Annotated in this window: 48 protein-coding genes, 1 rRNA gene and 1 riboswitch; of the genes, 3 read left to right on the forward strand and 46 right to left on the reverse strand. The window is 49.0% G+C overall.

Going from position 1 to position 57,671, the window contains the following annotated elements; translation table 11 throughout:
- The 7 genes from DFP97_RS17555 to DFP97_RS17590 all read right to left on the reverse strand — a co-directional run.
- A 16S ribosomal RNA gene (locus DFP97_RS17555) occupies positions 1 to 185 on the reverse strand; the annotation flags it as partial.
- A 377-nt stretch (positions 186 to 562) separates the two neighbouring features.
- Entirely contained in the window at positions 563 to 2,563 is a 2,001-nt protein-coding gene (gene ligA, locus DFP97_RS17565) for an NAD-dependent DNA ligase LigA (RefSeq protein ID WP_114381693.1), read from the reverse strand.
- Between the two features lie 63 nt (positions 2,564 to 2,626).
- A complete protein-coding gene (gene pcrA, locus DFP97_RS17570) occupies positions 2,627 to 4,978 on the reverse strand; it encodes a DNA helicase PcrA (protein ID WP_181873565.1) in 2,352 nt (783 codons plus the stop codon).
- Positions 4,979 to 5,454: 476 nt separating this feature from the next.
- Positions 5,455 to 6,174, reverse strand: a complete 720-nt coding sequence (pcrB, locus tag DFP97_RS17575; RefSeq protein WP_114381504.1) for a heptaprenylglyceryl phosphate synthase — start codon at positions 6,172 to 6,174, stop codon at positions 5,455 to 5,457.
- A gap of 194 nt (positions 6,175 to 6,368) precedes the next feature.
- The gene (locus DFP97_RS17580; RefSeq protein ID WP_114381505.1) at positions 6,369 to 8,900 is read right to left on the reverse strand and encodes a U32 family peptidase; all 2,532 of its coding nucleotides are present in this window, start codon (positions 8,898 to 8,900) and stop codon (positions 6,369 to 6,371) included.
- A gap of 154 nt (positions 8,901 to 9,054) precedes the next feature.
- The gene (locus tag DFP97_RS17585; RefSeq protein ID WP_114381506.1) at positions 9,055 to 10,968 is read right to left on the reverse strand and encodes a stalk domain-containing protein; all 1,914 of its coding nucleotides are present in this window, start codon (positions 10,966 to 10,968) and stop codon (positions 9,055 to 9,057) included.
- Between the two features lie 60 nt (positions 10,969 to 11,028).
- A complete protein-coding gene (locus tag DFP97_RS17590; RefSeq protein ID WP_114381507.1) occupies positions 11,029 to 12,144 on the reverse strand; it encodes a S1C family serine protease in 1,116 nt (371 codons plus the stop codon).
- Positions 12,145 to 12,456: 312 nt separating this feature from the next.
- On the opposite strand from DFP97_RS17590, the gene DFP97_RS17595 reads away from it, so the two are divergent.
- A complete protein-coding gene (locus DFP97_RS17595) occupies positions 12,457 to 13,425 on the forward strand; it encodes a sugar phosphate isomerase/epimerase family protein (protein WP_114381508.1) in 969 nt (322 codons plus the stop codon).
- 64 nt (positions 13,426 to 13,489) lie between these two features.
- On the opposite strand, the gene DFP97_RS17600 is transcribed toward DFP97_RS17595, so the two are convergent.
- The gene (locus DFP97_RS17600) at positions 13,490 to 13,708 is read right to left on the reverse strand and encodes a hypothetical protein (RefSeq protein ID WP_114381509.1); all 219 of its coding nucleotides are present in this window, start codon (positions 13,706 to 13,708) and stop codon (positions 13,490 to 13,492) included.
- 290 nt (positions 13,709 to 13,998) lie between these two features.
- Between DFP97_RS17600 and DFP97_RS17605 the strand changes: the two genes are divergently transcribed.
- Positions 13,999 to 15,609 carry a nitrite/sulfite reductase gene (locus DFP97_RS17605; RefSeq protein ID WP_114381510.1) on the forward strand — a complete coding sequence of 537 codons (1,611 nt, stop codon included), beginning with the start codon at positions 13,999 to 14,001 and terminating at the stop codon, positions 15,607 to 15,609.
- Between the two features lie 188 nt (positions 15,610 to 15,797).
- Here the strand turns inward: DFP97_RS17605 and uvrA are convergent, their stop codons facing one another.
- The 7 genes from uvrA to ftsE all read right to left on the reverse strand — a co-directional run bounded on the left by uvrA (position 15,798) and on the right by ftsE (position 26,877).
- On the reverse strand, positions 15,798 to 18,680 hold the full coding sequence (gene uvrA / locus DFP97_RS17610) for an excinuclease ABC subunit UvrA (protein WP_114381511.1): 2,883 nt from the start codon (positions 18,678 to 18,680) through the stop codon (positions 15,798 to 15,800).
- A 16-nt stretch (positions 18,681 to 18,696) separates the two neighbouring features.
- The gene (gene uvrB / locus DFP97_RS17615) at positions 18,697 to 20,697 is read right to left on the reverse strand and encodes an excinuclease ABC subunit UvrB (RefSeq protein ID WP_114381695.1); all 2,001 of its coding nucleotides are present in this window, start codon (positions 20,695 to 20,697) and stop codon (positions 18,697 to 18,699) included.
- A 271-nt stretch (positions 20,698 to 20,968) separates the two neighbouring features.
- Positions 20,969 to 22,285, reverse strand: coding sequence for a PDZ domain-containing protein (locus tag DFP97_RS17620; protein WP_245976385.1), 1,317 nt, complete (start codon positions 22,283 to 22,285; stop codon positions 20,969 to 20,971).
- A gap of 105 nt (positions 22,286 to 22,390) precedes the next feature.
- Positions 22,391 to 23,848, reverse strand: a complete 1,458-nt coding sequence (locus DFP97_RS17625) for a S41 family peptidase (RefSeq protein WP_245976346.1) — start codon at positions 23,846 to 23,848, stop codon at positions 22,391 to 22,393.
- 163 nt (positions 23,849 to 24,011) lie between these two features.
- Positions 24,012 to 25,265, reverse strand: coding sequence for a murein hydrolase activator EnvC family protein (locus tag DFP97_RS17630; RefSeq protein WP_114381697.1), 1,254 nt, complete (start codon positions 25,263 to 25,265; stop codon positions 24,012 to 24,014).
- 18 nt (positions 25,266 to 25,283) lie between these two features.
- Positions 25,284 to 26,201, reverse strand: a complete 918-nt coding sequence (gene ftsX / locus DFP97_RS17635) for a permease-like cell division protein FtsX (protein WP_114381513.1) — start codon at positions 26,199 to 26,201, stop codon at positions 25,284 to 25,286.
- On the reverse strand, positions 26,191 to 26,877 hold the full coding sequence (gene ftsE / locus DFP97_RS17640; protein ID WP_114381514.1) for a cell division ATP-binding protein FtsE: 687 nt from the start codon (positions 26,875 to 26,877) through the stop codon (positions 26,191 to 26,193). Before ftsE ends, ftsX begins: the two co-directional genes overlap by 11 nt.
- Positions 26,878 to 27,031: 154 nt before the next feature.
- Between ftsE and DFP97_RS17645 the strand changes: the two genes are divergently transcribed.
- Positions 27,032 to 28,522, forward strand: a complete 1,491-nt coding sequence (locus tag DFP97_RS17645) for a VanW family protein (protein WP_245976386.1) — start codon at positions 27,032 to 27,034, stop codon at positions 28,520 to 28,522.
- 79 nt (positions 28,523 to 28,601) lie between these two features.
- Here DFP97_RS17645 and argH read toward each other — a convergent pair whose 3' ends face one another.
- The 31 genes from argH to DFP97_RS17800 all read right to left on the reverse strand — a co-directional run bounded on the left by argH (position 28,602) and on the right by DFP97_RS17800 (position 57,226).
- A complete protein-coding gene (gene argH, locus DFP97_RS17650) occupies positions 28,602 to 30,017 on the reverse strand; it encodes an argininosuccinate lyase (protein ID WP_114381515.1) in 1,416 nt (471 codons plus the stop codon).
- Positions 30,018 to 30,043: 26 nt separating this feature from the next.
- The gene (locus DFP97_RS17655; protein ID WP_114381516.1) at positions 30,044 to 31,273 is read right to left on the reverse strand and encodes an argininosuccinate synthase; all 1,230 of its coding nucleotides are present in this window, start codon (positions 31,271 to 31,273) and stop codon (positions 30,044 to 30,046) included.
- Positions 31,274 to 31,324: 51 nt separating this feature from the next.
- Positions 31,325 to 32,284 (reverse strand): ornithine carbamoyltransferase, encoded by a 960-nt coding sequence (argF, locus tag DFP97_RS17660; protein ID WP_114381517.1) that lies wholly within the window; start codon positions 32,282 to 32,284, stop codon positions 31,325 to 31,327.
- Positions 32,285 to 32,316: 32 nt separating this feature from the next.
- Positions 32,317 to 33,513, reverse strand: a complete 1,197-nt coding sequence (locus DFP97_RS17665; RefSeq protein WP_114381518.1) for an acetylornithine transaminase — start codon at positions 33,511 to 33,513, stop codon at positions 32,317 to 32,319.
- A gap of 5 nt (positions 33,514 to 33,518) precedes the next feature.
- On the reverse strand, positions 33,519 to 34,304 hold the full coding sequence (argB, locus tag DFP97_RS17670; RefSeq protein WP_245976388.1) for an acetylglutamate kinase: 786 nt from the start codon (positions 34,302 to 34,304) through the stop codon (positions 33,519 to 33,521).
- Positions 34,305 to 34,353: 49 nt separating this feature from the next.
- On the reverse strand, positions 34,354 to 35,595 hold the full coding sequence (argJ, locus tag DFP97_RS17675; protein ID WP_114381520.1) for a bifunctional ornithine acetyltransferase/N-acetylglutamate synthase: 1,242 nt from the start codon (positions 35,593 to 35,595) through the stop codon (positions 34,354 to 34,356).
- A gap of 38 nt (positions 35,596 to 35,633) precedes the next feature.
- Positions 35,634 to 36,683: an N-acetyl-gamma-glutamyl-phosphate reductase gene (gene argC, locus DFP97_RS17680; protein ID WP_114381521.1), complete on the reverse strand. Its 1,050-nt coding sequence runs from the start codon at positions 36,681 to 36,683 to the stop codon at positions 35,634 to 35,636.
- Positions 36,684 to 36,897: 214 nt separating this feature from the next.
- Positions 36,898 to 37,782: a YitT family protein gene (locus DFP97_RS17685; protein ID WP_114381522.1), complete on the reverse strand. Its 885-nt coding sequence runs from the start codon at positions 37,780 to 37,782 to the stop codon at positions 36,898 to 36,900.
- Positions 37,783 to 37,899: 117 nt separating this feature from the next.
- Positions 37,900 to 39,007 (reverse strand): peptide chain release factor 2 gene (prfB, locus tag DFP97_RS17690; protein WP_114381523.1). Its coding sequence is split into 2 segments (ribosomal slippage): positions 37,900 to 38,934 and positions 38,936 to 39,007, totalling 1,107 coding nucleotides; the frame shifts between segments, so codons are not numbered across the junction.
- A 67-nt stretch (positions 39,008 to 39,074) separates the two neighbouring features.
- The gene (secA, locus tag DFP97_RS17695) at positions 39,075 to 41,582 is read right to left on the reverse strand and encodes a preprotein translocase subunit SecA (RefSeq protein WP_114381699.1); all 2,508 of its coding nucleotides are present in this window, start codon (positions 41,580 to 41,582) and stop codon (positions 39,075 to 39,077) included.
- A 142-nt stretch (positions 41,583 to 41,724) separates the two neighbouring features.
- Positions 41,725 to 42,270 carry a ribosome hibernation-promoting factor, HPF/YfiA family gene (hpf, locus tag DFP97_RS17700; protein WP_114381524.1) on the reverse strand — a complete coding sequence of 182 codons (546 nt, stop codon included), beginning with the start codon at positions 42,268 to 42,270 and terminating at the stop codon, positions 41,725 to 41,727.
- Positions 42,271 to 42,501: 231 nt separating this feature from the next.
- On the reverse strand, positions 42,502 to 42,699 hold the full coding sequence (locus DFP97_RS17705; RefSeq protein ID WP_028608231.1) for a cold-shock protein: 198 nt from the start codon (positions 42,697 to 42,699) through the stop codon (positions 42,502 to 42,504).
- A 180-nt stretch (positions 42,700 to 42,879) separates the two neighbouring features.
- Positions 42,880 to 43,215 carry a type II toxin-antitoxin system PemK/MazF family toxin gene (locus DFP97_RS17710; RefSeq protein ID WP_114381525.1) on the reverse strand — a complete coding sequence of 112 codons (336 nt, stop codon included), beginning with the start codon at positions 43,213 to 43,215 and terminating at the stop codon, positions 42,880 to 42,882.
- Positions 43,212 to 43,352 (reverse strand): hypothetical protein, encoded by a 141-nt coding sequence (locus tag DFP97_RS17715; RefSeq protein WP_245976347.1) that lies wholly within the window; start codon positions 43,350 to 43,352, stop codon positions 43,212 to 43,214. The genes DFP97_RS17710 and DFP97_RS17715 overlap by 4 nt, the downstream gene beginning before the upstream one ends.
- Before the next feature lie 76 nt (positions 43,353 to 43,428).
- The gene (locus DFP97_RS17720) at positions 43,429 to 43,767 is read right to left on the reverse strand and encodes a hypothetical protein (protein ID WP_114381526.1); all 339 of its coding nucleotides are present in this window, start codon (positions 43,765 to 43,767) and stop codon (positions 43,429 to 43,431) included.
- Positions 43,727 to 44,152, reverse strand: a complete 426-nt coding sequence (gene fliS / locus DFP97_RS17725) for a flagellar export chaperone FliS (RefSeq protein WP_114381527.1) — start codon at positions 44,150 to 44,152, stop codon at positions 43,727 to 43,729. The genes DFP97_RS17720 and fliS overlap by 41 nt, the downstream gene beginning before the upstream one ends.
- Positions 44,153 to 44,166: 14 nt before the next feature.
- A complete protein-coding gene (gene fliD / locus DFP97_RS17730; protein WP_114381528.1) occupies positions 44,167 to 45,657 on the reverse strand; it encodes a flagellar filament capping protein FliD in 1,491 nt (496 codons plus the stop codon).
- A gap of 28 nt (positions 45,658 to 45,685) precedes the next feature.
- A complete protein-coding gene (locus DFP97_RS17735) occupies positions 45,686 to 46,102 on the reverse strand; it encodes a flagellar protein FlaG (RefSeq protein WP_114381529.1) in 417 nt (138 codons plus the stop codon).
- A 114-nt stretch (positions 46,103 to 46,216) separates the two neighbouring features.
- Entirely contained in the window at positions 46,217 to 47,278 is a 1,062-nt protein-coding gene (locus DFP97_RS17740) for a glycosyltransferase family 2 protein (protein WP_245976348.1), read from the reverse strand.
- Between the two features lie 77 nt (positions 47,279 to 47,355).
- Positions 47,356 to 48,201: a flagellin Hag gene (gene hag, locus DFP97_RS17745; protein WP_114381530.1), complete on the reverse strand. Its 846-nt coding sequence runs from the start codon at positions 48,199 to 48,201 to the stop codon at positions 47,356 to 47,358.
- A gap of 138 nt (positions 48,202 to 48,339) precedes the next feature.
- The gene (csrA, locus tag DFP97_RS17750) at positions 48,340 to 48,564 is read right to left on the reverse strand and encodes a carbon storage regulator CsrA (protein ID WP_114381531.1); all 225 of its coding nucleotides are present in this window, start codon (positions 48,562 to 48,564) and stop codon (positions 48,340 to 48,342) included.
- A gap of 12 nt (positions 48,565 to 48,576) precedes the next feature.
- Positions 48,577 to 48,969 (reverse strand): flagellar assembly protein FliW, encoded by a 393-nt coding sequence (gene fliW, locus DFP97_RS17755; protein ID WP_114381532.1) that lies wholly within the window; start codon positions 48,967 to 48,969, stop codon positions 48,577 to 48,579.
- Between the two features lie 111 nt (positions 48,970 to 49,080).
- The gene (locus DFP97_RS17760) at positions 49,081 to 49,647 is read right to left on the reverse strand and encodes a DUF6470 family protein (protein ID WP_114381533.1); all 567 of its coding nucleotides are present in this window, start codon (positions 49,645 to 49,647) and stop codon (positions 49,081 to 49,083) included.
- An 11-nt stretch (positions 49,648 to 49,658) separates the two neighbouring features.
- Positions 49,659 to 50,630: a flagellar hook-associated protein FlgL gene (gene flgL / locus DFP97_RS17765; RefSeq protein WP_114381534.1), complete on the reverse strand. Its 972-nt coding sequence runs from the start codon at positions 50,628 to 50,630 to the stop codon at positions 49,659 to 49,661.
- Positions 50,631 to 50,656: 26 nt separating this feature from the next.
- The gene (gene flgK / locus DFP97_RS17770; RefSeq protein WP_114381535.1) at positions 50,657 to 52,216 is read right to left on the reverse strand and encodes a flagellar hook-associated protein FlgK; all 1,560 of its coding nucleotides are present in this window, start codon (positions 52,214 to 52,216) and stop codon (positions 50,657 to 50,659) included.
- A gap of 19 nt (positions 52,217 to 52,235) precedes the next feature.
- Positions 52,236 to 52,739 (reverse strand): flagellar protein FlgN, encoded by a 504-nt coding sequence (locus DFP97_RS17775; RefSeq protein ID WP_114381536.1) that lies wholly within the window; start codon positions 52,737 to 52,739, stop codon positions 52,236 to 52,238.
- A gap of 7 nt (positions 52,740 to 52,746) precedes the next feature.
- Positions 52,747 to 53,013 carry a flagellar biosynthesis anti-sigma factor FlgM gene (flgM, locus tag DFP97_RS17780; RefSeq protein WP_114381537.1) on the reverse strand — a complete coding sequence of 89 codons (267 nt, stop codon included), beginning with the start codon at positions 53,011 to 53,013 and terminating at the stop codon, positions 52,747 to 52,749.
- A 112-nt stretch (positions 53,014 to 53,125) separates the two neighbouring features.
- Positions 53,126 to 53,542 (reverse strand): TIGR03826 family flagellar region protein, encoded by a 417-nt coding sequence (locus DFP97_RS17785; protein ID WP_114381538.1) that lies wholly within the window; start codon positions 53,540 to 53,542, stop codon positions 53,126 to 53,128.
- A gap of 41 nt (positions 53,543 to 53,583) precedes the next feature.
- Positions 53,584 to 54,477: a ComF family protein gene (locus DFP97_RS17790; RefSeq protein WP_114381539.1), complete on the reverse strand. Its 894-nt coding sequence runs from the start codon at positions 54,475 to 54,477 to the stop codon at positions 53,584 to 53,586.
- Positions 54,470 to 56,638 carry an ATP-dependent helicase ComFA gene (locus DFP97_RS17795; protein ID WP_245976349.1) on the reverse strand — a complete coding sequence of 723 codons (2,169 nt, stop codon included), beginning with the start codon at positions 56,636 to 56,638 and terminating at the stop codon, positions 54,470 to 54,472. The genes DFP97_RS17790 and DFP97_RS17795 overlap by 8 nt, the downstream gene beginning before the upstream one ends.
- A gap of 126 nt (positions 56,639 to 56,764) precedes the next feature.
- Positions 56,765 to 57,226, reverse strand: coding sequence for a hypothetical protein (locus tag DFP97_RS17800; RefSeq protein WP_114381540.1), 462 nt, complete (start codon positions 57,224 to 57,226; stop codon positions 56,765 to 56,767).
- 250 nt (positions 57,227 to 57,476) lie between these two features.
- Positions 57,477 to 57,560, forward strand: a riboswitch (cyclic di-GMP riboswitch).
- Positions 57,561 to 57,671 lie beyond the last annotated feature (111 nt).

Genomic DNA, 57,671 nt, shown 5'->3' on the forward strand with positions numbered 1-57,671 from the left:
ACCAAGCTGTGTATCCGGTATTAGCATTCGTTTCCGAATGTTATCCCAGTCTTACGGGCAGGTTACCTACGTGTTACTCACCCGTCCGCCGCTAACCTTATCCCGAAGGACAAGATCCGCTCGACTTGCATGTATTAGGCACGCCGCCAGCGTTCGTCCTGAGCCAGGATCAAACTCTCCAAATTGGTGTTTGACTTGCTCATTACTTAACTAGCTATTTAAAACATTGTCGGATTTTGACGTGATCCATTTGTTCAGTTTTCAAAGAACTTGCTGTCACATTTTGTCGTGACAAGAAACTATATTATCAGCTTTCGTCGACCGTGTCAACAGCTTGTTTCACATTTGTTTGTGATTCATTCTGTTTTCGTGTGTGTCTCAGAAGCGACAAGAAATAATATATCATTCGCGAAAAAAGATTGCAAGTTGTAAAATTTGACAAAATAATCGAATATGCAGAATTCATTCTCGTATAAATTACGATAAATGAATCTTATACGCTCACTTAATGAAAATGCCCATGCAAAGGCTGCACGGGCACTTTTACTTAATACTGAAATCATTATATAGATGTTTCACCTAATAAACGCAATAATTCGGCTTCTTCTTCAATTACGGTTATGCCCAGCTCCCGTGCTTTCGTCAGCTTGCTTCCAGCGCTTTCGCCGGCAATAACGAAATCCGTCTTCTTTGACACGCTGCCTGATATTTTTGCGCCGCATGCTTCAAGTTTTTTCGCTGCTTCATCCCTGGACAACGTCGGCAATGTTCCCGTGAGAACAACCGTCTTCCCGCTGAATACACTGTCCTGCCTCACAACGGGCTGCTGTTCAGCTTCGGCCTTCACGCCAAGCTCCCGCATGCGCGTAATGCTGGCTAAAATAATCGGATCGCTAAAAAATCCGACGATGCTTTCAGCAACGATGCCGCCGATATCAGGCAGAGTAACCAGCTCGTCCGCTTGCGCTTGCATGATCGCATCCAGACTGCCGTAATGCTCGGCCAACATTTTTGTAGTCGCCTTCCCCGTATTCGGAATACCTAACGCAAACAAAAACGCCGATAAATCGCGATCCTTGGATTTTTCAAACGCATCAAGCAGCTTGCGAGCCTTCTTTTCTCCGAAACGTTCAAGCTTAATGAGATCATCGTATGTCAAAGCATACAAATCAGCTGGGTCTCGAACGTCGCAATCTTTATAGAGCTGATCCGCGGTCATGACGCTGAACGTATCGATGTCCATTGCATCCCGGGATGCAAAATGAGTAATCCGTCCAATGATTTGCGGCTGACAGCCAAGCTTATTGTTGCAAAATAGATGAGCTCCGCGCTGTTCGAGCTCTGTGCCGCATGAAGGACATTCGGTTGGATAGACGATTTCCTTACCTGGCTCTTCGTCTGCCTTACCCAATATTTCAGGGATGACATCATTCGAACGGCGAATGGTAACGAGCGTTCCTAAAGCATGTTTCAGGTTTTTTCGTTCGATATCACCTATATTGTTAAGTGTACAATTTTGAACTGTTACGCCTGCAAGGTCCACCGCTTCCACACGAGCAACCGGCGTTATTTTGCCTGTACGGCCAACTTCCCACGAGACCGATTCCAGCACCGTCGTCGTTTCTTCCGCCTCAAACTTGAAGGCAACAGCCCAGCGAGGAAACTTATCCGTGTAGCCAAGCGCTTCTCGCGTCCGCATATCTACAACCTTCACAACGGCACCGTCAATCAAAAAGTCCAGCTGCTCGCGCTGCTCCGTAACGTGAGCAAGCTCCGCCTGCACCTCTTCGATCGTATCCTTATAAGTCACGTAAGGATTCACTTTAAATCGGTTGTCCCGTAAAAATTGCTGCATCTCGCGATGATCCGAGAACGAAACCCCGTCTGCGTAGCCAATGTTATAGAAGAAAGCGTTCAGCTTCCGCTCGGCTGTCACCTTTGGATTTAAATTCCGGAGAGCTCCCGCAGCCGCATTTCGGGCGTTTTTGAGCGGCTCAACCGCCGTTTCGTTATATTTCGCAAGCACGGACAGCTGCATAATGCCTTCACCTTGCACTTCAATAATGCCATCGTTAAAAGGGATCGTGAGCGGAACCGAACGAATCGTCCGTACCTGCTGCAAAATACCTTCGCCTACCGCACCGTTGCCTCGCGTTGCGGCTTGAACCAGTTCTCCGTCCTCGTAAGTCAGATTGAGCGTCAGGCCGTCGAATTTCAACTCGACAACATAAGTCGGCTGCGGCAGCGGCTCCTCATCCGGATGCTTCGCGTTGTAGTCGGCGACCGCTCTGAGCAGGCGGGTGTTCCAAGCAAGCAAATCTTCCGCGTTCTGCGCTTTGTCGAGGCTCCACAAACGAGCCCGGTGCTTATAGGGCTCGAAGCCTTTGAGCAGCTCGCCCCCCACTCGCTGCGTAGGCGATTCCGGCAATACGATACCGGAAGCTGCCTCTAATGCAACAAGCTCATCGTAGAGCTTGTCATAATCCACGTCGTTTATCGTAGGCTGATCAAGCGTGTAGTATCGATAATTGTGCTCTGTAATGACCGCAACCAACTGCTGCATCCGTTCCAATTGAGCATTCACGGGAGGCTCCTCCTTCTAATCGTCCAAAATAACTGATCAACGTTACACCTTCGTTATCGGGGCAAATCCCGCCAGCAGCCGCTTAATTCCGACCGGGGCCGGAAATGCGATTTGGAGCTCCATATCGTTGCCCGTCCCTTTGACGGATACAACGACGCCTTCCCCCCACTTGCCATGTTTGACTCTGTCCCCGGCAGCAAAGCTTTCAGGCGTGCCATCGCTCGCCGCCCCGCTTGCTCCGGCCGCCCGTGCGGCATCCTGCAGCGGCGTGCTCACCCGCACGCCGCCTCGGCCGCCAATGGCGGCCGGTACCGTTCCCCCCATACCCGGGGAACGCCCTCCTGCTCCGGGCGCGCCGTAGGCTGGCGCGCGACCTGCGCTGCCGGCGCTGGTGTTGCTGCGCCCGATAGCACGAGTATACCCCCCGCCGCCGGCCGAGGCGCTCTCCCTCACGCTTTCTGGAATTTCCTGCAGAAAGCGTGAGGGAGCATTACTGCCTGTGCGGCCAAATAGCGTCCGCATTCTCGCACATGTCAAGTACAGCCGCTTCTCTGCGCGGGTAATCCCTACATACGCAAGACGGCGCTCCTCCTCGAGCTCCTCATTATCGGCAAGCGCACGGCTGTGCGGAAAGACGCTTTCCTCCATACCGATAATGAACACGACCGGGAACTCCAGACCTTTGGCGCTATGCATCGTCATCAGCACGACCGCATCCTTGCTCTTCTCCGCGTCCTCTTCATCCTTGTTCATCGAATCGATATCGGCAATCAACGCCAAATCCGTCAAAAACGCGACCAGCGTACGGTCTTCGTTCCGCTTTTCGAAGTCCATCGTCACCGACAAAAACTCATCGATATTTTCAAGCCGGGCCTTCGACTCGAGCGTGTTCTCCTGCAGCAGCTCCATTCTGTACTGCGACAGCTCCAGCACCTTCTCGGTAAGCTCCGTAACCGATAAATATTCAACCATTCTAGTCAGGTTATCGATAATATCATGAAACTCGCGAAGCAATGTTCTTGTACGGCCATTAACCTCTACGTCGCCAAGATCATTCAATACTCGATAAATGGATGTGCCCCGTCTTGCCGCTTCCTCCGCGAGCTTTCCAACCGTCGTATCCCCGATGCCCCGCTTTGGAACATTAATGATACGCAGCAGGCTAATGTCATCATCCGGATTTGAAACAAGCTTTAAGTAGCCCAACAGGTCCTTGATCTCTTTACGATCGTAGAACTTTATGCCGCCAACGATTTGATACGGTATATCCGATTTTATAAGTATTTCCTCAATGACCCGGGATTGTGCATTCGTACGGTACAAAATCGCATGATCACCGAACTTATAGCTTTTATTCACATTTTTGCGGATTTCACCCGTAACAAAGTACCCTTCGTCATGCTCGGTATCCGCTTGATAAAGAGAAATCAGATCGCCCGCTCCTTGATCCGTCCAAAGCTTCTTCGGTTTACGGCCAGTATTCAGCTTAATAACCGCATTCGCCGCATCGAGAATGTTGGCCGTAGAACGATAGTTCTGCTCCAGCATAATGGTCCGCGCCTCGGGATAATCGCCTTCGAAATTCAAAATATTCGTAATGTCAGCGCCGCGCCACCGATAGATCGACTGGTCACTGTCACCTACTACACATATGTTATGATGCTTATCCGCAAGCATTCGGGTCAACATATATTGAGCGCGGTTCGTATCCTGATACTCATCGACGTGAATGTAACGGAACTTGTTCTGATAAAAATCAAGCACCTCGGGAACATCCTTAAACAACTGGATCGTCATCATAATCAGGTCGTCGAAATCGAGCGAGTTGTTGCTTCTGAGCCGCCTCTGGTACTTATCGAAAACTTGGGCAACGATGCCTTGAAAATAGTCCCCGACCTTTTGCTCGTACTGCTGCGGCGTGACCAGTTCATTTTTCGCTCCGCTAATGGCAGCCTGTACAGCCTTCGGCTCGAATTTCTTCGTATCGATATTCATATCCTTCATACAATTCCGGATAACCGAAAGCTGGTCTGACGAATCCAATATCGAGAAGCTCGACGTAAAACCAATGCGGGCTATATCTCTCCGAAGGATACGCACGCACATCGAGTGGAAGGTCGATACCCATATATCCCGTCCCGAAGGTCCAATAAGCGCACTTACCCGGTCCTGCATTTCCCGCGATGCTTTATTCGTAAAGGTGATGGCTAAAATACTCCATGGCGCCACACGCTTCTTCTCTATTAAGTAAGCAATTCGATGGGTCAACACGCGCGTCTTACCGCTGCCCGCTCCAGCCATAATAAGCAGCGGCCCGTCAGTTGTTTGAACGGCTTCCCGCTGCGGCGGATTCAGCTTTTGCACCGCTTGCTCGATGCTAATATGATTCAACATGCTCCGACTCCTTTGTTCGCATATGTTCGCCTTATCCCAGTGTAGACAACGACCTGCCCGCGTGTCAATTTACCCGGCAAAAAAACTCATTAACATTTTCTTCTTTAACTTGCCTATATGCCCGCTTATAGCCAAGCTCTATTGCGATCTCCCCCTCAAACACCACCATCTTTAGCGCCTTTGCTTCACTATCCCTTTAGCTCAGGAAATCAAAATACCGAGTGACGCCTGCTCCTAAGACGGGGGAGAATGAAGCAAGCGAATAAAATGACTGCACATCAAACAAATCTAAGTTCTCGTTCCTGAGCTAAGGGGAGAGTGGAGCAAAGGCGGAAAATTCAACTAGTTGAGAAAAAGGATGGGGCCATCGATGCAGTAAAAATGACGCCATAACGCATAAGAGTGGAATTTCCCCTTATACAGTAAGGCGCCATTATTTTACACGAACTTATTTTGAGGTGCAGACGACGTACCGGCTACTTGATGTTAATACTGCCGCTATCGACATCACGCACCGCTGCAACGGTGGAAAGGGCAGCCTCGAGGTCGCTATATATAACGTTGCCGACGACGACGGTATGCGCCGCTTCTGCAGCTTGGCGGGCTTTGTCCGCATTATCGATGCCACCGCCATAGAAAAGCTGCGCATGGGCAGTCGCCGCCTTTGCACGTCTAACAAGCTGCATATCGCCGAACATGCCGCTGTATTCCAAATAAATAACCGGAAGCCGCATCAAGCGGTCGGCCATTCGAACATGTGCGATTAGCTCCGCTTCGCTTAGTCCGGTTTGCGCTTCCGTTATTTTGGCTGCTGTCGCATCCGCATTTAAAATAATATAACCTTGCGCGGCCGTCTCTTCCCACGGCACGAAGGAGCCATATTCCATGAGCCCTTCCGTTTGCCGTCCATTTATCCATTCTGCCCGGTTCGTGTTCAGGACAAGCGGGATAAAGTAACCGTCAAAGCCGGGAACGGCCCCCTCCAAGGCAGATACCTCGAGCGCGCAATCTACTGAATACCTCCGAATGCGCGCCATGAGATCGACTGTATTTTCAAAAGTCACTCCGCTGGAGCCTCCGACGATTATTGCGTCCGTACCGGATGTACAGATAGCATCCAGCGCTTCATCGGATAATTCCCGATCCGGATCGAGCTTAAACACATGCCTCCAGCCGGAAAACCAAACCTCATTCATGAATGACCAAGCCTCGCTTTTTCAAGAGATCAATTGCCGCAAAATTGCGTTATCCCTTTATGCTATGTCAGCGTGGATAGCGTGTCAAACGGCTGCTTAAACTTTGCCTCTGCAGTAAGTCACCCTGTAACAAAAAAATACCGTCCTCCCTAATATAGAGAAGACGGTACGCCATAGAATTAATGGTTGGTTTGTTATTTGACCAGCTGCCCGCGCGTTACACCGAGCTGGTTGATCGCTTTGAGACTGCGCCATACCTGCGTTCCGCTTATACGGCCGTCGAGCGCATCGCGGTAAAGCGAAAGCACCTCAAGCACCTTCTCTGGCGTCTCTTCCAAAAACTCGACTCGGAAGTTGGACACGCCAAGTCCGACGAAGTTGCGGATATACTCCGCACCGGACTGTTCAATCGCATTATATACGGTGTTGCGGCAGCCTTCGTCTACTCGTACCGGATGCGCCATGCCGATTCGATCCTGCAAGGATGCGCGCTTCTCTTCACACGGCCGTCCGCAGTTCGTAAAGTCTGTTCCTTCACTCATAAAGGTGCAATATACGCAATGCTCCGTGTGGAACATCGGTAAATGCTGATGGATGACCACTTCCAGCTTCGACGTATCCGAGCTTTCGAGCAAATCAACCATTTGCTGAATGTTCAAGTCGTACGACGGTGTAATAAGATCGAGGCCCACCTCAGTAAACAGGTTTACCGCTTTATGGTTCGCTACGTTAAGCGAGAAATCGCCAATGAGCTTAGGGAAGGGCTTATCCGGATTGGCAGCGCGGGCACGCAGATAATAATAGAGCGCGCCAGTGTTGCGTACAAGTACGGCGTCAGGCTGAAGCTTCAAAATATTCGCATGGTAGCCGTTCTCACCCGGCATATGAATACGGGGCGTTGCCAGCGCAATCGGCTTGCCCGCTTCACGCGCAGCGGCTACAGCGGCCGGGAATTGCTTAATAAACTCAAAATCGGCGTAAACATATGCCACATCGGTTTTCACCGCGGCTTGCACCTGCTCCAAGCTGCGGCATAATGCAACCAGCTTGGCATCCTTGCCGCTTTTCGGCGTCAAAACGTTCTTCTCGGCGGCTCCGCCCTTGAACGCGTCAGCGAGTGCGTCTACCGTATGCTTCACATAGACTGGCGGCTTCGGCCGCTCGCCTGCGAGCAGCTCCACCGCTTCGCGGCGCAGCCGGTTCAGCTCGCGAATCGGCACGATCAGATCGCCTTGCAGCTCGACTTCCAGCTTTTCCAGCTGATAAACCGTACCGCCGAGCCGTCCAAGCTGATCTTCAAGGAGCGCCGCATCCATCGGCCGCTTCTGTGCTTGCTCCAGCTCCAGCTCGGTCGCGACCTCTACGGTCGTCCCCTTCTGGACATCCGTCCACCATGTGCGCATCGGCTGCCCAAGCGCCCCGGTGACTCTGACATGAAGCGGAAATACGCGATACGGCTTTTCCGTTTCAAAGGTAGCTCTCAGCCGCTTATCAAGCGCCGGATCGCTGGTCTTCCATACGCGGTCGCCGACATGCACCTTGCGCAAATCAACATCGTTCCGGCCCGCAACAAGCTCAATTAACGTGCCTTCCTGCGCTTCGCTTTCGATCTTAACGCCCTGACGGCGGATATCATATACGCGGCCGCCCTCTTCCTTCTTCGTCGGGTCGCCTGCGTCGAACACAATGCCATCTCCGCGCTTAAGCGGCGCTTCGATCCGAAGTGTAACGGCATCACGCATAATGCGCTCTACCCGGCCGAGGTAGACCCCTCGGCTTTTCGGGAACGTGCCTTCCACTAGCTGCTTATTGTTCGTTCCCGACAGAAAACCATGCGTGAAGCCGCGCGAGAAGCTTTGCTGCAGCTCTCGTACTTCCTCCACCGACGGCTTTGACAAATCGCCTTCGAAATACTTATCGATTGCGCGCCGATACTTGCTTACGACATTCGCTACATATTCCGGACTTTTGAGGCGTCCTTCAATTTTAAACGACGTTACGCCCGCTTCAATGAGCTCTGGCACGATATCAATCGCCGCCAAATCCTTCGGCGAGAGCAAATACGCGATGTCTCCCATCGGCTGCACCTCGCCATCGACCATCAAATCATACGGCAGCCGGCAAGCCTGCGCGCATTCGCCGCGGTTCGCGGAACGGCCTCCCCACATTTCCGAGGTGAGGCATTGTCCCGAATACGACACGCACAGCGCACCGTGCACGAATACCTCCATCGGAAGCTTTGCTTGCTCGCCGATCGTACGAATTTGCTTCAGGTTATTTTCACGACCCAGCACCACACGCTCCAAGCCGAACGGCTTCGTGAACTCCACCGCCTCCGGCGAAGTAATCGTCATCTGTGTCGAGCCGTGTATCGGGAAGTCCGGGGACATCTCGCGAATCAGCTTCACCAAGCCTAAATCCTGTACAATAACAGCGTCAACACCCGCATCTATACACATTTCAATAAGCTTCTGCGCGTCTCTAAGCTCGTCTTCAAATACGAGAATATTAAACGTCAGGAACCCTTTTACCCCATACGTATGAAGAAACGCCATAATTTCCGGCAAATCCTCGCTGCGGAAGTTGTTCGCGCGGGCGCGCGCATTAAACTTCTCCACACCAAAAAATATGGCATCCGCACCATTCGCCACAGCCGCCCGCATGCAATCCCAATCGCCGGCCGGAGCCAGCAGCTCTATATCTGATCTTATTAATTTTGTTGTCATTATAACTTTTAGCCCCTCACATTTTAGAAACCCTGCTCTTATTAGTGTAACAAACCGCGACAGTCTATTCCACCTCACATTGCTGCCAACACGAAGCGCCACAAAAAAACCGATTCCCGCATAAAGGGAACCGGTCTTTAACGCTGCTAATTCATTAATTAAAACGGATGGATTGCGCTACATCGTTTACGCGTTGAAGGTTGCTTGCCGTCGCGTGGGCCTCATAAACGGCAAAATTGAAAACAAGCACACCGTTAGTTGTATCGAATAAATAATATATCTCGGTAACTGGCATACCTGAAGTCGGTTTTGCCGTATTTACAACAAGCTTATATGCTGTTTTACCATTAATCGTTACCGTTGCAGACTCTTTAATGGCCAGTCCAATTGCCCTTGCTTCAGTTGTGTTTGCATATTGTCCAATGGCGGAAGTAATTGAAGCTGCATCGCCCTCTGCCTCATAGATACCCATTTCGCCGCCGGAGAAGGTATAGAATACTTCATCTTTGTCGAAATTATTTTGCAAGCCATACCAATAGGATGGAATTTCAATGGAGTATCCGTAAACAGAGCTGCGTTTCGTTATTTTTTTGCTGCGATCAACCAGATCATTCTCGTCCTCGACCTGATCAAAGTTTTTCTCAATGTAGGCTGTGTCGATATCCAGGGTAGCTATAACTTTTTTGTAGGTTTCACTGCTCTTCGAGCTGTTTGCCATATCGTAATAGTAATCGATAGAGTAACGGTAATTCCCGGCAATAAGCATAACCTCATTGACCATGGTCCAATTTTGAAGATCGTACGTGTACTCATAGCTTAACACCAGTGCATTGCCATCCTGCAGCTTCAATGTTGATGTCGTTATATTCCGAAGATAATTGCTCGCGTAATCCTCGCGCACAAGCGCCTCTCTGCGAGCAACCCATTTCTCTAACGTATCGCCTGCTACTACAGAAGACAAGGAGAAGAATAAGGAGTCATATTCGCTGTGATAGGTTGGTTTCGCGCTTTCCTTATCGTTGAACCAGCCGGTCGGCAGCTTAACCGTCAAGCCGAAATCAACATCCTTATACGTAATAACGCCATCTTTAACCTTTGTGATGTCCTTTACCGCTTTGTCGGCCGTATTAAACGAAGGCTTAAAGCTGTTCAGCAGTACCTCATAACCATTCAATATCTTTTTATCCGAACCCTTTGCCCCGACAATAACCACATAGAAATTTGAACCTACCTGGATACCGCGGTACTCGTAATAAGTTTTATCTTGTTTAGTGTAAGTAACAAGCTTCTCCAAGCTTAGTTCACCTACTAAAATCGTACGTTTGTCGACCGCATATTCGTCGCCTTCAAAATAGCCTTGCAGCATATCGCGTTGTTCTTCGCTTGTCAGTTCACTTTCACCGACATGCTCCGTAATAACGATTACTTGAGCATCTTCCTTTGCGTCTGCCCATCTTACAAAGTCGCCGCTGTCGCTTTGTTCCACTTGCACGAGACCGGCCGGGTAGTTCATCGACCAGCCGTTGTAGCTGTCCCCTACTTTCGTTTTACCAAAATCGGTATCGATCGACGTTCCGCCAGTACCTGATGATTGCGCGCGCACTCCGATAATAACCGTTTCTTTCGTTGTATTGTCTGCCGTAATTTTTGCGCCAAACGCTTCGACGATGACCCGCAGCGGAACCATTGTGGCTCCTTTGACGACAACAGGAGCTACCGCTACCGTTTTCACTACGCCATTCACCTTAACCGTCTTGCTTCCGAACGTTAATACGACTTTTCGATCGTTGTAGGTCAATGTAATGACATTGCCATTTTCCAATTTAAGTCCTGCACCAAACGCATTTGTAATGACCTTAAGAGGTACCATTGTCGTACCAGCGGTGACGAAAGGTGCTTGTACTGTCGAAGCTTTGCCGTTAATTTTCACCGTCGCGCTTCCCGCCTTCAGGCGGACTTCTACCTTTGTTTCCGCGTCTGCTGCGAATACGGCCATTGGCATCAGCGACAGCACGAGCAATGCAGGAAGAATTATTGTGATCATTCTTTTGAACAAATTAAGTTTCATAATTATAAAGGCTCCCTTATTTTCGGATAACAGCTTATTTACCAGATATTAGGACTTGGATTAACCTGCAACGAGCGTCAGCTTGCGCGTAACAAGATCGCCATCGATCTGAAGCATAACGTCAACCTGTTGACCAGGCAGAAAGCCCTTCAGCAGCTCATTGAGCTCGACAATTGTAGACACCTGCTTGCCCGCTACCTTATAAAGCTGATCGCCGTTTTGAATACCGGCCTTCTTGGCTGAATCTGATGAAACGGTTTTGACCGTAAGCGGATCAGAAGAAGGTATACCGATAATGGCCGACCAGCTTTCCTCAAGCTCCAAGCCGAGCGAAGCCCGTTTGACATATCCGTATTTAAAGAAATGATTGGTTACGTATTGTACAGTATCCGCCGGAATGGAGAAACCGAGATTATCAACACCGACTTCTACGAATTTTAACGAATTAATGCCGATTACTTCACCTTTCATGTTGACGAGAGGTCCGCCGCTATTTCCCGGATTAATAGCTGCATCGGTTTGAAGCAGGTTATAGGCCGACGAGATGCTGCGGTTCATGCCGCTTAAAATACCGCTTGTTGCCGTGTTGCGGAGCGAGAACGATACCGGTGTCCCGATTGCGATAACTGTTTCACCGACCTGCACCTTAAGTGGAGACGAGGCAAGCTTTGCAATTGGCAGCTTCTTCGCTTTAATCTTTACTAGCGCAAGGTCGCTAGCCTCATCCGAATGTGTGCGAACCGCATCATACTGCTTGCCGTCTGCGGTTACGACGACCAAATTCGTCATGTCCTGCACGACATGCGCGTTCGTCACAATCCAACCGTCCGCGCGTATAACGACTCCCGTTCCATGTGCGAGCGCATAACGGGGATCTGCCGAACCGACATCCCTTGGCTTCCCTATAATGGCTACGACAGATGGCGAAACCTTCTTGATTACGGAAGGAATATCGACAGGCGTATACACATAGGTGTTTGTTTTTGAATCAAAAGTACCGGTTCCGCCAAGTGCGTTCGTTAATGAGCTCGCTTTGACATACACTTCGCCATTAATTTTTTTGGCATTCATGGCATGCGATGATGTCGTACCGGTACCTGCGGCCCATGCCGTTCCTGCAGCAACAAGTGCCCCAAGGACAATGAAGCTGCTAATTCGAAGCATTCTGCGGTTCATGAAGTCACTCTCCTCAATCCTTTTACCGTGCAGGCTGACGCACGTTTCTACCATTTCATCCAAGTGTTAAAAATTAACAAGCACGAATTAATATAGCATATATTACCATATACAACAATCAGATTTTACTAGATTAATAGGATATAGGAACGAAGCCGATCGACCTACATCCCTCTGTATGCTTGTTTTGTTCTGTTATTATGCGATTTTGTCAAATGTGCTCTAGGCTTATGTGTTCCTATAAGAGAAGTGTTATACTAGGAGAGACTGCGAAAACAATCCATAAGATGGATTTGGGAGGTATAATTACAAATGAAATTAGGTGTATTTAGCGTACTTTTTTCACAAAAGCCGTTTGAAGAAGCACTCGATTATATTGCATCCAAAGGGCTTGAAGCTATCGAAATCGGAACAGGCGGATATCCGGGTAACGCGCACTGCGACCTTGATGGACTGCTTGCCGATGAAGCTAAGCTGAAAGCGTTTAAGCATGCGGTAGAATCACGCGGTTTAATGATTAGCGCACTTAGCTGCCATGCTAATCCGCTTCACCCGCAAAAAGCAATTTCGGCTGAGCATGATGAAGTTATCCGCAAAACCATTGAGCTTGCAAACCGTCTCGAGGTTTCCGTTGTAAATACATTCTCAGGATGCCCAGGCGATCACGAGGATGCTAAATATCCGAACTGGCCGGTTGCACCATGGCCGAACGATTTCCAAGATATTTTGAAATGGCAATGGGAAGCTAAAGTTATTCCATATTGGTCTGAGATTGCAAAGCTTGCTACAGCAGGAGGCGTGAAAATCGGTCTTGAGCTGCACGGCGGCTTCTCCGTCCACAGCCCTTCGACTTTACTTCGTCTGCGCGAAGCGGCAGGTAATGCAATCGGCGCCAATCTTGATCCAAGCCATATGTGGTGGCAAGGAATCGATCCTGTTCAAGCCGTACATATTCTCGGCCGCGCAGGCGCGATTCACCACTTCCACGCGAAGGATACGACAATTGATCCTATTAACGTGAATCACCACGGCGTAACGGATATGCAGTCATATGCTCTTATGCTGGATCGCGCATGGCAGTTCCGCACAGTAGGCTATGGACATGATCTGAAAACATGGGCAGATATCCTCAGCGCGCTTCGTTTGGTCGGTTATGACTATGTTGTCAGCATCGAGCATGAGGACGGTTTGATGTCGGTTGATGAGGGCTTCACTAAAGCGGTACAAAACCTGCAGCAAATTCTTATCCGCGAGCCGCTTGGCGAGATGTGGTGGGTTTAAACCATTCTTAATATCAAAAAAAGGTCTGCCGGACTTGTCCGGCAGACCTTTTTGTTCTAATTGCTTAAGCTAACCAAACTTTAGTGATCATAATGAAGTCGATCAACAAAAACAATCCAAGCGAAACTGCTGTAAAGCCGATCGCGAAAATGTTTTTCTTTGGACGCGCAACCAACAGTCGTACGAACCCGATCGCAATCAATACGGTAAAGGCAAGCATAAAATAATCGAATGTACCAATTTTACTTGCAGTCTGAGCTGCTTCTTCTGCTGCTAAAAACATGAAGGGACCTCCTTTTTTTTCGCACGTAACCTATTTTACTATATGTTAGCTTTAAGTTGCTGCGGGCGCAAGTCTGAAACTTGATTCGTAACAACTTTGTCACGATTTCCTGCAAAACACTTCATTAATAATAAAAGTAAATGGATTGCATAATAAAGTCTTATTAGTGGCCTGTTTCCATCCATTGTAGCTCTATCTAAAATGTGTTAACATCATCATAGTATATTCATACCTAGTTCGTCGGAATTTCTTATCAGGTATGAATCACATTCACAAGGGGGATAAAACACATGGCTTACGAAGCTATTTGGATGAACGATACTTCCAAATTGAATAAATTCGAGTTTGTTAAAATGGAAAAGGACGGCCTGGACGTCATTCGCACGATTATTGAAAAGTATTCGAAAGAAGGCTATTCCTCTATTCCGGAAGACGATATGAACCGTTTCAAATGGGCTGGCGTATATGAGCAGAAACCGCGCGATGGTCATTTTATGATGCGAATTCGCATTAACAGCGGTATTATGACTTCCGAACAAGCACGCATGATCGCTTCCATCGGACGCGATTACGGGCGTGACCTTATTGATGTTACGACGCGTCAAGCAATTCAATACCACTGGCTTAAAGTCGAAGACCTGCCGGACATTTTCACGCGTTTAGAGCAGGTTGGCTTGTACAGCTTTGAAGCGTGCGGCGACTGCCCGCGTACGATTGTTGGTAATCCGCTGGCTGGCATCGACAAAGACGAATTGATTGATACCGTTGATCTTGTTGAACAGGTTAACGATTTTTATTTGATGAATCGTGATTTCTCAAATCTGCCCCGCAAATATAAAATGTCCATCTCTGGCAATATCTATAACAATGCTCATGCGGAAATCAATGACCTTGCTTTCGTTCCTGCTGCAAAAGTTATCGACGGCGAAGAGGTTATCGGATTCCATGTATATGTTGGCGGCGGCCTTTCCGCAAAGCCTCACCTGGCAAAGTCGCTTGATATTTTCGTGCGTCCGGAAGAGGTACTTAAAGTTTCAGTGGGCGTAACAACGATATTCCGTGACTATGGTTACCGTGAAAAACGTCACCAAGCCCGTCTGAAGTTCCTTGTTGCTGATTGGGGTCCAGAGAAGTTTAAAGAGAAGCTGATTGAAATTATTGGCGAGATGCCTTCCCGTGGCGAAGACAAAACCGTTGGCTGGCAAGCTGCTTATTTCGACGGCGTACACCCGCAAAAGCAAGAGGGCTTGAACTACATCGGATTAAACGTTCCGGTAGGGCGCACAAACTCGGATGAGCTCGAGCAGCTTGCCGATCTGGCCGAAAAATATGGCGACGGCAAAGTCCGTACGACAATGTCGCAAAACATTTTGATCGCCGGCATCCCTGACAATAAAGTAGAAGAAGTGCTTCAAGCGCCTGTACTGCAGCGTTTGACGCCAAATCCAAAACCTTTTATGAGCCGTACCGTTTCCTGCACAGGTAACGAGTTCTGTAACCTTGCTGTTGTTGAAACCAAAGAACGCGCTCGCAACGTAGCTCAATACTTGGATGAGAACGTTGAGCTTGATGAGAAAGTCCGCATTCACTTTATCGGCTGCCCGAACGCTTGCGGTCAGAAGCATATTGCCGACATTGGCTTGCAAGGCTCTCTAATCAAAACGCCTGAAGGTATGGTTGACGCGTTCGATATCGCTGTCGGCGGTATTCTCGGACCGGATGCTCAGTTCAACACACCGCTGAAGGGCCGTGTCAAAGGTGACAATGTCGCCGATGTCCTTAAGCAATTGATTGAGTTTTACAAAGAGCAGCGCGAAGCAGATGACACATTCCACACATTTGTGAAACGTGTCGGCGTACCTGCATTCCAGGAAAAGCTTACTGAAATTTTGGCTGTTTAAACACAACATTAAAATAACAAAAACCGCTGATGGTATAGTTTATTCACTATCCATTAGCGGTTTTTTTGTATATTTAAAACCTTCACTTATGATTCTCTATGTAAGCAGCCAGCTTCCCTTTATTGTCCATATTCACAGAAAATAAAAACAGCAAGCCGATATTTATCAGCCTGCTGTTTAATCCATCCTTATTCAGCCGCAGCAGCAACCTTCTCCTGCTCTTTATATTGCGCAATCGTCCGTTCACGGTCACGCTCCAATATCGGCTTCAAATACTTGCCGGTGTACGATTGCTCCACCTTCACGACTTGCTCTGGCGTCCCTGTTGCAACGATCATTCCGCCGCCGCTGCCGCCTTCAGGCCCGAGGTCGATTAAATAATCAGCCGTTTTGATAACGTCCAGATTGTGTTCGATAACGAGTACGGATTCACCGGAATCCACCAAACGGTGTAATACCATCAGAAGCCTGTCGATATCGTCTACATGAAGGCCGGTTGTCGGCTCATCCAAAATGTAAAGCGTCTTGCCAGTGGAACGACGATATAGCTCAGCCGCCAGCTTCACGCGCTGCGCCTCGCCACCGGACAAAGTCGTCGCAGGCTGGCCAAGCTTCATATATCCAAGCCCGACATCGAGAAGCGTCTGCACCTTACGTTGAATACGCGGAATGTTCTCAAAGAAGGAGCATCCGTCTTCGATCGTCATCTCCAGCACTTCAGCGATGTTTTTGCCTTTGTATTTCACTTCCAGCGTCTCGCGGTTGTATCGTTTGCCTTTGCAAATCTCGCAAGGAACATAGACGTCCGGCAGGAAATGCATCTCGATCTTAATGATACCGTCGCCGCGGCATGCTTCGCACCTGCCGCCCTTGACGTTAAAGCTGAATCTGCCCTTCTTATAGCCGCGAACCTTCGATTCATTCGTATTCGAGTACAAATCTCGGATATCATCGAACACGCCGGTGTAGGTGGCCGGATTAGAGCGCGGTGTCCGGCCGATTGGCGATTGGTCGATGTCGATTACCTTCTCCAAATGCTCGATTCCGCGCATCTCCTTGTATTGTCCCGGACGCGTCTTGGCTTTGTTCAAATCACGTGCTAACGTCTTATAAACGATCTCATTGACGAAAGTCGATTTGCCCGAACCGGATACGCCCGTAACAGCTGAAAATACGCCTAGCGGAATTTTTACGTTCACGTTTCTAAGATTGTTTTCCTTCGCTCCGCGAACCTCGAGCCACTTATCGCTCGTCTGACGACGCTCCGTCGGTACAGCGATAAACTTCCGACCGCTCAAGTATTGTCCTGTAAGCGAATGCTCATTCGCCATTACTTCTGCAGGGGTACCTTCAGCGATCACATTACCGCCGTGGATACCTGCACCTGGACCAATATCAATAATGTAGTCGGCCGCAAGCATCGTATCCTCGTCATGCTCAACGACGATCAGCGTATTGCCGAGATTACGCATATGCTCTAACGTCTGAATGAGCCGGTCGTTATCGCGCTGGTGCAGACCAATACTCGGCTCATCCAAAATATAAAGGACGCCCATTAAGCTGGAGCCGATTTGCGTCGCCAGTCGAATACGCTGCGCTTCGCCACCAGACAGTGTACCCGCTGCGCGGCTTAGCGACAAATATTCCAGGCCGACGTTAACGAGAAACCCGAGCCGGCTGTTAATCTCTTTAAGAATAAGATTAGCAATCGCTAGCTCCTTTTCAGTCAACGTTAACGAATCAAAGTAGCGCTGCGCTTCCCCGATTGACAGCGACGTAACATGAGCAATGTTTTGCGAGCCGATAGTAACAGCCAGACTTTCCTTGCGGAGCCGTTGTCCTTTGCAGCTGCCGCATGGCTTGGCGCTCATATAATTCTCGATATGCTCGCGCATCATATCCGATGCCGTATCTCTGTAGCGGCGTTCCAAGTTGTGAACGATGCCTTCGAATGGCACGTACGCCTCTTTGCGATGGCCGAAATCATTTTCATAGAGGAAACGAACGCGCTCTCCGCCCGTTCCATACAGCAGCTTCTTCATTTGCTCAGGCGACAATTCCGCTACCGGAACGGTTTGCGGGATATCGTAATGCTCACAAACCGCGCTTAGAAACTGCGGATAGTAATTGGATGTGCTTCCTGCCCACGCTAGAAATGCAGCGTCGTCGATGGATTTGGTAGTGTCGGGAACGAGTAGATCCGGGTCGACGATCATTTTCGCGCCTAGACCGTCGCACTCCGGACATGCTCCGTAAGGGCTATTGAAGGAGAACATGCGCGGCGCAAGCTCCTCAACGCTGAATCCGCACTCCGGACAAGCGAGGTTTGAGCTGAAGAGCAGCTCCTCTTGGTCGATAATATCGACGAGAACCCGGCCTTCCGAAAGCTTAAGCGCCGTTTCAAGCGAATCAGCGAGCCGGCTATGAATGTCCGACTTGACGACGATCCGGTCAACGACGACCTCGATGCTGTGCTTTTTGTTTTTCTCCAGCTCAATCTTTTCACTTAATTCCCGCAGCTCGCCATTTACTCGAACACGTACGAAGCCTTGCTTCTGAATGTCCGCCAGCAGCTTGGTATGCTCGCCCTTACGGCCGGAAACAATCGGCGCTAATATTTGCAGCTTCGTCTTCTCCGGGTATTCCATAATGCGGTCAACCATTTGCTCAACCGTCTGTGACGTAATTTCAATACCGTGCTCCGGACAGTGCGGCTTACCTACGCGTGCGAACAACAGCCGCAAATAGTCGTAAATTTCAGTAACTGTACCGACCGTGGAACGCGGGTTGCGGCTCGTCGTCTTCTGGTCGATGGAAATGGCCGGGGACAACCCGTCGATCGAATCGACATCCGGCTTCTCCATCTGTCCAAGAAATTGACGCGCATAAGCGGATAATGATTCAACATACCTCCGTTGGCCTTCCGCGTAAATGGTGTCGAAAGCGAGAGAAGATTTCCCGGAGCCGCTTAGCCCTGTTAATACGACAAATTTGTCCCGGGGAATCGTAACATCAATATTTTTAAGATTATGGGCGCGCGCGCCCTTAATAACTATTTTATCGCTAGCCAATCGTTTCTCCTCCTACTTATCCCATCTCAGCGCGCAGCTCTAGCAGGGCATCCCGAAGCTCCGCGGCACGCTCGAACTGCAGGTTCTTTGCCGCATCCTTCATTTCCGCTTCCAGCTTTTGAACAAGCGCTAAGCGATCCTTCTTCGTCATCTTCTCGGCGCCGGCGCCGGTTAAATAATCGGCCTTCTGCTCCGCCACTTTTGTCGCTTCGATGACATCATGCACCTTTTTGCGGATCGTTTGCGGTGTAATACCATGCTTCTCATTATAGGCAAGCTGAATCGTGCGCCGACGTTCCGTTTCCTTTATCGCTCGATCCATCGAATCAGTTATTTTGTCGCCGTACATAATGACCCGGCCCTCGCTATTGCGCGCCGCGCGTCCTATCGTCTGGATCAGCGCGCGGTCGGAGCGGAGGAAGCCCTCCTTATCCGCATCGAGGATCGTAACTAACGATACCTCCGGTAAATCAAGTCCTTCACGAAGCAAGTTAATTCCGATAAGAACGTGGAATACGCCCAGCCTCAGGTCACGTAAAATAGCGAGCCGCTCAAGCGTCTTAATATCGGAATGAAGATACCTGACTTTAATTCCGATTTCCTTCATGTAGTCGGTCAAGTCCTCGGACATCTTCTTCGTTAAAGTCGTTACGAGCACACGCTCGTCCTTTGCGATCCGGTCGCGGATTTCATTCAGCAAATCATCGATTTGTCCTTTTGTCGGACGAATATCAATGATCGGATCAATGAGACCGGTAGGCCGGATAATTTGCTCCGTCATTGTATCGCAATGCTCGATCTCATAAGGTCCCGGCGTAGCCGATACATAGATAAGCTGTTTCGCCTTTGCCTCAAATTCCTCAAACCGAAGCGGCCGGTTATCCATTGCTGAAGGAAGACGGAAGCCATGATTGACCAGCATCTCCTTTCGGGCACGGTCACCGTTGTACATCGCCCGGATTTGCGGCAATGAAACATGTGATTCATCGATGACGATAAGCATATCATCCGGAAAATAATCAAGCAGCGTATACGGCGTTGCTCCGCGCTCCCGGAAAGTCAGCGGTCCGGAGTAGTTCTCGATTCCGGAGCAAAAGCCCATCTCCGCCATCATTTCCAAATCGTATCGCGTCCGCTGCTCCAGCCGCTGCGCTTCCAGAAGCTTGCCTGCTTCACGCAGCTCGATCAGGCGTTCCTCCAGCTCCCGTTCAATATTAACGATCGCCATTTTCATCGTATCCTCGTGGGTTACGAAGTGGGAAGCCGGGAAAATAGCGATATGATCACGCTCACCGACAATTTCGCCGGTCAGCACGTCGATTTCCGAAATGCGCTCGATCTCGTCCCCGAACAGCTCCACCCGGAGTGCCCGCTCATTATTCGCTACGGGAAATATTTCAACGATATCGCCGCGCACGCGGAAGGTTCCTCGCGTAAAGCTAATATCATTCCGCTGGTACTGGATGTCGACCAGCTTATGAAGAATCGCATCGCGCGGCTTCTCCATGCCGACCCGCAGCGAAAGCACGAGGCTTCCGTATTCCATCGGGGAACCAAGGCCGTAAATACAGGAAACGCTGGCAACGATAATGACATCCCGCCGTTCGAACAAAGCGCTCGTCGCGGAGTGTCTTAATTTATCGATCTCATCGTTAATACTCGAATCCTTCTCAATAAACGTATCGGTAGAAGGGATGTATGCTTCCGGCTGGTAATAATCGTAGTAGCTCACAAAGTACTCCACTGCATTGTCTGGAAAAAACGTCTTAAACTCACTGCACAGCTGAGCTGCCAGCGTCTTATTGTGCGCAATTACGAGCGTCGGCCGATTCAGCCTCGCTACCGTATTCGCAATGGTATACGTCTTACCAGTACCTGTAGCGCCGAGCAGCGTCTGATGCCTCTTGCCTGCCGTAATTCCCTCTACAAGCTGCTCGATCGCTTTCGGCTGATCGCCCTGCGGCGTGTAATCCGACTTCAATTCAAACAGCTTCGTTTCCTTAATAAGCTCACTCACGCCTGTCATCCACCCCCATCGTTCCGATTGCTATTAACATTATAGTCAAATATATCTGATTCAAGCGTATTTTCCCGAAATAAGAATGTGTGTTCCCGTATATTATACCGTTATATTGCAGCCGTTGCAATGACCGGAATTGTAAATTACCTTCCTTTTCTTCATTCCAACTTTCATATTAAAAAACCGTCCTATGATCCATGGACCATTAGGACGGCCTTATTTAAGCACATCTTTTTGCGGCGTTTTATCCATACCTGCTCAGTTCTTCCTATCTTTCCGCCTGCTCTGCCTGCCCGATACCTGCAACGCCTTGCGCAGGCGCGGAACCGCGGCGATTTGAGGTGCGGGAGCTGCGCAGCAGCTCAAGCAGCGACGCAGGTCCTGAAGCGGCGTAGTAATTGGCCTGCTCGTCCGGCGCTAATATAACGCCCAGCTGATGATGCTCGCCTGCAAAACGCGCCCGCTGCGCAAACTTCAGTTCACCCGCAAGGTTCATAACCTCCAGCTTACAGAAAGCCGAGTTTTGAACTAATGCTTCATAAAGCTCTTCCTTCGATCTCACACGCACGCCGTTTACCTTATGCAAAATTTCGCCGGTTTCAAGCCCCATTGCTGCGGCTGGCGTTCCCGGCACGATGCCTAGTATGCGCAAGCCGCGCGAGTCATGCACATATAGAGGCGAGTGCGCCGCCTCAAGCGTTCGGCTGCGCCATATGATCGCTTCATGCAGAAGCAGCGAAGCGAGCGCCGCAACCGGAAGCAGCATCGGCTGCCACCAAGCAGCGAGTGCCGCAGCAGCTAAGCAAATGCTGTACAGCAGCAGCCCTTTGGCTGCATGCTTCGCCTTCTCCCGCGGCAGCATCGACCTCGTCATTTCCGTAAAGCCGATAATCATCGGCAGCGCAACGAACGACCAGCCTTGTGACCAATCCGCTCCGAATAAGGGCGTCCATGGTAATGCAGTCGTTGACGCTCCTGTGCCGGTTACCGGAACCAGCATGAGCAGCGGTACCGGCCAGAAGCCCTGAAGCATGTAGCCGCCTACCAGCTTGCCTCGTTTTCCTTCCAAAAACAGCGGCGTCGCTAACCGGTTGCCCTGCCAACGCACAAGCACCGCTTCGGCCAGATGAAGCAAAGCCACCAGCACCAGCAGCCCCGCCGCGTCAATTCGAGCAAGCGATGCAGCCAATGCTCCGATCCAATCCGCACGTTCCGCAAGCGGAGTCCAGCCCATAATCCATTGCAGCAGCGTTATAACCCCTGCGCTATATGCGAAGCACAGATATCGAATGCGCATGAGCATTAGCAATGCTGCAGCCGCCCAAAGCCAAATAACCGATTCGGCTGTCAATGCCACACCGATAAATGCACCGGCGAGCGATACCCCTACACCAATCAGCAGACCTGCAAACAATGCTCTGATAACCAAGCTCGGCCAATTGTGCAGCTTAACTGCAAACAATTGCCGTTCCATCCGGATTTGTCTCGTATACTGTAAAACAATAAATAATACCGCAATATAGTAGAATGGCTGTGAAACCAATTGAACAGCCGCTTGTCCGAGCATTTTCAGCACTTCCAACACCGTTTCCAAAGCCGACACTCCTTCGCATGTTCCACGTTGGTCAAAAAAATAAAAGGCCGACTCTATCATGCAGAGCCAACCTCTTATTCATTCGACACCCGCGCGCTATTTCCTGCCTACAGCCTTAATCGCCTCATGCAGCTGCGTATCATTAGCTTTGTCCTGAATCCATTTAATAACGGCCTTCTCAAGCGACTCGGCCGTCTTCTGATCGATTTGTCCGGTTGCTTGCAGACCATGCTCCGTCTGGAATTTCTTAACCGCTTCTACCGTTTCGGCTCCAAAATATCCATCCTCCCGCTTTGGCTCGTACCCAAGCCCGTGCAGCATAATTTGCGCGCTTCGCACCTGCTCGCCAATCATATCCAGCTTCAACGACTCCGTTAACGATAGACGTGCCACCGTATATAAATCCGGCGGCTGAACGGCGATATCCGGCTTAATGCCGTTCTCGTGAATCCAATTGCCGTTTGGCGTTAACCATTTTGCAATGGTCATCTTCACTAGACTGCCATCTCCGAGCGCCTTGTTGTAGCTGACCTGAACCGTGCCTTTGCCAAAGGAAGTCTCGCCGACCAGCTTTGCACCGGCGCCCTCCTGCAGAGCTCCAGCCAATATTTCTGACGCGCTTGCGCTTCCCTTATTCATAAGGACGGCAATCGGATACGATTTGCTTTGCCCTTCCGAAACCGTCTTCTCACGGTTCCCATCGCGATCCTCTACTTGCACGACCGTTTTGCCTTTTGCCATAAAGGACTGCGCGATCTCCACGACAACTGGCAGCACGCCTCCCGGATTGTTGCGCACATCCAGCACGAGTCCCTTCATCCCTTGCTTCTCGAGCCGTGCGAGCTCTTCTTTAAACCGTTCCGCCGTATGAAGCGAGAACTGGCGAATTTCAATGACCCCGACGCCGTCAGGACGCAGGTTGCCATACACCGTTTCCACGTCGATATCGTCGCGGATAAGAACGAGTTGAATCGGTTCGGAGAAGCCTGCCCGTTGAACCTGAATCTTCGCTTTCGTTCCTTTTGGTCCGCGAATTTTCGCAACGGCATCCTGTAAATTCAAGCCGTCGAGCTTCTCTCCGTTCACGGAAAGCAGCACATCCTTCGCCAGCAAACCCGAACGTTCAGCAGGCGAGCCCTTTATTGGAGAAACGACAACAATACGTCCGTTCTCAAGCGTTACCTCTGCGCCGATGCCAGTAAACGAACCTTCGATCGATTCCGAGAAATGCTGAGCCGCAGACTTTTCCATATAAACGGAATAGGGATCGTCAAGGGAAGACATCATCCCGCTTACAGCACCATCCAACAGCTCCAGACGATCGACTTTTTGATAATATTTTGTCTCGATTAATTCGAGCACCGCGTTAAGCTTCGTCAGCTCTTCTTCCTTGAGCCTGTAACGCCCGCCCTCATCGGCCGCCACAGCCGTAAGGGCCGGGGCCGACGGCTCGTCCGGCTTAATGATTTGATCCGCAAGCGTTAATGTAACGAGCACGGATGCAATCATCGTCAGCATAACGAACGCGAATACTGTGCGTCCTTTGAATTGCACCTGTCTACACCACCTTCTCATCGTACACGGTCTTATGTTTAAGACCAACCTAGTATATGACAAGTAGCTTACAATTATTTGTCTTATCCTGCAAATATCGCCTCAATGGACAAATAAGGGCAGCCACATGGGCTGCCTCCTGATTGTAAGAGTATGACTACCTTTATTTCAAGTAGCTGCTTGGATTAACCGGCGTTTCGTTTTTACGAACTTCAAAATGTAAATGAGGCCCCGTCGAATTACCCGTGCTGCCAACCTCGGCGATTTTCTGGCCTTTCTTGACGGTCTCGCCTTTGTCTACCTTGATTCCGCCGTTGCGGATATGACCATAAAGCGTCCATAAACCGTTGCCATGGTCAATGATAACACAATTTCCATATCCGCTCCACGATTGTGCTACGATAACAACTCCATCCTCAGCCGCATAAATATCGGTCCCTTGCGGGGCGGCAAAGTCTATACCCGTATGCGTATGCCTCTTGCCGGTTATGGGATGAATCCGGGTACCGAAGTTCGAGGTCACCCGGTAACTGTCTTTGATCGGCATTCCAAGTCTTCCGCCGCTATAAGGGTTTTGAATTCTATTTTTCTCGGCGTTAAGCTTAGATACCTTCGCAGCGAGCGCCATAAGGAGCGCCTCCTGCTCCTCGCTAATATCCTCGAGCTGCTCAAGCTCGCTGTCGATCTCCTCCAACTTGTGGTCCAGCTGCTGTATATTGCTGTTGTAGCTTGCAATCATCAATTGCTTCTCTTCTTCCTTCTTCGCAAGATGAGCCTCGTAAAGCTCAAGCTTCTCATATATCTTCGTCACTTCGGCAAACTGCTTCTCTACCTCCGCTTTTTTGAGAGCGACAAGCTCCTGTTCCTTCCTTTGCTCCTCCAAAATATCGCGGTCCTGTGCCAATATCGACTGAAGCGCGTCAAATCGATCAATAAAATCAGTAAAGCTCGTTGCACTGAGCAAAACGTCCATATAAGAAACAAATCCGTTCGTATACATTAGGCGCATGCGGGATTGCAAAAGCTTGTTGCGCGTTTTTACCCGCTCCTCTGCCTGCTCCAGTTCAAGGCCCGTCTGCAGCAGCTCTTCTTCCTTGGCATCCCGCTGAGCAAGTGTCTTCGTTTTCGTGAGAACGACATTGTCTATCTCGGCAAGTATGTTGTTAATCGAGTTTAGAGCTTCCGTTTTCTTACCCTCGATATCTACCTTGTCATGCTTTGCATTTGCCGCTTGCTGTTGCGCTTTTGCCGCCTGACGCTCCGCATTTGCAGCCTTTCTCTCAATTTCCTTCATTTCTTGTTTGGCTGCATCGAGCTGTTTCTTAATATCGCTAAGAGAAGCCGCTTCTCCGCCTATCGGCTGCAAGGCAAACACCGTAACCATCATTACGGCAATCAATCCAACCCATTTTCTCATCTTCACGTTCTCATCCACCTACACTTTCAAATACTTGCGTATCGAAATGGTGCTGCCCCAAATACCGATCAACGTTCCGAGTCCAATAATGAGTGCAGCGGTCAACAAGCCGGACTCCTTAACCGTGACGAGCTTAATCATCATTAGAGATAATTCCATTTGCGAGAATTGTACAAGCTCCGAATAACCGACTAACACGATAACGGTAGTAATAACGGAGCTGATAATCCCGATCAACGCTCCTTCAATGAAGAACGGCCAACGAATAAACGAGTTCGTTGCCCCCACGAGCTTCATAATGCCAATCTCGCGGCGTCTTGCAATAATCGTCATTTTGATCGTGTTGGAAATGAGGAACATAGCCGTAACTCCTAAACCAATAACCACAACGATACCGATAATCCGCAGAGCATTCGTTACTTTAAATAAAGTCTCTACCGTCCCTTGGCCGTATTTAACCTTGGCAATCGGCTGCGTTTCGTCTGCTTTGTTAATGGCTTCGATCTGGCTAGCTGCCTGTGCGATCGAACGGGGATCGTATACCTCTACCGTGAATGAATCGGGCAGCGGATTTTCTTCGTTCTCGTAACCGTCGAGCAGCTCTTTGTTTTCTTCACCCAAATTTTTGCGAAGCAGCTCCAACCCCTCTGCCTTGGACACAAATGTTACTTTGCTTACCTCGGTGATGTTGCCGATCTTGTTTTGAAGCTCCGTCATCTTCGCCTTCTCGACATTAAGCTGCAGGAAAACACGAATTTGCACTTGGCTTTCTATTTGAGCAGACATGCTGTTCACATTCAACGCAAGCAATAAAAAGACGCCTAATATAAATAGGGAAATGAAAATTGAACTCATAGAAGCGAACGACATCCAGCCGTTTCTAATAATGTTTTTGGCGCCCTCGCGAAAGTGACGGAGTATCGTTCTAAGCTTCATAGCCGTACTCCCCTCTCGCCTCATCGCGAACGATATTGCCGTTCTCGATTGCAATAACGCGCTTGCGCATGGAGTTAACGATATCTTTGTTGTGCGTCGCCATAATGATGGTTGCGCCTCTGAAGTTAATTTCCTCAAGCAAATTCATGATGCCGAGCGAAGTCTCCGGATCAAGGTTTCCGGTAGGCTCGTCCGCCACAATAACTGACGGATTATTGACGATCGCACGCGCGATCGATACCCGCTGCTGCTCACCGCCTGACAAATGCGCAGGCAAGCTTGCATGCTTATGCTTTAGACCGACGAGATCGAGCACCTCCATCGTCCGCTTCTTAATAATGCGGCGCGGCGCTTCGATAACTTCCATTGCGAAAGCGACATTTTCATATACGGTTAATTTGGGGAGTAAACGGAAGTCTTGAAAAATAACACCGATGTTGCGCCTGACAAACGGGATTTTGCGAGGCTTCAGCTTGCCGATGTTAAAGCCATTTACTGAAAGCTGACCCTTGGTCGGTACTTCCTCCCGGTAAATCAATTTCATAAATGTCGATTTCCCTGCGCCTGACGGCCCAACCAAATATACAAACTCATTGCGATCTATTCGAACAGAGACGCCTCTTAACGCATGCGTTCCGTCGGTGTACGTTTTCCAGATGTCTTGCATCTCAATCACATTATCACATCCTGTTAATAGTCAGTTGTACTATTTCGACAGGTTGCGCTGAATTCCTTCATAAGCAGATCGCTTTCCTCATATTTCACAAATCTCATATTAAAAGCATTTGTCGAATGGAGGTCAGGAGTACTATTAGACAAAATTGCAGCGTATGCCGCATATACATATAAAACTGTCTTTTTCTTCTCAAAAAAAGGAGTGGGTCGTCATCATAAAACGAATACATATCGGAATCATTGTCATCTTTTCTCTGCTGCTCGCGGCAGCAATCGGCTGGGGATTTGTATGGAATTATGCGCTTCAGAAAACCGTTCCAGAGGGAGTCGTTGCAGGGGGCATTCCAATCGGAGGGATGCTCGTTGGCGATGCAATTACGCGGTTAGAGACGTATGAGAAATCTCTGCTTCAACGGACAATAACGATTCAAGCCAACACTGCGGCGGACGACAGCAAGCAGTGGACGGTTAGCGATCTCGGTTACAAAGCAGGGTTTGCAGACGCCCGTTCCGCCTTGCAAAAGCTTAGCGAAGGCGATATATGGGACCGGGCGGTATACCGCTATCAATTTCAAAAAACGTATGTGCTTACGCAAAGCTGGAACCGTGACGCATTCGACGCTGCCGTTCGCAAGCAGTGGAGCTGGATCGAAAAAAGCGAAACTAAAAATGCTTCCCGCACAATTACAGATGACGATAAGGTCGTTTATGAACCGCATGTCGACGCTTACCGATTAGATTTAGGCAAGCTGATTGACGAGGTAGACGAATGGGTAGTGCTCGAGAAGGAGCAGATTGGAGATCCAGTCGAACAGGCTTTTGAAGCGGAGCTGCCGGTTGCTCTCATACACCCGGAAATCACATTGGAGAAGCTGAAGAACGAAGGCGTTGAGCGGAAAATAATCGAATTTACTACTGATTTTCGATCGAGCGCGGAGGGTCGTGCGTATAACGTCACTGTTACCGCCGAGGCTCTCAACGATTGGGTACTTGCGCCGGACGAAGTGTTCGACTATGGCAAGCTTATTGCCCGCGCTGAAGATCTGTATGATTACCGCGAAGCTCCGGTTATTTTGAACGGCAAGCTGGTGCCTGGTATCGGGGGCGGCATCTGCCAGGTTTCAAGCACGCTCTATAACGCCGTATTGCGCTCGGGGCTTGAGATCGTGGAGCGGCGAAATCATTCGCTGCCGGTTGCTTATTTGCCAATCGGACAGGATGCAACGTATGCGGGCGGCGCTATTAATTTCCGATTTAAAAATTCGACCGGAAAGCATATGGTTATCCGCACTAAGGTTAAGGACCGAAAGCTTACCATTAAGCTGTTTGGTACAATGAATGCTAAAGAGCGGTACGATATTGAATCGTTCACCGTCAAAACGATTGAGCCAACCGTTCAGGAGAAGATAAATACCAAATTATCTCCCGGGAAGAAGGTCACCGTAGAAAAAGGTAAGCAAGGCTACGTCGTCGAAACGTACCGCACGCTCATTCGGGACGGTGAAGTCATTAGCCGGGAAAAGGTATCGCGTGACACGTACAAGGCTCAGCCGACTATTGTTGAGATTGGACCAGGCAGTGGAGTGGAGCCAACGCCAACACCCGATCCGACACCGGCAGAACCGCTGCTGGAGGATGGGGTTTAAGTTACGAGCAAAAAAAGCAGTTCAGCAGGCAGCCAACGATGGCTGCTGCTGAACTGCTCTTTAATTTTTAGCGGCTTCCTTACTTACTCCGCTCCAGATACTCGGTTACCCATGAAGCTGTTTCTGCCAGCGCCAGTTCAGCGCGGCCGATTGCATCCTGCACCTGTACTTTTGCGGTGCCGCCGTATACGTTGCGCGCATTAACGACCTGCTCCGGCTGGAGCACGGCGTAAATGCGATCGTCGAACAGCTGCGAGAATTGCTTGAATTCGTCAAGCGTCAGGTCCAGCAAATATTTGTTTTGCTCGATGCAGTACAATACCGTTTTGCCGATAACCTCATGCGCCTGGCGGAACGGCAGCCCTTTGTTCACGAGGAAGTCGGCGATATCCGTCGCGTTCGAGAAATCCTGATTGACCGCTTGACGCATCCGGTCTTTGTTCACCTTCATCGTCGCGATCATCGGGGCGAACAGCTGAAGCGCGCCCTGCAGCGTCTTCACGGTGTCGAACATGCCTTCCTTATCTTCCTGCATGTCTTTATTGTAAGCGAGCGGAAGCGATTTTAGCACCGTAAGCAAGCCAACTAGATTGCCGTATACGCGTCCCGTTTTGCCGCGCACAAGCTCCGGCACATCCGGATTTTTCTTTTGCGGCATAATGCTGCTGCCCGTGCAGAACGCATCATCCAGCTCGACAAAATGGAACTCCGTGCTCGACCACATGATGAGCTCTTCGCTAAGGCGCGACAAATGCATCATAATGATCGACGCGTCCGACAAAAACTCCAGAATGAAGTCACGGTCGCTGACCGCGTCAAGGCTGTTTTCGTATACACGGTCAAACTTCAGCTGGCTCGCTACGAAATGGCGATCGATCGGGAATGTCGTTCCCGCCAATGCGCCCGCTCCGAGCGGCAGCACGTTGATACGCTTGTAGCTGTCCTGCAGACGCTCGATATCGCGTCCGAACATCGATACATACGCCATCAGATGATGCGCGAACAGAATCGGCTGCGCGCGCTGCAAATGCGTGTAACCCGGCACAATCGTGTCGATATTCGCCTTCGCCTGCTCGACTAGCGCCGATTGAAGCTTATGCAGCATATCGACAAACTCGACAACGCGCTTGCGGAGCCACAAATGCATATCCGTCGCTACTTGGTCGTTGCGGCTGCGGCCGGTGTGCAGCTTCCCTCCGACTGAACCGACATCGTCGATCAGCGTCTTCTCGATGTTCATATGAATATCTTCGTCCCCGATGGAGAATTCGATATCGTCGCGTTTAATGCGTTGAAGCACGCGGTGCAAACCGTCCTTGATTTTCTCAACGTCGTCCGCCGGCAAAATGCCCTGCTTGCCAAGCATCGTTACATGCGCCAAGCTGCCCTGAATATCCTCTTCGGCCAGTTCTTTGTCGAATAGGATCGAAGCCGTGTATTCCTCTACCAACTGGTCCGTTTTTTTCGTAAACCGACCGCCCCATAATTTACTCACTGGTTCGTTACACTCCCTTGTAAAGCTTATTTGCTGCTGACTGCGGATGATACTTTCAAACGCAAAGCGTTTAGACGGATGAAGCCTGTAGCATCGCCTTGATCATAAGCTTGCGAAGGATCAGCTTCCATCGTTGCGATATCAGGGTTATACAAGCTGACAGGGCTTTTCACGCCTGCTCCGATCACGTTGCCTTTGTAAAGCTTCAAGCGTACGACGCCGCTTACGTTCTTTTGCGATTCCGTTACGAGCGCCTGCAGCGCTAGACGTTCCGGTGCGAACCAGAAGCCGTTGTAAACGAGCTGGCTGTATTTTGCAATCAACGAATCGCGAAGGTGCATAACCTCGCGGTCCATTGTTAAGGATTCCATTTTGCGGTGAGCTACAAAAAGGATCGATCCGCCCGGAGTTTCGTACACGCCGCGGCTCTTCATGCCAACGAAACGGTTCTCGACCATGTCGACGCGTCCGATGCCGTGCTTGCCGCCAAGCTCGTTCAGCGTTTCCATAACGGCCAGCGGGCTAAGCTCCTTGCCGTTAATTGCCGTACAATTGCCTTCTTCAAAAGTAAGCTCTACGTATTCCGCTTTGTCCGGCGCATTCTCAGGGGAAACGCTCAGCACGTACATACTCTCGTTTTCTTCGGAGCTTGGATCGAACCAAGGATCCTCCAGCATGCCGCTCTCGAAGCTGATATGCAGCAGGTTGCGGTCAGTGGAATACGGCTTTGCCGCAGACGCCGTAACCGGAATGCCATGCTTCTCAGCGTAAGCGATCATCTCTGCGCGGCCCGGGAACTGTTCACGGAACGCTTCAAGACGCCATGGCGCGATAACGCCGATCTCAGGCGCCAATGCAGCAGCCGTCAGCTCAAAACGCACTTGATCGTTACCTTTGCCCGTTGCGCCGTGAGCAATCGCTGTTGCACCTTCCGCGCGGGCGATATCAACCATACGCTTAGCGATAAGCGGACGAGCGATCGATGTACCGAGCAAGTATTGGCCTTCATACAGCGTTCCAGCTTGGAACATTGGATAGATGAAATCTTTCGCGAACTCGTCGCGCAGGTCGTCAATGTATACCTTGGAAGCGCCTGTCGCAAGTGCTTTTGCCTCTAGGCCGTCAAGCTCATCCTTCTGCCCGATATCCGCCGTGAAAGCGATAATTTCCGCGTCGTACGTTTCTTTCAACCATTTGAGGATAACCGATGTATCCAAACCGCCGGAGTAGGCCAGCACGATTTTTTCTTTTGCCATGATCGTATATAACTTCCCTTCGAAATGAATTTGTATATGTGGAGCGATTGTTTAGGACATGATTGCGGCCATAATCGCTTTTTGCGCATGAAGACGGTTCTCTGCCTGATCGAAAATAATCGAGCTGTCGCCGTCGATGACCCCTTCACTCACTTCTTCGCCGCGGTGTGCCGGCAGGCAGTGCATGAACAAATAATCCTTCTTCGCGTATTTCGTCAAAGCCTCGTTAACCTGGTAAGCTGCGAAAGCAATCTCGCGTTCCTTCTGTTCCGCTTCTTGGCCCATACTCGCCCATACATCCGTATAGATGATATCCGCATCGGCAACAGCTTCCTTCGGATCGCGGCATACGTGAATCTTCGAGCCAGTCTCGGACGCGTGGTCCTTCGTTTGCTGTACGATATCGGCGTCCGGCTCGTAGCCTTCCGGCGTCGCTACAGACATATGAAGACCGAGCTTGGCAGCACCCATCATGAGCGAGTGCACCATGTTGTTTCCGTCGCCTACATAAGCGATTTTCAACCCTTCCAGACGGCCTTTGTGCTCCAAAATCGTTTGATAGTCGGCAAGCGCCTGGCATGGGTGCGACAGGTCAGTCAAACCGTTGATGACCGGAATCGTTGCTCCGCGTGCCAGCTCAACCACTTTGCGGTGTGCGAAGGTGCGGATCATGATGCCGTCCAAGTATCGCGACAGCGTTTGAGCTGTATCCCAAATCGTCTCGCCGCGGCCGATCTGCAGGTCGTTACCGCTTAGGAACAGCCCTTGGCCGCCAAGCTGGTACATCCCTACTTCGAACGAAACGCGTGTACGGGTTGAAGATTTCTCAAAAATCATGCCGAGCGTTTTGCCCTTCAGCACATGGTGGGTTTCCCCTGCTTTTTGCTTTCTCTTCAAATCGATTGCCAGGTCGATCAAGTAACGGATTTCCTCCGGCTTGAAATCAACCAGCATTAGAAAATCGCGACCTTTCAAGCTAATCGCCAATTCCTCGTTCAATATTCCTTGCATAGGTAAGCCCTCCTTCATATTGAAAGCTTTATTTATACAGGCCGCTTTGCTTCCAGCAGCTCCGCTAAAATCGCAACAGCCGTATCGATTTCTTCCTCTGTAACGAGCAAATTCGGCAGCAGGCGAATGACGTTTGGCCCTGCCGAGATGACAATTAGACCGCGCTCCTGCGCTTCGTTCAGAATCCCCGCAATCGGTTCCGCGCATTCAATACCGACAAGCAGTCCAAGACCGCGAACCTCATGCACAAAAGCGTTTCCTGCCAGCTTCCCGCGAAGCTGTCCGATCAAATACTCGCCCATTTGCGCTGCGCGCGCAGACAAGCCTTCGCCTACGATCGTCTCCAGCGTTGCTTTCACGACAGCAGTCGCAATCGGCGTACCGCCGAACGTCGAACCGTGGCTGCCTGCGGTGAAGCCTTCACGCAGCTTCTCCTTGGCTGCCATCGCACCGACCGGGAACCCGCTTCCCAGCCCTTTGGCCATGGTGAAAATGTCCGGCTCAATGCCGTAATGCTCGTAAGCAAACAGCTTGCCCGTACGTCCCATACCCGTCTGAATCTCGTCCGCTATGAGCAAAATGCCATGCTTTTCACACAAAGCGACGAGCCCTTTCATATACGCAGCATCGACCGGATAAATACCGCCTTCCGCCTGCACCATCTCCAGCATTATAGCAGCTGTCTTATCGGATACAGCCGCCTCTAAAGCTTCCAGATCATTCAGAGGAATCGTCTTGAAGCCTTCAGGCAGCGGCGCAAAGCCTTCCTTCACCTTCGCTTGACCCGTCGCCGTAAGCGTCGCGAGCGTCCGTCCGTGGAATGACTGTTCGAAAGTAATGATTTCGTAACGTCCGTTATTCAGTACTTTCTGGTTATAACGGCGGGCAAGCTTAATGGCCGCTTCGTTCGCCTCGGCACCTGAGTTGCAGAAGAACACAGCATCGGCGCAGCTGTTATCGGTAATCAGCTTCGCCGCTTCCACCTGGTTCGGAATATGAAACAAGTTGGATACATGCCACAGCTCATCGAGCTGCTTGATAAGCGCCGCTTTAATTTGCTTTGGGGCATGCCCGAGGTTCGTTACAGCAATACCGCTCATAAAATCGAGATAACGCTTGCCTTGATCATCCCAAAGCCAGCTGCCGTCACCCTTTACCAATGCAATCGGATATCTCGCATATGTAGGAAACAGAGATAGATCGGCTGCTGCCGTCTTCGTCTCGCTCATCGACCTTACACCCGCCTTTCATTCATCTGAACAATTCGCGTACCGACGCCGCCCTCGCGGACAGCCCTCGTTAACACGCCCTGTTCCTCACCGCTTACGATCACAACCTCGCGCACACGGCCCTGGATACATTGGATAGCCGCGCGCACTTTAGGAATCATGCCGCCATAAATTTCGCCGCTCGCAATCATCGCTTCAATATCTTCTACCGTTGCAACAGGCAATACCTGCTTTTGGCCGTCCACCGTCTTCAAAATGCCGGGAACGTCCGTTACGACGATCATCCGCTCCACGCCCAGATGAGAGGCAACCGCACCTGCGGCCGTATCGGCGTTAATATTATAACGCTGGCCCTGCCCGTCAATCCCGATTGGCGCAATGACGGGGATATACCCCATTTCCATTACGCCTTCGATAAGCGCGGCATTCACATCCGTCACGTCGCCAACGAAGCCGATTTCCGCAGCATTTGCAACCGGCTGAGCCTGGATAAGCATGCCGTCCACGCCCGATAAGCCTAGCGCCTTCGCTCCGTTTGTTTGGATTTTGCGCACAATCTCTTTATTGATTCGCCCTGCAAGCACCATCTCCACCACGTCAAGGACAGCGTCATTGGTCTTACGAAGACCGTTCACGAACTCCGTCTCAATGCCAAGCTTGCCGAGCGTCTCCGATATGGCGGGTCCGCCTCCATGTACAATAACCGGGCGCACGCCCGTAAGCTGCAGCTCACGCAGCTCATCAAAAAAGCTATTCGGCAGCGCCGCAAGCGTGCTGCCGCCGCATTTCATCACAAACCGTTGCTCCGTCACTGTTCCATACCCTCCAACGTTCATTCGCTTACGTCCGGTACGCCGCGTTAATGCGAACATAGTCGTACGTCAAATCACAGCCCCAAGCCGTCGCCTTGCCATCGCCGTTATGAAGATCCACGCGAATAACGACGGTATCGCCTTTTAAATATTCCAAAGCAATCTCTTCATCAAATACAACGGGACGTGATTGCTCTAACGTTAAAATATCGCCTAAACGGATGTCGACCGTCTCCGGATTAACCGGCTGTCCTGCGCGGCCGACCGCCGCAATAATTCGGCCCCAGTTCGCATCGGCACCGAACACTGCCGACTTCACGAGCGACGATCCGATGACCGTCTTCGCAATCGCTTGCGCGGAATCGTCGCTAACCGCTCCGTTCACCTGCACCTCAACGAGCTTCGTCGCGCCTTCGCCATCGCGCGCGATCGCTTTCGCCAGCACCTCGCACACATAACGAACTGCTGCCGCAAAAGCAGCCCAGCCCTCGTGCTGCGGTGTCAGCTCGCGGTTGCCGGCAAGTCCGCTTGCCATGGCAACGAGCATGTCGTTCGTGCTTGTATCGCCATCTACCGTAATCATGTTGAAAGTAAGGTCCGTTGCCTGGCGCAGCAGCTGCTGCAGCGCCTCGCTGCCGATTGCGGCATCCGTCGTTACGAAGCCGAGCATCGTCGCCATGTTAGGATGAATCATTCCCGACCCTTTGGCAGCGCCCGCTACATGGATGCGCTGACCGTCAAGCTCAAGCTCTACGCAAACCATTTTCTGAACAAGATCCGTTGTTAGAATCGCTTGGCAGAAGCCGTCCGCGCCTTCGCGGCTGCCTTCCAAACGTGAAGGAAGCTCATCGATACCGCTGCGCACCTTATCCATCTTCAGCAGCTCGCCGATAACGCCCGTCGAAGCAACCGCTACATGATCCGCCGATACGCCGATCGACTCTGCAAACCGTGCGCGCATTTCGTATGCATCCGCATCCCCTTGCTTGCCTGTGCATGCATTCGCGTTGCCGCTGTTCACCAGCACCGCGCGCAGCACGCCGCCCGCTCCGATGCTTTCACGAGTTACCTGAAGCGGTGCCGCTTGGAACACATTGGTCGTATAAACGCCCGCTGCCGCCGCCGGCACTTCACAGACGATCGCTCCCAGATCGTTGCGCGTCGTTTTTTTGAGACCGCAATGCAGTCCGCCTGCTTTGAATCCTTTAGGCGTTGTTATCGAGCCGTCTGCGACGACCGAGAACAATGATGCCCTATTCTCCTGTCCCATGGTAGAATCGTATCCCCTTCACGTGTATGAGTGTATTTTTACGGATAAGCCGGGACAAATTGCAAACCAAGCGTCTCGTCCCAGCCCATCATCAAATTCATGTTTTGTATCGCTTGGCCTGCTGCGCCTTTAACCAAATTATCAATAACGGAAACGATCGTTACGCGTCCCGTACGCTGGTCTACCGCAAAGCCGATATCGCAGTAATTCGAGCCCCATACTTCCTTCGTCGCCGGCCATTGACCTTCCGGACGAATACGCACGAAGCGGCGGCCTTCATAATAAGAACGGTATAATTCGATAAAATCATTTGTGCTCCGCTCGCCCTGTACGCTCGCGTACATCGTCGACATTATGCCCCGCGTCATCGGCACGAGATGCGTCGTAAATGTCGTCACGACCGGTTTTGTAGCAACATCAGACAATACCATTTCAATTTCAGGAATATGCTGATGTTTGTTTAGCTTATATGCTTTCAGGTTTTCATTGAGTTCTGAATAATGAGTGCCAAGCGAAGCTCCGCGACCCGCGCCGGAAACACCCGACTTCGCATCGATTATAATCGTAGACGGATCGATCCAGCCTTCTTTTACAGCAGGGATTAGGCCAAGCAGCGTAGCTGTCGGATAACAGCCGGGATTTGAAATGAATGACGCATCAAGCACCTGGTCACCATAAATTTCGGCGAGCCCGAAAACCGCTTGCTGTAAATACGCTTCTTCTGCAGCTTCCTTATTGTACCACTGCTTATACAGTTCAGCTGACTTCAACCGGAAATCACCGGATAAATCGATGATTTTCAAGCCCGCTTCAAGCAGCTCCGGCGCAAGCTTGGCTGCCACGCCGGGAGGTGTTGCAAGAAAGACGACGTCTGCCTTCGCTTTAATGGCATCGGGCTCGACATCATCGAGCAATTCTTCCCGTATGCCCGTTAAATGCGGATATCCTTCTGCAATCGGCGTTCCTGCACTGGATGACGAGATGACCGAGGTCACTTCAGCCAGCGGATGAGAAGCCAATAATCGAATCAGCTCTACACCGCCGTAGCCGGTAGAGCCGATAATCGCAATTTTCAACTTTGTGCTCATATTATTCTCTCCCCGTAACTGGACGCCGCGCACCGCATTCGCCTTTCCAGGCAAGCAGGCAGCAGCCCCATCTATTGCTCTTTCCGATAAGCGGAAAGATTGTCTTCTTCTTCAACTAATTATTTTACATCATTCGGCAGTTGATGGAAATAAGCACTAGGTTCCGTATTATTATACATTCGAATTCATAATAATACAACGAATAAATCTGCTGTCAGCTCTCCAGTTTAAAGCCCTGTCCCAACACCTCGGCGGTATTGCTTATGATGACAAAAGCACCTGAATCTATCGCCCGCACAAGCTGCTTCAGCTTCGGCACCTCGTTTTGCCCGACGACAACCATAAGTACCGTTCGACCTGCTCCTGTATACCCGCCATGGCCATCAAGCCTGGTCAACCCGCGGTCAAGATCATGCAAAATAGCTTCCGCAACCGCTTCGGATTGATCGCTTATGATGAAAGCAACCTTGGACAGCTGTAAGCCGCTTTGTACGAAATCTATTGTCTTGCTAGTCACAAATAACCCAATCAGTGCATATAACGCAATTTCAGGCGATAGGAGCAACCCGGCTGCCGCTATAACACATCCATCAAAGCAAACAATCGCCAAGCTTAGCGGAAGCCCCGTATAGCGATGCAATATTTGCGCGGCCAGATCGATTCCCCCGGTCGAGCCGCCGCCGCGAAACACAAGACCAAGCCCAAGGCCGACACCGATACCGCCATAAATGGCAGCGAGCAGTGGATTGCCTGTCGGCGAAGGCCAACCATCCGTCAGCAGCACGAACAATGGAAGCAATATCGAGCCAAGCGCTGTTTTGAACGCGAACCGCTTGCCCAGCAGCCACAAGCCGGCAACAAACAGCGGAATGTTGATCGCCCATTGCGTAATGGCCGGCGTAATGCCTGCCATTCTCTGTACAAGAATCGATATGCCTGATACGCCTCCGGAGGCGATACCGTTCGGAACCATGAACATATTAAAACTGATTGCAACAATGACAGACCCAATAAGAAGCTGGACGACACTCCAAACGGTCTGTGTCCGCGAACTTAACGTACGCCCGCCTTTTCTTCGCTTTGTCGGACTACCCTTCATCTCTTCTATCTCCTTACCCCAGCCTTCGATTTACCCGCATTCGCAAAAAGAAGAGTTCCACACCTTATCAGTGTTGGAACTCTTCGCCTGAGCTATGCATTTTATAGGTGCCGCACGTTAGTCATGACGAATCTGACTGCGTAAATAACCATCAATAAACGCATCCAAATCGCCGTCCATAACCGCGCCGACATTCCCCGTCTCCACCGATGTACGGTGATCCTTCACCATGCTGTACGGATGGAAAACATACGAACGGATTTGGCTGCCCCAAGCAATATCCGATTGCTCGCCGCGAATTTCTGCCAATGCCTTCATTTGCTCCTCGATCTTCCGTTCATACAGCTTGGAACGTAGCATCTTCATTGCCCGTTCACGGTTCTGTATTTGCGAACGCTCCTGCTGGCATGCGACGACAATGCCTGATGGTATATGCGTAATCCGGATAGCCGACTCCGTCTTGTTGACGTGCTGACCGCCCGCTCCGCTTGCACGGTACGTATCCACCTTCAAATCCTCGGTACGAATCTCAATCTCAATATCGTCATCGATTTCCGGCATCACGTCACAGGATGCAAACGATGTATGGCGGCGGCCGGCCGAGTCGAACGGCGATATCCGAACGAGTCGATGCACGCCTTTCTCCGCCTTCAGGTAGCCGTAGGCATTGTAGCCTTTGACCAAAATCGTAACGCTCTTAATACCTGCCTCATCACCCGGCAAATAATCGAGCAGCTCGACTTTGAAGCCCCGTTTCTCCGCCCAGCGCGTATACATCCGGTACAGCATCAGTCCCCAGTCCTGCGACTCCGTACCGCCAGCACCCGGATGAAGCTCCAAAATCGCATTCAGCTTATCGTACGGCTGATTAAGCAGCAGCTGCAGCTCGAACTCGCTGACTTTGCGCAGCAGCTCCTGCACGCCGCTCACCACATCCGCTTGAAGCGACTCGTCGTTTTCCTCTTCCGCCAGCTCCAGCAGCATCTGCAGCTCTTCCTGCTCGCTGTTCAGCCGTTCATATTGCTCTACGACCGACTTGACAGCATTAAGCTCGGAAATAACGCTTTGCGCCTTCTCGTTGTCATCCCAGAAATCGGGGAAGGTCATCTTCTCTTCGAAGTTTGCAATGATCTCCTGCTTAAGATCTAAGTCAAAGAGACCCCCTGAGCTCTTGGAGCCGCTTGGCCATTTCACGCAGGTCTTGTTTAACCGTTATGTCTATCATAGCGCCGCTTCACCTCAAAATAGTTGTTCATCCACTTACCGTATGCTGCATGATCCGGCGCTGTTCCTTACTTGCCGTGACATTGCTTGTACTTCTTGCCGCTGCCGCATGGGCAGCTATCGTTACGGCCGACGCGCTCCTCGCGCTTGGCAGGACGCTTCTCTTGCGCTTCTCCGCCGCCGCTTGTCGTGGTCGTTTGCCCCTTCGCTACCTCTTGACGCTCCAGGTTGCTCTCAACGCGCGCCTTCATAATATATTTCGCGACTTCCTCTTGAATGTTCTCGATCATTTCCTTGAACATTTCGAAGCCTTCAAACTGGTATTCGCGAAGCGGATCGGTACCGCCATAAGCTCGTAAATGGATACCTTGACGAAGCTGGTCCATCGCATCGATGTGATCCATCCATTTGCTGTCTACCGCACGAAGCACAACGACCTTCTCGAACTCGCGCATCGTTTCCGGCCCAAGCTCTTCTTCGCGCTGATCATAGTATTCAACGACCTTCTTATAAATAAAGTCGATGATTTCTTCCTTCTCTTTGCCCCATAGCACTTCCTTTGTCAAAGTGCCTTCCTGCAGGAATGTTGCATGCGCATAATCCACAATGGCCTGCAAATCCCATTCCTCCGGAATATCCTCCGCGCAGTGTGCCTCTACAATGCGGTCGATAACCGGTTTAATCATATCCATGACTTCCTTGCGGATATTTTCCGAGCCAAGAATGTCGCGGCGCTGCTTGTAAATAACTTCACGCTGCTGGTTCATGACATCGTCGTACTGCAATACGACCTTCCGGATGTCAAAGTTGTTGCCTTCGACGCGTTTCTGAGCAGATTCAATTGCTCTTGAGATCATGCGGCTCTCGATCGGCTGATCCTCATCAAGTCCAAGCTTATCCATCATGCCCATAATGTTCTCGGAGCCGAAACGGCGCATCAGCTCGTCTTCTAGGGACAAATAAAATTGCGTTGAGCCCGGATCGCCTTGACGTCCGGAACGGCCGCGCAGCTGATTATCGATCCGCCGGCTTTCATGCCGTTCCGTACCGATAATGTGCAAGCCGCCAATGTCAGCAACGGTATCGCCCAGCAAAATGTCGGTACCGCGGCCGGCCATGTTCGTCGCAATCGTAACCGAGCCGGCTTGCCCGGCACGAGAAATAATTTCCGCTTCCTCGGCATGGAACTTGGCGTTAAGCACCTTATGCGCAATTCCTCTGCGCTTCAGCATATCAGCAAGCTTCTCCGAGTTTTCGATCGAAATCGTACCGACGAGCACGGGTTGATTTTTGCTGTGACGCGCCACGATCTCTTCAACAACCGCTTTAAACTTGCCGTTCTCGGATTTATATACGACATCCGGCAAATCTTTACGGATCATCGAACGGTTCGTAGGCACTTGAATAACGTCCAGGCCGTAAATCCGTTTAAACTCTTCTTCCTCTGTCTTCGCCGTACCGGTCATACCGGCCAGCTTGCGGTACATACGGAAGTAGTTTTGGAACGTAATGGTCGCAAGCGTCATGCTCTCATTTTGAACCTTCAGCTGTTCCTTTGCTTCTATCGCCTGATGCAGACCGTCGCTGTAACGGCGACCCGACATCAAACGGCCCGTAAATTCGTCGACGATGACGACTTCGTCTTCCTGCACGACGTAATCGACATCGCGCCTCATAATAAAGTTAGCCTTCAAAGCTTGCTCAACGTGGTGATTAATAAGCACGTTCGCATGGTCAAATAAGTTCTCAATCTGGAAAGCCCGCTCCGCCTTCTCAACGCCCGCTTCTGTCAGCGTTACGTTGCGCAGCTTCACATCAATCGTATAATCCTCTTCCGCCTTCAAGCGGCTTACAAAACGGTCCGCGGCGAAATAAAGCTCAGTCGACTTCGCAGCTTGTCCGGAAATAATAAGCGGAGTCCGCGCCTCATCAACCAGAATGGAGTCCACCTCATCGATAATCGCAAAATATAACGGGCGTTGTACCATTTGTTCCTTGTACAGCACCATATTGTCGCGCAAATAATCGAACCCGAATTCATTGTTCGTACCGTGAGTAATATCGCAAGCATAAGCATGCTGCTTCTCTTCATGCGACAAGCCGTGTACGTTACAGCCGACAGTCATACCAAGGAACTCGTATATTTGTCCCATAATCTCACTATCGCGCTGAGCCAAGTAATTGTTGACCGTAATGACATGTACGCCTTTGCCTAGCAAAGCATTTAGATATACTGGAAGCGTCGCAACGAGCGTCTTGCCTTCACCCGTTTTCATTTCCGCTATTTTACCCTCGTGGAGTGCCATTCCGCCAAGCAGCTGCACGTCAAAATGACGCATGCCCAGCGTACGCTTCGATGCTTCTCGTACCGTTGCAAAAGCTTCCGGTAGCAGATCGTCTAACGTTTCGCCTTTTTCTATTCTCATTTTAAATTCATCGGTTTTTGCGCGAAGCGCCTCGTCTGACAGAGAAGTAAATTTCGATTCCATTGCATTAATTTCTTCTACCGTCCGCGTGAGCCGTTTTACTTCACGCTCGTTTGGGTCGCCGAATATCTTTTTCACTAGTCCGAGCATGTCTTCCGTTGCCCCTTTCGTAATTACGCCTCTATCCTTAAATTGTAACAGTTTGTAGACAACGCCGCAACGAGGCCCTTTGAAAAGAAAAAGCCTCTCTCCAAAAAGGAGAAAAGGCTCATTCGTATAAGTATAATGGCAGTTAGCCTTGTTCAATTAATCCGTACTTCCCATCGCTGCGTTTGTATACGACGTTAACCTCCTCACTTTCGATATTCGCAAAGACGAAGAAGCTATGTCCTACCATATTCATTTGCAATATCGCTTCTTCCACGTCCATGGGCTTCAAGTTGAAACGCTTCGTCCGTACGAGTTCCAGTTCGTCTTCCTCATCCAGAACGCTTACTGCCGAGCCTTCCTCCCTGAACAAGGAGCGTACCCCGCTGCCTTGGCGGAACTTACGGTTAACCTTCGTCTTATGTTTACGTATTTGCCGTTCGAGTTTATCCGTTACTAAATCAATAGAAGCGTACATATCCTCGCTTCTCTCCTCGGCTCTTAGCATGACGCCGACTAGTGGAATGGTCACCTCAACTGTATGCTTCCCTTTGGTGACGGATAGTGTTACGTTAATTTCGGAGGCGACTGGTGTTTCAAAGTATTTGTCCAATCGGCTGAGTTTCTTTTCGACGTAGTCTCTCAATGCGTCTGTCACTTGAAAGTGTTGACCTCGAATGTTGTAGTTCATGGGGAACTCCTCCTTTACATGAGCTTATTATAACATATGCAGGTGTCTAGAGTAAAATTGTTTTTAGTTTATTTCGAATTTTCAGATAAATGATTCGATAGTACTAGCATATCTGGTTTAGGGTTGAAATGCCTCCATTCATAGTCAAACAGAAAAAAGCCCCGGTTACCCGGAGCTTGTGTTAGTCACTTGTGTGTTGATCCATATATGGTGGCTGGATCAGCCAAATAATTACAGTTTAACTACGTTTGCAGCTTGTGGACCACGAGCGCCTTCAACGATATCGAACTCCACTGATTGGCCTTCTTCAAGTGTTTTGAAACCTTCGGTTTGGATTGCGGAGAAATGAACAAATACGTCGCCGCCTTGCTCAGTCTCGATAAATCCATAACCTTTCTCTGCGTTAAACCATTTAACTTTACCTTGCATCTGCAAACATTCCCTTCATCTTCAAATACTGTGAGGCATCTCATTGTATAACCCACAATTTGACTATAACACCAGCCTCACGGAATTGTCAAACAATTTGTTGTAAGCGAATTCATTCAAGCTGTGCTTCACTTTTCCTCGCTCATGTCGATTCTTATCGAAAAATATTTTGTATTCATCTTATGCTAAAATGGAGCGAGTGTTACGGAGAATTGCTTTCATCGTATCCGATTCAATTGGAATACTTCCACCGACTTTTATTTTGCGTATCCTCACGTCTAAGCTTTTCAACTGATCCGTAAGAACTACACCGGTAAACGGAAGTCCATCCGGAAGCTGAACTTCAAAAGGATACTCCTTGACTTGATTGGTGATTGGACACACGAGAGCAAAGCCGGTCAGATCATTAAAATCTGCTTCAGATAGTACAATGGCAGGTCGACGGCCAGCTTGTTCCCGACCTGCTTGCGAATCAAAGTCAAGCCAAACCAGATCGCCGCGTGCGGGAATAGTCAAATCAGTTCGTCTCCTTCAATTCCCAGGTCGATTTCTTCATGCCGTGGTGAATCCGGCTTGATTTTCGAGAGAAGCACTTTCATATGAGCACGAAGCTCCTCGTTCGATTCTTCCGGCTTTACCATAGGACGAAGCAAAATATCTTTACTTCTTTAAATACAAAAAAAGAAGCCACCCAACGGGCGGCACTCCATGCTAAACTTCAATATCACTTTATCGTTTCGTGTCGAAAAATAAACTATCGTCGACGTATGAGGCTGACTCATACATCGACTTTGACCGCTTACCCCTATTAATCTTATCAATTTCATGATTAGCTTCGTTGCGAAGCACCGTCATTCTGCCGGTAATGATGGTGTCCATCTCAGTAATTCGAGATATCTCAAAGCGAAACGCCGCCACTTGATCAGGGGCCGGTATGAGTTGCTGAAGTTCAGCAAATACTATATCCCGCTCCTGCATATAAACCTCTATATCTTCAAGCTTGCAGCTATCAATCCGTTCTATCAACTTAGACGACAGTTGAATGAGTCTTAGCAAAAGCGTTTCCATTCGTTTGCCCTTCTAACTGATTGTATTGTTTAGCCGCTTGAATCCATGTTTCTTTCAACTCTATAAGATGACCAAGCACCTCTTCGGCTGGTTCCGTGCTTTTCTTAATATTCGCCTCTATAAGGCGCTTATTGAAATAGTCGTACAAACGCAATAGATTGTCAGCAATAGAGGTCGAACGATCCAGCGTTATAATGAATTCATTAATAATATCTTGAGTTTTCAACAGACTCGTATTCGCTTCAGCATAGTTCTGCTCTTTAATGGCTTCAATCCCCTGTCGGCAGAAGCGAATCGCACCGTCATATAGCATAATAAGCAGTTGTGCCGGAGCAGCAGTCCGAACAGTTGTTTCCAAGTATTTATTGCGCTGTTGAAGTTGCATGCTTCATCCCCCTATTAGCTGAATTGTTGGCTAAGCCATGCGCTTTGAGAGTTCATTTTATTAATATATGATTCCATTGCAGTGAATTGTTTATAATACCGGTTTTCCAGGTCTGCCAACCGTGTCGTCAAACGAGACATTTGATCTGTTAATCGTCTGCTCTCTTTACCAAGTAAGTAATTACTTTCAAGGGATTCTGAAACACCTGCTTTATCCTTGATTTGGCCAAAGAGGTTCGACGCCTTATCGTACAATCGAGTGGCGATCCCGTCGCTGGATTCGGTCGCACCGTCTGTGGTAAACAAAGCCATTACTTGATCCGGGTTTTCGGTAATTGCTGCCTTAAGTTTCGTTTCATTAATATATAGTTTGCCGAGTTCCGAATAGGATCCGCTAATTGTGCTGCCATTTATATTGGTGGTGGAAATACCAATTTCGGCTAAAGTTTTTAATTGCCCTGCCGGAAGTCCGCCGACTGCATCTGACAATGCACGACGAAGAGTGGTCATACCGCTTGTCAATAATTGATCGTTAGAGAGCATTCCGCTTCTGGCACGATCTTCCCATTTCTTAATTTCATCTTCGCTCATTTCTTCTCGTTGAGCATTCGTAAGCGGTTGATAGCTCCTTGCCCTTTTCTCCAACAATTCCTTATTCACTTCATCAATGAGCGAGTTGTATTTTGCAACAAAATTCTTAATGGTATCTACTGTAGAGTCTACATCCTGCGTAACATTTATGTTTACGACCGTAGCGCTCTTCTCTTTGGCTGTAAAAGTGATGTCTGCGATTTTGAATGTGTTGGATTCGTATTCGGCAGGAATATCATTAAACAGGACCTCGGCATTTGCTCCCGTTACGCTGATGGGTACTCCAGGAGTTCCGGTATTTAAAATGTCGTTCAAATCATCCGCACCTGCAAGATTAAGTGTAATCGAGGAGGATTCACCAGTAACGGAGGAATTGAAAAATATCCGATCCATCGTTGAATCATACGACGCTTTAACACCAGTTAATGCAGACTCATCGTTAATAGCCTGTACAAATTCATTGATTGTTTGTCCTGTTGTGACATCAATCGTAGCAGAACCTTTAACACCGATAATTTCAAGAGTTGTATCAGCACTAAGCCCTAAATCTCCTATGGTGTCTGAACCGCTGTTTGTAGTAAGGAGCTCTCCTGAATTAAAGGAAGGAGCCTTTGCCAGTTCATTGATTTTTATCGTGTATTGCCCTTCATTCGTAACTGCAGAGGCTGTTACAGAAACAATCCCCTCCGGAGACGTAGTTACTTTCTTTGTTAAGTAGCTGGATTGCAACTTCATATCAAAGGCTGCGTTACGAAACTCCAGTATCTTACTGTTTAACGTGCGATAATCATCACGCTTCCATTCAACCAATTGTTTCTTCTGTGATAGCTTATCTATCGGAATCCGGTGCGCACTCATTAGTTTCTTAATTATTTCATCGGTATCCATACCAGATGCAAGACCACTGATACGCATAATTAACACTCCTCTTCTTTAGCAGCTTTTATCTTTTCTCATCAATTAATATTCCAGCCATTTCCCACAACTTCGCTATAAAATCTAATGATTTTTCAGGCGGAATTTCTCGGATCACTTCCCCAGACTCACTATTCAGCACCTTAACCGCAATCATTTTCGTCTTCTCATGAACCGTAAATTCCAGATTTGTTGCCTTGCCCTGCATCGCCTTGATGGCCCTCTCAATCGCTTTAACAATTTGTTCGTCACTAACCGTGTAGTTTTCTCCGCGCAATTCCGCTTGTTTCAGCTCAACTGTATTCGTGATGATAGGGACAGATCCAGATGTGTGCTGGGTTATAAGCTTTATTGTATCTATAACAGATTCACTGGACTTGCCTCCCGAAATTACACGATCAGCAAATCCGCCAGCCCCTGTAATCGGATTATTATTGACATTCATCACAAATCAATCCCCCAGCATTCATATTCTATTAATTATATCGGAAAGTCATTGTCAAATAATTAGGAAAACAAACAAAAGAGACTCCAGATGATCAGAATCTCTCTTTAAAACTTATAATTTTGCCAAACGCTCAATGGCTAACTTGTAATTTTCCTTTGCTGATAATTCATAATACTTGATAGCCTTTGCAATATCGCCTGTCGTTTCATAATAAATACCTAGGTTATACGCTGCACGAAAGCTTCCCGTACCTTTCACGCTGTCGTACCGGCGAGTTTCACCTAATTCCAAACATTTAAGATACGACCTTTCAATATAGGGGAAGTAACTCATATACTTCTCCATGTTACTGAACACGAGCTCCATATAAAATAAACCGCAGACAAAATAAAAATCAGGATAATCCGACAAGTTGTTTTCTTCTTTTAAGATGATATCTAACCCAAGCTCCAGATTCTGATTCGCAATTATATTATACAGGTAATCAACTACGACAAGAGGCCGGAACCCATCTCCTACCGAGATAAAGGAATAACATTGTGCAAAATAACCATCTGCTATTCGATGCTTTTCTGCCATCCTATATTCCTTTGCAAGCTGAAACAATAGATAGGCGTCATTATCACATTCCTTAACTGCAAGGTGTAATATCTCCAAATTTCGATCTGATTTATTTTTAAGAAAATAACCGTCATGATAAACATCAATTGCGGTATTTATAGAGGGAAGGTCTGAGTTCACTTGTTCGTGTATTCTTCCCGAATAATTAATACCGCTTGGGAGCAAACGTGAAATAAATACTTGCGATTCCCTTAGCTCCCCCCCATGCTGAAATTTGTCCATTCGTCTTATTCGACCAATTCCTCTATTTGACTCCATAAAATCTCTAATTTCATTGGCGCAATCATTTATTATGTATTCATCTGCATCCAATACAAGATTCCAGTCTCCCGTAGATTGCTTAAGAGCATAATTCCGTGCATCCGAGAAGTTATTATTCCACACAAAATCATACACCTTCGCCCCATACCCTAGAGCAATTTCCTTCGTATGATCAATCGATCCTGTATCTACCACAATCATCTCATCGACTATGAGTTTCACACTGTCCAAGCAGCGCTTTAGATTTTCCGATTCATTTTTAACAATCATGGTAAGCGATAGTTTTTTCAATCAATCCGTTTCTCCTTCACCAATAAAATAACAAAGAGACTTTAGCAAAGCTAAAGTCTCTTTGTTTGTCATTAGAATTAACGAAGCAATTGCAGTACGCCTTGCGGCTGTTGATTTGCTTGAGCCAACATCGCTTGTGCAGCTTGAGTAAGGATGTTGTTCTTCGTGAACTCCATCATTTCTTTCGCCATATCAACGTCGCGGATACGGGATTCCGCAGCAGTCAGGTTTTCTGAAGCATTATCAAGGTTATTGACTGTATGCTCCAAGCGGTTTTGAGTTGCACCTAACAGGGAACGGCCTGCTGATACATTTTCAATCTCTGTATCAATTGTTGTAATCAAAGCAGTTGCTGTAGCAGAATCCGCTACATCAGTAGCAGTTAACGCACCAACGTTGGTTACAACATCAGTAAGGTCAATACCCGCTGTAGTAAAATCCACCGTCATAACTTGGCTTTCATTCGCACCTACTTGGAAAGTTACCGAGCCAGCTCCGTCACCTGCAGTTGCATCAAGCAATTTCTGTTTATTGAACTCTGATGTGTCCTGAATTCGCGAAATTTCTTTTCCTAATTCCGCCAATTCTTGACCCATTGCATCGCGGTCTGCTGTTACGTTCGTATCATTGGAAGCTTGTACTGCCAATTCACGCATACGTTGCAATATGGAGTGTACCTCTTGCAGTGCGCCTTCCGTTGTTTGAATCATGGAAATACCATCTTGAGCATTTTTGGAAGCCATATCCAAACCGCGGATTTGTCCACGCATTTTTTCGGAGATGGAAAGTCCGGCTGCATCGTCACCTGCACGGTTGATACGAAGACCAGAAGACAATTTTTCGATGTTTTTCCCTGCAGAACCATTGTTAACGCCTAGCTGACGATGAGTGTTTAGAGCAGCGATATTGTGATTAATACGCATTTTGATATTTCCTCCCTGAATGTTCGAATTTCCGCATCCTTGCGGAAGCTTGCGGTTAAAGGTCGGCCGCCCTACACCGTGCTACTATATATATCGACATTTCATTCCATTTGTTTATAGCTCTATGAAAAAAAATGTTTATTTTTTAAATAGTTTAGACACGTCATCAATTGATACTGGATTTATTGCAGCTGCACGATTTTCGGATTGAATAGCGAGGTATATTTCTTTACGGTATATGTCCACTTCCTTCGGTGCGCGAATGCCTATTTTAACATGATCACCTTCTACGCCAAGTACAACAATCTCAACGTTGTTGCCGATCATAATCGATTCATTGCTTTTTCGGGATAGAACTAGCATAACATTCCCTCCTTATGCTCGAATGAGCGGGGCGCGCGAGCTGTAAGTGCTGTCGTGAAGTATGAGCTGCTTCCCTACTTTTTCATTTCGATTCAGAACTAGCGGCGCCAATAAATTGAGCGTCGCTTGTGAAGGTTCTGCTGGCAAGGTAACAATAGACCATACCTCTACATCTGCTTCCGTTTTAATTAACAGCTCTTGTTTCACAGGTTCTGACAATTCCCACTCATATTCCGGGTAGATGAAGAATGGACTAACCACAAGAAGCGATATATGCTGATCCTCTAATGACTTCATTAATCTCATCGGAATATTTCCTTCTATTTCCAAAAAAATAAATTGACGTAAATTCTCGAAGCCCGGGATTCCTTGGTCGAATAAAAATACTGGTGAATCAACATTCATACAATACCCTCCTCGTTACAACCCTCATTATTTACAAAAAAAACTATAGATCTCGTAAACCTGACAGGTTACACATAAGGTCTATAGCTTCATTCTACAGATACATCTAAATTATACAAGCTGATCAATTTGCGGCGGAATGATATCCACCTTCGGGTACTGCCCTATGTATATATCAAGTCTTCCGCGTTCGTAATGATGTATAGGGCGATTAACTCCCACATTCATATTTATTCGGCCTGGTATTGTTTCTATGGAGAGCTCACCGGGTATGTAGTTGAAATCAATGTTATCGACCGAGGCTTCGCCGCGAAAGTCAAATTCCGGGAATGTCCGTTGCCACTCCCTTGCCATCTCCGCTATTGGATTGCCGCCCAGATGAATGTCCGCCATACGGTTGCCATTCTGCTCAATTCGGGCAAGTCCGCGCAACGCTATGTCAGAAGCCATTGAATATATTTTTTTCATCGTTTCCAAATTGTTGCCTAGCGCTAACGCATCCCATACGCGATCCTGATTAATATTAAGCTGTCCCCTTGATGTTGTGAAATGTTGCTCCGGACGCACTTGTTCCATTTCCACGGTAGGACGAGGCTGCTGCAGATTCTGCTTCCCGATATCCGCATCGATATTAAGCTTTGCATGCTGTAACCGGATTTCAATTTGTGGAATTTGCATGCTGGCCGCTCCTATCTCAAGAAGTCAACAAGACTTGGCCGAATGAGTTGCGCTCCCACTGATAAGGAAGCTTGGTAGACGTTCTCTTCCATTTTCATATTCGTAATAACCTCCGCCATATCGGCATCCTCTGTCTTGGACTGCATGGTCTGGAGATTAAGATTAATATCATTCAAACGATTCTCAATGATTTCAACCCTATTCATCCGCGCACCGACTTCTGCACGCTTCGTTAACATCGTATTCATACGGGTTTCGATTTGACCAATTAATTCCGACACACCTTCTTGATCGCCTGATCCCAACATGTCATGCGCACGTTGAAGCAATAGGAAAACATTATCACTACTTTCCAAATCCGCCTGACTTGCTGTCGGGGAAACGCTATTCCCAAAAACATCGCTACCTAAAGTATTAATCGATAAGCTCATTCCTGCAGATAATTCGTATTTAATCGCTCCGGTATTTGTGCTAGCATGATAGGCTTTCAGTTTTGGAGGAACAGACACTAAATCAATTGTTTCCTCCAACGCCATTGCAGGATATGGCTTGTCTCCAGTCAATTCACCATTAAACACTTGCTTGCCGTTAAACTGACTGTTTCCAATCTCAATCATCTGATTATACAACTGAGATATTTCTAATTTTACTGCATCAAGACCTGTCTGCTCCAAAGTGCCATTTGCACCCTGTACTAGCAATTCTCTCACACGTTGCATAATATCGCCGGCTTGGCCGATCGTCGTATCGGTATACTGAAGCATCGACAGCGCCGAATCGACGTTTTCCGTATATTGATCGTTCGAATCCAACTCACTCCGATAACGAAGTGCAAAAGTAATGCCTACCGGATCATCAGATGGCTTATTAATCTTCATGCCAGTGGAAAGTTGGTTCTGCAGGTTGTTCATACGCCCTTGATTTTTGGATATATTACGCAGCAATTGAGTATTCATCATCGTTTGTGTAACGCGTAATGACATAGTTTTTCACCTCCGGTAGATTAGAGTTAGAGACCAACGCGACCCATTCCGTTAATTACTTTATCTAACATTTCATCGATCATCGTCATATTTCGTGCAGCTGCGTTATAAGCATGCTGGAATTTAATCATGTTGGACATTTCTTCATCAAGCGATACGCCGCTGACGGACTGTCTGCGTGAATCCACTTGCTCGACTATGATTTGTTGGTTTGACTGCATCCGTGTCGCTGTCTCGGCTTGTACGCCGAGCTGGCCGACAACGGAGCGGAAATAAGCGTCGATCGTATTCATGTTTTCATCGGTACCCGAATCAAAGTCAAAGCGTGTGTCCCGCATTTGAGAGAACAATACAGCTAAAGAGTTGTTCCCACTAATTACCGTTTCTGAGCTATCTGCGTTAATAGTGACTCGCATTGAAGTAGCAATAAGGTTAGAATTAGCTACAATATCTGGGTTTAGAGTGATGTTACCTGCGGTCAAACCGCTGGTTCCACCTATGCTGTCCGTGAAAAAAGGCAAACCCGGATCTTGTCCGGCTAATGAATATCCTAATTGATGCAAGCCATTCAAACCATTTACGGTAACTGTAAGGTCCTCGGTCAGCGTACGATTCGCGCCTGTATATGTCACCCCGTTCAAAACAGTTCCGTTCGGCAACACGGATCCTTTAGGAAGCGTGACCTCAAACTCACCGTTAGCCATCGTTTGAACCATTTTGTTAAGCTCGCTTATGTAGCCATCAACGAAATGATCACGCGAATGAATGGTACCGTATATGGCTCCGCTATTCAGGTCGCCCGAAGCAAATGCAGTCGTTATGGCTGCTGAATCTAATTGAATAGGAGTTGTTCCTTGAACAAGCTCCGTATTCCCCATTGTAACTCTGTAACCATTCGCTTGTTCCTCTACACGAATGTTAACTAGACCGGAGAGTTCATCCGTAAGCAAGTCCCGCTGATCTCGCAAATCATTGGCATTGTCACCTAATCCTTCTATCCTGCGAATTTCCCCATTTAATTGAGCAATACTCGTAGTAAGGGAATTGACGGTATTAAGATTAATATCAACATTTTCCGTCAAGTCATCTTTTAAATCATTAAGCTGCTTTGCTGTATAGTTGAAAGCATCGGCCATCGCAAGAGTCTGTTCCATAACGACTTTCCGCCCATCGGCGTTCTCAGGGTTTTTGCTCAAATCAGACCACGAATTCCAGAAATTCGAGATAACCGTTCTTAAGCCCGTATCGCTAGGCTCATTGACGATGCCTTCCAACTTTTCGAGCGTATCGAGCTGTACCGTAAAATTGCCTTGCGATTTATTTTCATTGCGATATTGATTATCTAGGAACTTCTCTCTGATACGAGTAATCGAGCTGGCTTCTACGCCTGTTCCAAGCTGACCAGCTGCTGTAGATTTAGAGAATCCAACCGCTTCTATTGGTCTTGAAGCCGTCATGTTGACCACTTGACGCGAGTAACCTGCAGTATTGGCGTTGGCGATGTTATGTCCAGTTGTGTTTAGAGCTGATTGCGTCGTGAATAAGCCGCGCCGTGCCGTTTCTAACCCATGAAATGTCGATGCCATGGCAGTATGCCCTCTTTTCTTAAGTTCTCGTATTAAATCGACTGCTGCGATTATAGGCCATGCCCTGCACAGCCCGATGATAGGTCGCTTCTTCCTCAGTCGGTCCGAGCAGCAAATCCTGCGTAAAATGCAAATATTCCAGAGTCATCTTGACAAGCTGTTGATTAAATTCGTTAATCTCTTGAAGCTCCTTCATAACAGCAGACAGCTCTCGCCATAAGGTCTGCAGCTGCTGCTTCTCATAAGCATGATAAACAGCTTGTATGAGCTTCTCCATTTTAAAAGAGCGGTGGCTGGTCAGCTTCTGATCGAGCATATATTTTCCAATCAGGAAAATGCGCCGCTGCTCAAGCTCCAGTATATGCTGAAGGCTCTTCTTCTCTTTGCTTGAAATATACGAAATCGTCTCAACGCTATTCGCGGTAATGGCCTCTGTCTTCGCATTACCGTATTCAATAAGCTGACGGTGCTCGTCTAACAGCTCTTGCAGGATGAACAGGATTTGCTGAATATACTCATTCATTAGAGGATTACTCCTTCAAGTAAGGAAGCAGCTTCTCGGCAATCTTGCCGGCTTCCACATGATACGTGCCCGACGCCACAGATTTTTTCAGCTGTTCGATGCGTTGACTTCTCTCCGCGCTGTTTGCCTGGCTGGTCGTCAGCATTTCTTTAGCAGCCGCTGATATTTGGACCTCGTCCTTCTTATGTGCCTTGTTCGCTCCGCTCGTACGGGATTCGTTCATCTTCTGGTAGGGATTTAGTGCGCCGATTCGTTTTGGTTCGTTTATCTTCAATTTATCCACCTCATTATTTAACAGGAACTAAAAAAGCCGATTACCTTTACAAGTATTATCGGCTTCAGTCAAGTGAAATTTTATAGTCATGCAAATATTAGAAATAATTCATTTATCGATCCTTATATCTGTCAAGTCCACGATAGGCGTTGTTCGCGGCTTTCTGGGCATTAGCCTCATTTCGTTTCGCTATGTCCTCATTCATATGCTTCTTATCCTTCTCTAATCGTTTACGGCAATTGTCGCAAATATGGTTCTCACGTATAAGCGTACCGCACGATTCACATGGGTAAGACATATTTGGCGCATTTAATAAGGAAATACGGCCTTCGCGAATGAACTTCGTTATTTGCTTAATGGACACTCCGGTCGCGTCTGATACTTCAGTAATAATGGAACCCCTAAACTCACGCAAATAATTTGCGCAAAGCTCGTATTCTTTATCAATTTCCCGTATACATACCGGGCATACATCTCTAAAGTTTTTGGCAAAAAGCTTTCCGCAGCGAGGACAATTATCTAGGTTCATCGCTCTAGCCCCCTTATATATCGCTATTAAACATTAATAACTTAGGAGCGCGCCCATGTCAATACATATATTTCAAGCGGCTTCGCCGCATACTGGTGGAGCGTTTGCGAACAAGCCTCTGACGTGCTTCCTGTTGTATAAATATCGTCTATGAGCAGTACACGAATTGCCGTGTGAGTTAGATGAGCGTTTCTGACTGGATGAACAGCGTCTGTCTGAAGCTTACTTAGCTCTATATCATTTACATTAAAAAGACTCCTGGTATCGCGCATTCTTTCTGAACGGGTTTTAAAGCTTTGCTTCTCCGTATGGCGCTCGCGGACGAGCAGATGCATCAGCGGCAAACGATATCTCTGAGCAAGATATGAAGCTAGCTGCTCGGCTTGATTAAAGCCGCGGTCCATCGCCCGCTCCGAGCTGATCGGTACGTAAGTGATCACATCCCAATAATCAGCGTATTGAATCTTCTTGTGACTGCCTCGAGAAGCTGTTGCGCTTTGACGCTTCGCCAGTTCAGCAGTCATGGTCTCGAAAGCCGGAAGCAGCATATGGGCAAGCAGCGGTGCAAGCTGTTCATCGCCCCGGTATTTGTACTGGGCGAGCAGCGTCTTCATTGACTGGCTATACTGAACAGCGCTGCGGTTACATACGAATGATCGGTGCGGGCTGCGCACGCAGTCATCGCAATGAATGCCGCGCCCGCATGTTGGACACATGATGCGTGTGAGCCACGGTATTGCGGAGAGGCATTGTTCGCATAAGGACTGTCGAAGCTGAGCTGTAAGCTTCGGCGGGTGGGGACTGTTCGCGTTGCGAGTATCGTTTCGCGATTTGCCGCACATGCAGCATGCGGCAGAGTACGGAGCTAGCAGCTGCGCGGATGCTGAGAAGGCGGAGCGAAACCGCTGCAGCAAGGATGATAGCGAGCTACTCATCTGGCGTGCCTCCTTTGCCTACGGGAAGTAAATAACCCTGTTTGCGGGCTATGCGGTTCATCGTTTGAATGTGGCGAACTGCCGATACTTGCGATTGACTTCGTTCAGGGCTGCAAAAATAAACGATGCCATTAGGATCCTCCGCAGAGCGTCCTGCCCTGCCGGCCATTTGCACCAATGAAGCCTCATCAAACAACCGTCCGTCCGCATCCAAAATATATACGTCGCTTCTCGGGATCGTGACCCCCCGCTCTAATATCGTTGTCGTAACAAGCACACGGATTTCTCTGCTTCGAAAACGCTGCACCTTCTCCGCCCGTTCTGGATCTTGCGATGAAGTTGCCTCCACCGCAGGATTCCCAAGCACAATACGAAGCAGCGCAGCCATTTGCGCGGACTGTGCGATTTGCTGCACGAATACGAACAGCTGTGCATCCCGTAAAAGTGATTGCCGCATAGCAGCCAGCAGCTGCGGCGGCAGCTTACGCTGCTGAAGTATCTGCTTTAGAGCTGGCGTCCGAAGCAGCTTAGGCACAGGTAATGGATGCCGATGGTAGCGAACGGGCACCCGCGCATGAGGAAGCTTTCCGCGTCTCGCAGCTCGCTGCAGCTCATTCGGCGGCGTAGCTGACAACAGCAAGCGGGCAGCTCCAGGCATGCAGCTCTTATCCGCCGCATAATGCAGAATCGGATCACCGTGGTATGGGAAAGCATCGATTTCGTCAAGAACGACCAGATCAAAGCCTTGATAAAAACGCAGCAATTGATGTGTCGTGGAGAGGGTTATATCGCCGCTCTCCCAGCGCTGCGTACTGCCGCCGTAAAGGGTAACGACAGAAGCCTGCGGAAAAGCCTTCCGGATACGGGGATCAAGCTCGATAACTACATCGCGGCGCGGCGTTGCAATAAGCGCTTTTCCTCCCTTTAGCAATACCGACTCAACAAGCGGAAAAATCATTTCTGTCTTTCCCGCTCCAGTAACCGCCCATAACAGGAAATTACGAATGGGTTCTGCTTTCTCAGCTGGTGAATGCGGCGTAAGTTCATACGGTCCTTGTTCCACGAAGTGAAGCGCCTTCGCTGCAGCAGCAGACTGTGCCGGGCTAAGGCTCCATTTTGCAAGCCGCTGCTCCAAAGACAAATGGCCAGGGGCAATGAATGAAGTGTGATCCGCTAAAGGAGAATCACGCTGCCCTATGACGAGCAGCTCACACTCACGGCTGCGCCCCATGCCAATGCAAGCGGAGCAATAGGCGCACATCCGCCCGCACGCCGCGCATGGCGTGCGGCGCAAATGCGCCTCACCACTCCCGCAGCGCAGACATCTGCGCTCGCGCCTGCGCCGCCAAGTAGCGTCCGCTCGCCCGCCCTCACCGGCGGCGACCGCTCCGCTCAGGCGCACCCGCCCGAGCAACGTTGCAAGCTGGAGCGCTCCGCTCCAGCCCGCTGTGGCTTCGGGCCCACCAGCGCCATCTAACAGGGCGTGCGCTTCACCGCGCAATAGCGCACGTCCCTGCATCAATTCCGCGGCAAGCTTCGCCCCTGCCGCAATCTCCCTTATTTCCGCATCGCTAATCGCTAGCTCCACTCCCCATTGCTCACCACTATATGCCGCTCGCTCCCAACGTTCTGCCATGCCGAGCAGACTTGCGCCTCTCTTCACAACATGGTCTTTCTTGCGCCAACCTCCCAGACGCTTCCACCAATCTCCAATATGTGCACCTGCCTCATCCCCTGCCTCACGCTTCGCACCTTCAACGCAAGCGTTCAATCTCTCCAACGCCTCATAATCCCTGTTATTCTCACTTTTGTCATTCCAGCCATCATCCCAACTGTTAATTCCGCCTTTTGCATTCCAGCCATCATCCCCACTGTTATTTCCGCCTTTTCCGTCCCAGCCATCCTGCCTGCTCATTTCCCCACCCTTTTTCCCGCCGCTACCATTCATTCTCCCCCTCTCCCACAGCTCCACGACCCGGAAAGCATCTCCCAGCGGCAAAGCCTCCCGCCATAGCCAGCCTGAAGCCGCGATTGCCTCGTTCAAGCTCCCTGCTGCACCAAAGCTGCCGTTCATCCAAAACAGCTCGTCCACCGCAGGCTGAATCGTCGCCCGAGCTTGCCAACATCCATTAACCTCCACCACATAAACATGAGCCTTCATCCCCAACCGCTCCTCATTCTGTATTTCAGCACCCTTATAATGAACGCAAAAAAAAGCACACCCAACAACGCATAAGCGTCATCGAGTGTGCTTCACTTCAGATATTGAACTAACGCATATTATAGACTAAAAAGGCATTTTCGACAAATCCTCCGGATTTTGCAAATCAACAAGCACCGCATGGTCTGCATGCGATACAATTCCTTCTGCCTGCAGCAGCCAAAGCAATTGCGTAGCATCTGTTCCCGAAATGAACGAGCGCTTACCTCCCTTTTTTTCGTTCAAGGGGTCGATTGCTTTTGGATGCACCATCACTTCATCGCCGTCTCTAGCCAACCGTTCGACAATGGCTAGCGTCTCTTCACTCACTCCACGGTCGACAATCGTCAATCGGACATCTTTCCCCATCCTCCGCGAAAAAGAAAACAACGAACGCATATACCACTCCATATTTTTTTGCCGTATGTCCGCAACGAGCACATAGTGCTTGCTGGATTGCAATCGTCCTTGTCGAATCCGGAACGCCAGATGTACCGACAATGCAGCCAAAACATAACAGCCAATAATAAAAAGTAGAAGCTCAAACATAGCTGCCACCTCCTCTTTGTGACACTATATGCCGTGAGGAGCCCAGTGGTTCCGCAAATGTCAGGACAAGGTGACAAAATGTGCGCCCGTTCAAAAAGAGCTCCGATTTGCATTTCAATAATAGTCATACTGCGACAAAGAAACACTCTTGAGTAATTTACAATATTTGTTATCATTTTACTAAGCATTGGAGCATATGTATTTAGGTAAGCATAGCGAACGGGGGGGAAGGTGGCTTCGAACATTTATGTTATCTAGGGGAAGCGATGATGTATAATCTGCATCTGGACACTTGGATTATACGGAGCTAGTAGTGTAACCGGCCCTCTTAGAATTCAAATACATATCTAAGAGGAGTGTGAATGATGAGGTATTTAAAAAAGCCGTTGTCCCTCAGTCTGACTATTTTGCTAATTCTCTCGTTAGCGCTAGGCTCGCTGGTCAT

Origin of the sequence: Paenibacillus prosopidis, from assembly GCF_003337375.1 — a bacterium.
Lineage (GTDB): Bacteria > Bacillota > Bacilli > Paenibacillales > Paenibacillaceae > Pristimantibacillus > Pristimantibacillus prosopidis.

Excerpts from the sequence above, each read along its gene's own strand:
- ligA (WP_114381693.1), bottom strand. The coding sequence starts at position 2,563 with ATGCAGCAGTTGGTTGCGGTCATTACAGAGCACAATTATCGATACTAC.
- pcrA (WP_181873565.1), bottom strand. The coding sequence starts at position 4,978 with ATGTTGAATCATATTAGCATCGAGCAAGCGGTGCAAAAGCTGAATCCG.
- pcrB (WP_114381504.1), bottom strand. The coding sequence starts at position 6,174 with ATGAATGAGGTTTGGTTTTCCGGCTGGAGGCATGTGTTTAAGCTCGAT.
- DFP97_RS17580 (WP_114381505.1), bottom strand. The coding sequence starts at position 8,900 with ATGACAACAAAATTAATAAGATCAGATATAGAGCTGCTGGCTCCGGCC.
- DFP97_RS17585 (WP_114381506.1), bottom strand. The coding sequence starts at position 10,968 with ATGAAACTTAATTTGTTCAAAAGAATGATCACAATAATTCTTCCTGCA.
- DFP97_RS17590 (WP_114381507.1), bottom strand. The coding sequence starts at position 12,144 with ATGAACCGCAGAATGCTTCGAATTAGCAGCTTCATTGTCCTTGGGGCA.
- DFP97_RS17595 (WP_114381508.1), top strand. The coding sequence starts at position 12,457 with ATGAAATTAGGTGTATTTAGCGTACTTTTTTCACAAAAGCCGTTTGAA.
- DFP97_RS17600 (WP_114381509.1), bottom strand. The coding sequence starts at position 13,708 with ATGTTTTTAGCAGCAGAAGAAGCAGCTCAGACTGCAAGTAAAATTGGT.
- DFP97_RS17605 (WP_114381510.1), top strand. The coding sequence starts at position 13,999 with ATGGCTTACGAAGCTATTTGGATGAACGATACTTCCAAATTGAATAAA.
- DFP97_RS17630 (WP_114381697.1), bottom strand. The coding sequence starts at position 25,265 with ATGAGAAAATGGGTTGGATTGATTGCCGTAATGATGGTTACGGTGTTT.
- ftsX (WP_114381513.1), bottom strand. The coding sequence starts at position 26,201 with ATGAAGCTTAGAACGATACTCCGTCACTTTCGCGAGGGCGCCAAAAAC.
- DFP97_RS17645 (WP_245976386.1), top strand. The coding sequence starts at position 27,032 with ATGCCGCATATACATATAAAACTGTCTTTTTCTTCTCAAAAAAAGGAG.
- DFP97_RS17655 (WP_114381516.1), bottom strand. The coding sequence starts at position 31,273 with ATGGCAAAAGAAAAAATCGTGCTGGCCTACTCCGGCGGTTTGGATACA.
- argF (WP_114381517.1), bottom strand. The coding sequence starts at position 32,284 with ATGCAAGGAATATTGAACGAGGAATTGGCGATTAGCTTGAAAGGTCGC.
- DFP97_RS17665 (WP_114381518.1), bottom strand. The coding sequence starts at position 33,513 with ATGAGCGAGACGAAGACGGCAGCAGCCGATCTATCTCTGTTTCCTACA.
- argB (WP_245976388.1), bottom strand. The coding sequence starts at position 34,304 with ATGAAATGCGGCGGCAGCACGCTTGCGGCGCTGCCGAATAGCTTTTTT.
- argJ (WP_114381520.1), bottom strand. The coding sequence starts at position 35,595 with ATGGGACAGGAGAATAGGGCATCATTGTTCTCGGTCGTCGCAGACGGC.
- argC (WP_114381521.1), bottom strand. The coding sequence starts at position 36,683 with ATGAGCACAAAGTTGAAAATTGCGATTATCGGCTCTACCGGCTACGGC.
- DFP97_RS17685 (WP_114381522.1), bottom strand. The coding sequence starts at position 37,782 with ATGAAGGGTAGTCCGACAAAGCGAAGAAAAGGCGGGCGTACGTTAAGT.
- secA (WP_114381699.1), bottom strand. The coding sequence starts at position 41,582 with ATGCTCGGACTAGTGAAAAAGATATTCGGCGACCCAAACGAGCGTGAA.
- hpf (WP_114381524.1), bottom strand. The coding sequence starts at position 42,270 with ATGAACTACAACATTCGAGGTCAACACTTTCAAGTGACAGACGCATTG.
- DFP97_RS17705 (WP_028608231.1), bottom strand. The coding sequence starts at position 42,699 with ATGCAAGGTAAAGTTAAATGGTTTAACGCAGAGAAAGGTTATGGATTT.
- DFP97_RS17720 (WP_114381526.1), bottom strand. The coding sequence starts at position 43,767 with ATGGAAACGCTTTTGCTAAGACTCATTCAACTGTCGTCTAAGTTGATA.
- fliS (WP_114381527.1), bottom strand. The coding sequence starts at position 44,152 with ATGCAACTTCAACAGCGCAATAAATACTTGGAAACAACTGTTCGGACT.
- fliD (WP_114381528.1), bottom strand. The coding sequence starts at position 45,657 with ATGCGTATCAGTGGTCTTGCATCTGGTATGGATACCGATGAAATAATT.
- DFP97_RS17735 (WP_114381529.1), bottom strand. The coding sequence starts at position 46,102 with ATGAATGTCAATAATAATCCGATTACAGGGGCTGGCGGATTTGCTGAT.
- hag (WP_114381530.1), bottom strand. The coding sequence starts at position 48,201 with ATGCGTATTAATCACAATATCGCTGCTCTAAACACTCATCGTCAGCTA.
- csrA (WP_114381531.1), bottom strand. The coding sequence starts at position 48,564 with ATGCTAGTTCTATCCCGAAAAAGCAATGAATCGATTATGATCGGCAAC.
- fliW (WP_114381532.1), bottom strand. The coding sequence starts at position 48,969 with ATGAATGTTGATTCACCAGTATTTTTATTCGACCAAGGAATCCCGGGC.
- DFP97_RS17760 (WP_114381533.1), bottom strand. The coding sequence starts at position 49,647 with ATGCAAATTCCACAAATTGAAATCCGGTTACAGCATGCAAAGCTTAAT.
- flgL (WP_114381534.1), bottom strand. The coding sequence starts at position 50,630 with ATGTCATTACGCGTTACACAAACGATGATGAATACTCAATTGCTGCGT.
- flgK (WP_114381535.1), bottom strand. The coding sequence starts at position 52,216 with ATGGCATCGACATTTCATGGGTTAGAAACGGCACGGCGCGGCTTATTC.
- DFP97_RS17775 (WP_114381536.1), bottom strand. The coding sequence starts at position 52,739 with ATGAATGAGTATATTCAGCAAATCCTGTTCATCCTGCAAGAGCTGTTA.
- DFP97_RS17785 (WP_114381538.1), bottom strand. The coding sequence starts at position 53,542 with ATGAACCTAGATAATTGTCCTCGCTGCGGAAAGCTTTTTGCCAAAAAC.
- DFP97_RS17790 (WP_114381539.1), bottom strand. The coding sequence starts at position 54,477 with ATGAGTAGCTCGCTATCATCCTTGCTGCAGCGGTTTCGCTCCGCCTTC.
- DFP97_RS17795 (WP_245976349.1), bottom strand. The coding sequence starts at position 56,638 with ATGAAGGCTCATGTTTATGTGGTGGAGGTTAATGGATGTTGGCAAGCT.
- DFP97_RS17800 (WP_114381540.1), bottom strand. The coding sequence starts at position 57,226 with ATGTTTGAGCTTCTACTTTTTATTATTGGCTGTTATGTTTTGGCTGCA.